57 protein-coding genes and 1 pseudogene (2 of these 58 cut by a window edge) are annotated in these 55,581 nt (G+C 72.0%); 7 read left to right on the top strand and 51 right to left on the bottom strand.

Features of this window, described 5'->3' with window-relative positions:
* The 19 genes and pseudogenes from ACSHWO_RS27855 to ACSHWO_RS27765 all read right to left on the bottom strand — a co-directional run.
* Positions 1–151, bottom strand: the start of a protein-coding gene (locus tag ACSHWO_RS27855; protein WP_361091389.1) for a (2Fe-2S)-binding protein. 404 nt of this gene lie to the left of the window's left edge; the window shows 151 of its 555 coding nt (coding positions 1–151); it begins with the start codon at positions 149–151; the stop codon falls past the left edge of the window.
* Positions 136–771: pseudogene (locus tag ACSHWO_RS27850) on the bottom strand (NADPH-dependent F420 reductase); the annotation flags it as partial. The gene ACSHWO_RS27855 and the pseudogene ACSHWO_RS27850, both read right to left, overlap by 16 nt.
* A 55-nt stretch (positions 772–826) precedes the next feature.
* The gene (locus ACSHWO_RS27845) at positions 827–2,311 is read right to left on the bottom strand and encodes an aldehyde dehydrogenase family protein (RefSeq protein ID WP_385805249.1); all 1,485 of its coding nucleotides are present in this window, start codon (positions 2,309–2,311) and stop codon (positions 827–829) included.
* 35 nt (positions 2,312–2,346) lie between these two features.
* Entirely contained in the window at positions 2,347–3,087 is a 741-nt protein-coding gene (locus ACSHWO_RS27840) for a type 1 glutamine amidotransferase domain-containing protein (protein WP_438315950.1), read from the bottom strand.
* A 72-nt stretch (positions 3,088–3,159) separates the two neighbouring features.
* A complete protein-coding gene (locus ACSHWO_RS27835) occupies positions 3,160–3,903 on the bottom strand; it encodes an AAA family ATPase (RefSeq protein ID WP_404238642.1) in 744 nt (247 codons plus the stop codon).
* Positions 3,903–5,189: a PP2C family protein-serine/threonine phosphatase gene (locus tag ACSHWO_RS27830; protein ID WP_361091404.1), complete on the bottom strand. Its 1,287-nt coding sequence runs from the start codon at positions 5,187–5,189 to the stop codon at positions 3,903–3,905. The genes ACSHWO_RS27835 and ACSHWO_RS27830 overlap by 1 nt, the downstream gene beginning before the upstream one ends.
* Entirely contained in the window at positions 5,171–5,644 is a 474-nt protein-coding gene (locus tag ACSHWO_RS27825) for an ATP-binding protein (RefSeq protein WP_404238638.1), read from the bottom strand. Before ACSHWO_RS27825 ends, ACSHWO_RS27830 begins: the two co-directional genes overlap by 19 nt.
* Positions 5,641–5,952, bottom strand: a complete 312-nt coding sequence (locus ACSHWO_RS27820; RefSeq protein WP_361091410.1) for an STAS domain-containing protein — start codon at positions 5,950–5,952, stop codon at positions 5,641–5,643. Before ACSHWO_RS27820 ends, ACSHWO_RS27825 begins: the two co-directional genes overlap by 4 nt.
* A gap of 81 nt (positions 5,953–6,033) precedes the next feature.
* Positions 6,034–8,175, bottom strand: a complete 2,142-nt coding sequence (gene glgX, locus ACSHWO_RS27815) for a glycogen debranching protein GlgX (protein ID WP_385805245.1) — start codon at positions 8,173–8,175, stop codon at positions 6,034–6,036.
* Positions 8,172–8,564, bottom strand: coding sequence for an STAS domain-containing protein (locus tag ACSHWO_RS27810; protein WP_385805244.1), 393 nt, complete (start codon positions 8,562–8,564; stop codon positions 8,172–8,174). Before ACSHWO_RS27810 ends, glgX begins: the two co-directional genes overlap by 4 nt.
* 41 nt (positions 8,565–8,605) lie before the next feature.
* Complete coding sequence (locus ACSHWO_RS27805) at positions 8,606–10,426, bottom strand: AGE family epimerase/isomerase (protein ID WP_438315943.1); 1,821 nt, start codon at positions 10,424–10,426, stop codon at positions 8,606–8,608.
* 1 nt (position 10,427) lies between these two features.
* Complete coding sequence (locus tag ACSHWO_RS27800) at positions 10,428–10,883, bottom strand: VOC family protein (RefSeq protein ID WP_438315940.1); 456 nt, start codon at positions 10,881–10,883, stop codon at positions 10,428–10,430.
* On the bottom strand, positions 10,883–11,494 hold the full coding sequence (locus ACSHWO_RS27795) for a DJ-1/PfpI family protein (RefSeq protein WP_361091425.1): 612 nt from the start codon (positions 11,492–11,494) through the stop codon (positions 10,883–10,885). The genes ACSHWO_RS27800 and ACSHWO_RS27795 overlap by 1 nt, the downstream gene beginning before the upstream one ends.
* Positions 11,487–13,103 carry a GMC family oxidoreductase gene (locus ACSHWO_RS27790; RefSeq protein ID WP_438315937.1) on the bottom strand — a complete coding sequence of 539 codons (1,617 nt, stop codon included), beginning with the start codon at positions 13,101–13,103 and terminating at the stop codon, positions 11,487–11,489. The genes ACSHWO_RS27795 and ACSHWO_RS27790 overlap by 8 nt, the downstream gene beginning before the upstream one ends.
* Positions 13,104–13,112: 9 nt before the next feature.
* On the bottom strand, positions 13,113–13,502 hold the full coding sequence (locus tag ACSHWO_RS27785) for a nuclear transport factor 2 family protein (protein ID WP_361091431.1): 390 nt from the start codon (positions 13,500–13,502) through the stop codon (positions 13,113–13,115).
* A gap of 14 nt (positions 13,503–13,516) precedes the next feature.
* Positions 13,517–13,972 (bottom strand): nuclear transport factor 2 family protein, encoded by a 456-nt coding sequence (locus tag ACSHWO_RS27780; protein ID WP_361091434.1) that lies wholly within the window; start codon positions 13,970–13,972, stop codon positions 13,517–13,519.
* A 26-nt stretch (positions 13,973–13,998) separates the two neighbouring features.
* Positions 13,999–14,436 carry a nuclear transport factor 2 family protein gene (locus tag ACSHWO_RS27775; protein ID WP_361091437.1) on the bottom strand — a complete coding sequence of 146 codons (438 nt, stop codon included), beginning with the start codon at positions 14,434–14,436 and terminating at the stop codon, positions 13,999–14,001.
* Between the two features lie 63 nt (positions 14,437–14,499).
* Positions 14,500–16,143 (bottom strand): thiamine pyrophosphate-binding protein, encoded by a 1,644-nt coding sequence (locus ACSHWO_RS27770; protein ID WP_438315933.1) that lies wholly within the window; start codon positions 16,141–16,143, stop codon positions 14,500–14,502.
* Between the two features lie 31 nt (positions 16,144–16,174).
* Positions 16,175–16,999 carry a type 1 glutamine amidotransferase domain-containing protein gene (locus ACSHWO_RS27765; RefSeq protein WP_438315930.1) on the bottom strand — a complete coding sequence of 275 codons (825 nt, stop codon included), beginning with the start codon at positions 16,997–16,999 and terminating at the stop codon, positions 16,175–16,177.
* 281 nt (positions 17,000–17,280) lie between these two features.
* On the opposite strand from ACSHWO_RS27765, the gene ACSHWO_RS27760 reads away from it, so the two are divergent.
* From ACSHWO_RS27760 to ACSHWO_RS27740, 5 genes are all read left to right on the top strand, one after another.
* The gene (locus ACSHWO_RS27760) at positions 17,281–17,553 is read left to right on the top strand and encodes a UBP-type zinc finger domain-containing protein (protein WP_361091446.1); all 273 of its coding nucleotides are present in this window, start codon (positions 17,281–17,283) and stop codon (positions 17,551–17,553) included.
* Entirely contained in the window at positions 17,550–19,325 is a 1,776-nt protein-coding gene (locus tag ACSHWO_RS27755) for an FAD-dependent oxidoreductase (RefSeq protein ID WP_438315927.1), read from the top strand. The genes ACSHWO_RS27760 and ACSHWO_RS27755 overlap by 4 nt, the downstream gene beginning before the upstream one ends.
* Positions 19,326–19,455: 130 nt before the next feature.
* The gene (locus ACSHWO_RS27750) at positions 19,456–19,977 is read left to right on the top strand and encodes a hypothetical protein (protein ID WP_404238622.1); all 522 of its coding nucleotides are present in this window, start codon (positions 19,456–19,458) and stop codon (positions 19,975–19,977) included.
* A gap of 93 nt (positions 19,978–20,070) precedes the next feature.
* Entirely contained in the window at positions 20,071–20,406 is a 336-nt protein-coding gene (locus ACSHWO_RS27745; RefSeq protein WP_361091455.1) for a putative quinol monooxygenase, read from the top strand.
* Positions 20,403–20,888: a group II truncated hemoglobin gene (locus tag ACSHWO_RS27740; protein WP_385805238.1), complete on the top strand. Its 486-nt coding sequence runs from the start codon at positions 20,403–20,405 to the stop codon at positions 20,886–20,888. The genes ACSHWO_RS27745 and ACSHWO_RS27740 overlap by 4 nt, the downstream gene beginning before the upstream one ends.
* A gap of 151 nt (positions 20,889–21,039) precedes the next feature.
* Here ACSHWO_RS27740 and ACSHWO_RS27735 read toward each other — a convergent pair whose 3' ends face one another.
* The 6 genes from ACSHWO_RS27735 to fmt form a co-directional block, all read right to left on the bottom strand.
* Entirely contained in the window at positions 21,040–21,435 is a 396-nt protein-coding gene (locus tag ACSHWO_RS27735; protein ID WP_438315922.1) for a barstar family protein, read from the bottom strand.
* Positions 21,432–21,908 (bottom strand): ribonuclease domain-containing protein, encoded by a 477-nt coding sequence (locus ACSHWO_RS27730; RefSeq protein ID WP_438315919.1) that lies wholly within the window; start codon positions 21,906–21,908, stop codon positions 21,432–21,434. Before ACSHWO_RS27730 ends, ACSHWO_RS27735 begins: the two co-directional genes overlap by 4 nt.
* A 68-nt stretch (positions 21,909–21,976) precedes the next feature.
* On the bottom strand, positions 21,977–23,023 hold the full coding sequence (locus ACSHWO_RS27725; protein WP_361091468.1) for a sugar-binding transcriptional regulator: 1,047 nt from the start codon (positions 23,021–23,023) through the stop codon (positions 21,977–21,979).
* Positions 23,024–23,141: 118 nt separating this feature from the next.
* Positions 23,142–23,828, bottom strand: a complete 687-nt coding sequence (rpe, locus tag ACSHWO_RS27720) for a ribulose-phosphate 3-epimerase (protein ID WP_438315916.1) — start codon at positions 23,826–23,828, stop codon at positions 23,142–23,144.
* A gap of 460 nt (positions 23,829–24,288) precedes the next feature.
* Positions 24,289–25,749, bottom strand: coding sequence for an RsmB/NOP family class I SAM-dependent RNA methyltransferase (locus ACSHWO_RS27715; RefSeq protein ID WP_438315913.1), 1,461 nt, complete (start codon positions 25,747–25,749; stop codon positions 24,289–24,291).
* Between the two features lie 56 nt (positions 25,750–25,805).
* Entirely contained in the window at positions 25,806–26,741 is a 936-nt protein-coding gene (fmt, locus tag ACSHWO_RS27710) for a methionyl-tRNA formyltransferase (RefSeq protein ID WP_361091476.1), read from the bottom strand.
* A gap of 277 nt (positions 26,742–27,018) precedes the next feature.
* Between fmt and ACSHWO_RS27705 the strand changes: the two genes are divergently transcribed.
* Positions 27,019–27,540 carry a hypothetical protein gene (locus ACSHWO_RS27705; protein WP_361091479.1) on the top strand — a complete coding sequence of 174 codons (522 nt, stop codon included), beginning with the start codon at positions 27,019–27,021 and terminating at the stop codon, positions 27,538–27,540.
* Between the two features lie 191 nt (positions 27,541–27,731).
* Here the strand turns inward: ACSHWO_RS27705 and ACSHWO_RS27700 are convergent, their stop codons facing one another.
* The 14 genes from ACSHWO_RS27700 to pyrR form a co-directional block, all read right to left on the bottom strand.
* A complete protein-coding gene (locus ACSHWO_RS27700; RefSeq protein WP_438315909.1) occupies positions 27,732–29,864 on the bottom strand; it encodes a primosomal protein N' in 2,133 nt (710 codons plus the stop codon).
* 320 nt (positions 29,865–30,184) lie between these two features.
* Entirely contained in the window at positions 30,185–31,393 is a 1,209-nt protein-coding gene (gene metK, locus ACSHWO_RS27695) for a methionine adenosyltransferase (protein ID WP_361091482.1), read from the bottom strand.
* 196 nt (positions 31,394–31,589) lie between these two features.
* A complete protein-coding gene (gene coaBC / locus ACSHWO_RS27690) occupies positions 31,590–32,792 on the bottom strand; it encodes a bifunctional phosphopantothenoylcysteine decarboxylase/phosphopantothenate--cysteine ligase CoaBC (RefSeq protein ID WP_438319288.1) in 1,203 nt (400 codons plus the stop codon).
* A gap of 100 nt (positions 32,793–32,892) precedes the next feature.
* Entirely contained in the window at positions 32,893–33,165 is a 273-nt protein-coding gene (gene rpoZ, locus ACSHWO_RS27685) for a DNA-directed RNA polymerase subunit omega (protein ID WP_114056739.1), read from the bottom strand.
* An 83-nt stretch (positions 33,166–33,248) separates the two neighbouring features.
* Positions 33,249–33,812 carry a guanylate kinase gene (gene gmk, locus ACSHWO_RS27680; protein WP_361091486.1) on the bottom strand — a complete coding sequence of 188 codons (564 nt, stop codon included), beginning with the start codon at positions 33,810–33,812 and terminating at the stop codon, positions 33,249–33,251.
* Positions 33,813–33,873: 61 nt separating this feature from the next.
* Positions 33,874–34,197 carry an integration host factor gene (locus tag ACSHWO_RS27675; RefSeq protein WP_008740406.1) on the bottom strand — a complete coding sequence of 108 codons (324 nt, stop codon included), beginning with the start codon at positions 34,195–34,197 and terminating at the stop codon, positions 33,874–33,876.
* Positions 34,198–34,478: 281 nt separating this feature from the next.
* Positions 34,479–35,315, bottom strand: a complete 837-nt coding sequence (gene pyrF, locus ACSHWO_RS27670; RefSeq protein ID WP_404238601.1) for an orotidine-5'-phosphate decarboxylase — start codon at positions 35,313–35,315, stop codon at positions 34,479–34,481.
* Entirely contained in the window at positions 35,312–36,421 is a 1,110-nt protein-coding gene (locus tag ACSHWO_RS27665; RefSeq protein WP_361091494.1) for a quinone-dependent dihydroorotate dehydrogenase, read from the bottom strand. Before ACSHWO_RS27665 ends, pyrF begins: the two co-directional genes overlap by 4 nt.
* An 88-nt stretch (positions 36,422–36,509) precedes the next feature.
* Complete coding sequence (carB, locus tag ACSHWO_RS27660; RefSeq protein ID WP_438315903.1) at positions 36,510–39,818, bottom strand: carbamoyl-phosphate synthase large subunit; 3,309 nt, start codon at positions 39,816–39,818, stop codon at positions 36,510–36,512.
* A complete protein-coding gene (gene carA, locus ACSHWO_RS27655) occupies positions 39,811–40,986 on the bottom strand; it encodes a glutamine-hydrolyzing carbamoyl-phosphate synthase small subunit (RefSeq protein ID WP_361091500.1) in 1,176 nt (391 codons plus the stop codon). The genes carB and carA overlap by 8 nt, the downstream gene beginning before the upstream one ends.
* Positions 40,983–41,564, bottom strand: coding sequence for a PH-like domain-containing protein (locus ACSHWO_RS27650; protein WP_385805230.1), 582 nt, complete (start codon positions 41,562–41,564; stop codon positions 40,983–40,985). The genes carA and ACSHWO_RS27650 overlap by 4 nt, the downstream gene beginning before the upstream one ends.
* The gene (locus tag ACSHWO_RS27645) at positions 41,561–42,847 is read right to left on the bottom strand and encodes a dihydroorotase (protein WP_361091506.1); all 1,287 of its coding nucleotides are present in this window, start codon (positions 42,845–42,847) and stop codon (positions 41,561–41,563) included. The genes ACSHWO_RS27650 and ACSHWO_RS27645 overlap by 4 nt, the downstream gene beginning before the upstream one ends.
* A gap of 2 nt (positions 42,848–42,849) precedes the next feature.
* Complete coding sequence (locus tag ACSHWO_RS27640; RefSeq protein ID WP_361091509.1) at positions 42,850–43,893, bottom strand: aspartate carbamoyltransferase catalytic subunit; 1,044 nt, start codon at positions 43,891–43,893, stop codon at positions 42,850–42,852.
* 141 nt (positions 43,894–44,034) lie between these two features.
* On the bottom strand, positions 44,035–44,631 hold the full coding sequence (gene pyrR / locus ACSHWO_RS27635; RefSeq protein WP_361091512.1) for a bifunctional pyr operon transcriptional regulator/uracil phosphoribosyltransferase PyrR: 597 nt from the start codon (positions 44,629–44,631) through the stop codon (positions 44,035–44,037).
* Between the two features lie 249 nt (positions 44,632–44,880).
* Here pyrR and bldD point away from each other — a divergent pair, with 249 nt between their 5' ends.
* Positions 44,881–45,381: a transcriptional regulator BldD gene (gene bldD / locus ACSHWO_RS27630; RefSeq protein ID WP_030841550.1), complete on the top strand. Its 501-nt coding sequence runs from the start codon at positions 44,881–44,883 to the stop codon at positions 45,379–45,381.
* A 189-nt stretch (positions 45,382–45,570) separates the two neighbouring features.
* On the opposite strand, the gene nusB is transcribed toward bldD, so the two are convergent.
* From nusB to alaS, 12 genes are all read right to left on the bottom strand, one after another.
* Positions 45,571–46,002: a transcription antitermination factor NusB gene (gene nusB / locus ACSHWO_RS27625; RefSeq protein ID WP_361091516.1), complete on the bottom strand. Its 432-nt coding sequence runs from the start codon at positions 46,000–46,002 to the stop codon at positions 45,571–45,573.
* Positions 46,003–46,004: 2 nt separating this feature from the next.
* Complete coding sequence (gene efp / locus ACSHWO_RS27620; RefSeq protein WP_179173288.1) at positions 46,005–46,571, bottom strand: elongation factor P; 567 nt, start codon at positions 46,569–46,571, stop codon at positions 46,005–46,007.
* A gap of 60 nt (positions 46,572–46,631) precedes the next feature.
* Positions 46,632–47,741 (bottom strand): aminopeptidase P family protein, encoded by a 1,110-nt coding sequence (locus ACSHWO_RS27615; RefSeq protein ID WP_438315896.1) that lies wholly within the window; start codon positions 47,739–47,741, stop codon positions 46,632–46,634.
* A 79-nt stretch (positions 47,742–47,820) separates the two neighbouring features.
* Entirely contained in the window at positions 47,821–48,615 is a 795-nt protein-coding gene (locus tag ACSHWO_RS27610) for an AAA family ATPase (RefSeq protein ID WP_438315893.1), read from the bottom strand.
* Positions 48,616–48,692: 77 nt separating this feature from the next.
* Positions 48,693–49,133, bottom strand: coding sequence for a type II 3-dehydroquinate dehydratase (gene aroQ / locus ACSHWO_RS27605; protein ID WP_361091526.1), 441 nt, complete (start codon positions 49,131–49,133; stop codon positions 48,693–48,695).
* The gene (aroB, locus tag ACSHWO_RS27600) at positions 49,130–50,221 is read right to left on the bottom strand and encodes a 3-dehydroquinate synthase (protein ID WP_438315890.1); all 1,092 of its coding nucleotides are present in this window, start codon (positions 50,219–50,221) and stop codon (positions 49,130–49,132) included. Before aroB ends, aroQ begins: the two co-directional genes overlap by 4 nt.
* Positions 50,218–50,736, bottom strand: a complete 519-nt coding sequence (locus ACSHWO_RS27595; RefSeq protein ID WP_361091532.1) for a shikimate kinase — start codon at positions 50,734–50,736, stop codon at positions 50,218–50,220. Before ACSHWO_RS27595 ends, aroB begins: the two co-directional genes overlap by 4 nt.
* Positions 50,733–51,917 carry a chorismate synthase gene (gene aroC, locus ACSHWO_RS27590; protein ID WP_361091535.1) on the bottom strand — a complete coding sequence of 395 codons (1,185 nt, stop codon included), beginning with the start codon at positions 51,915–51,917 and terminating at the stop codon, positions 50,733–50,735. The genes ACSHWO_RS27595 and aroC overlap by 4 nt, the downstream gene beginning before the upstream one ends.
* A gap of 314 nt (positions 51,918–52,231) precedes the next feature.
* Positions 52,232–53,062: a shikimate dehydrogenase gene (locus ACSHWO_RS27585; protein ID WP_438315886.1), complete on the bottom strand. Its 831-nt coding sequence runs from the start codon at positions 53,060–53,062 to the stop codon at positions 52,232–52,234.
* A gap of 10 nt (positions 53,063–53,072) precedes the next feature.
* Positions 53,073–54,743, bottom strand: a complete 1,671-nt coding sequence (gene mltG / locus ACSHWO_RS27580; protein WP_438315883.1) for an endolytic transglycosylase MltG — start codon at positions 54,741–54,743, stop codon at positions 53,073–53,075.
* Between the two features lie 231 nt (positions 54,744–54,974).
* Complete coding sequence (gene ruvX, locus ACSHWO_RS27575) at positions 54,975–55,445, bottom strand: Holliday junction resolvase RuvX (RefSeq protein WP_361091553.1); 471 nt, start codon at positions 55,443–55,445, stop codon at positions 54,975–54,977.
* Positions 55,446–55,447: 2 nt separating this feature from the next.
* Positions 55,448–55,581, bottom strand: the end of a protein-coding gene (gene alaS, locus ACSHWO_RS27570; protein WP_361091556.1) for an alanine--tRNA ligase. 2,536 nt of this gene lie beyond the right edge of the window; 134 of the gene's 2,670 nt are visible here — the last part of the coding sequence; the start codon falls outside the window, past its right edge; it ends in the stop codon at positions 55,448–55,450.

Genomic DNA, 55,581 nt, shown 5'->3' with positions numbered 1-55,581 from the left:
GGCGGACGACGCAGGAGCCGCACTGCCCGGTGTCGCAGCCGACCTTGGTGCCGGTGAGGCCGAGGCCGTCCCGGAGCCGTTCCACGAGCAGTTCGGTCGGTCGGGCCGAGAACCGCTCGGGTCTTCCGTTCACGTTCAGTGAGAGATCCATGCCAGCGCCTGCGCTTCCGTGAGCGGCCGGTTGAAAAGTGGCCCGCCGGGCTGCTGGAGAATTCCTCCGGAGTGCAGCGGGCCGGTGTCGACGGCGGCGAATCCGAGATCCGTGATGATTCCCGCGACGATTTCCTTCGCTTTTCCGTCGTCGCCCGCCGTGAAATGGGCCAGGCGCTCGCCCTGGGCGGTGCCGGCCACGGCGAGTGTTTCGTAATGCATGGTGTTCAGGGACTTCACGACCCGGGCGCCGGGGTACCACTCCGCGACGAGTTCGCTGGAGGTGCGTCCGCCGAGGTCGGCGGGGGTGCCCGGGCCGCTGAACGCGTTGGTGGCGTCCACCAGGAGCCGGTCGCGCAGGGAGTCCGGCGGGAGCAGCCCGCGGACGGCGGCGTGGGGCAGCATCAGCACCAGGAGGTCGGCCCGTTCGGCGGCCTCGGCGGGGTGCGCCGCCGAGGCCGCCGGGCCCAGTTCGGCCAGTAGGGGGCCGACGGACCGCGGGCCGCGGGCGTTCGCCAGCACGACCTCGTGGCCGGCGGCCACCAGGATGCGTGCCAGGACGGAGCCGATCCGCCCGGTGCCGATGATGCCTGTGCGCATGTGCCGCTCCTCGTCGTGGGCGGTGGTTGCCGGGTGGCGGCGGCCGGGCCGCCGTGGCCGTCGGACTGTCGGGCCGTCAGTCCATGCCGATCCAGACCGACTTGGTCTGGGTGTAGCTCTCGAGGGATTCGGGTCCGCATTCGCGCCCGTAGCCGGAGGCCTTGTAGCCGCCGTAGGGCACCGAGGGGTCGTACTGGTTGTAGCAGTTGACCCAGACCGTGCCGGCCTTGATCTGGGAGGCGACCCGGTGCGCCCGCCGCAGGTCCTTGGTGTGGACGCCGGCGGCGAGCCCGTAGGCGCTGTCGTTGGCGATGCGGATGGCGTCTTCCTCGGTGTCGAAGGGGATGATCGACAGCACGGGGCCGAAGATCTCCTCCTGGGCGATGCGCATGCCGTTGTCGACGCCGGTGAAGACGGTCGGCAGGAAGTACAGGCCCTGGCTGGAGGCGCCCTCGGGGGTCCAGCCGGTGCCGCCGGTGCGCAGGACGGCGCCTTCCTTCTCGCCGATCTCGATGTAGGAGCTGACCTTCTCGAACTGGCCGCGGTGGGCCAGCGGCCCGAAGAGGGTCTCCGGGTCGCGCGGGTCGCCGGGCTTGAGGGCGGCGGCCCGGCGGACCAGGCGCTCGACGAGTTCGTCGTGGATCGGGCGCTGGAGCAGCAGCCGGGAGCCGGCGGTGCAGATCTCGCCCTTGTTGTAGTAGATGCCGAAGAAGGCGAGTTCCTCGGCGGCGTCGAGGTCGGCGTCGGCGAAGACGATGTTGGCGGACTTGCCGCCGAGCTCCATCGTGACCTTCTTCAGGGTGCCGGCCGACTTGCGGATGATCGACTGGCCGACGGCGGTGGAGCCGGTGAAGGCGATCTTGTCGATGCCGGGGTGGTCGGTGAGGGTCTCGCCGAGTTCCACACCGGGACCGGTGATCACGTTGAGCACGCCGTCCGGGATCTCCGCCTCCTGGAAGAGCTCGGCGATCTTCAGGGCGGTGAGCGGGGTGGCCGGGGAGGGCTTGTGGACGACCGTGTTCCCCGCCGCGAGAGCCGGTGCGATCTTCGTCATCGACAGCAGCAGCGGGAAGTTGAAGGGGGTGATGGCGCAGACCACGCCGAGCGGCTCGCGCAGGGTGTAGGCCAGCTGGCCGCCGGCCGGGGCCCGGGAGGAGCCGTCGACGCGGGTGACGGCTCCGGCGTAGTAGTGCATCAGCTGGGCGGCCATGGGGGCGTCGACCGTGCTGGAGAAGGCGAACGGCTTGCCCATGTCCACCGTCTCCAGCAGGGCGATCTCCTCCAGGTCGCGTTCGATGAGTTCCCCGACCCGGTTCAGCCGCAGGGCGCGCTCCTGGGCGGACAGTCTGCTCCAGGGACCCTCCTCGTACGCCGTGCGGGCGGCGGTCACGGCCGCGTCCGCGTCGGCGGTGGTGGCCTGGGCCACCGGTACGATCTCCTGTCCGTCCACGGGGCTGATGTCCGGCTCGGTCCGGCCGTCCTGCGCCGGTACCCACTTGCCGCCGATGAACAGCTTCCCGGGGTTGGCCAAGGGCTGGTCGCTGAGCGCGCGCCTGGTCATGGCTGAAGCCTTCCGGTGTCGGGGGTGCGGGGGTGCTAGCCCTTCGCGAGCTGTTGCAGGAACGTCTCGGCGAGGGCCTTCGATGAGTACGGGTTCTGGCCGGTGGTGAGCTTGCGGTCGACGACGACGTGGGAGTCCCAGATCACGTCGGCCTTCTCGTAGCGGGCGCCGAGCCGGGTCAGCTCGGTCTCCAGGATCAGCGGGAGCCGGCCGGCCATGCTGGTGACCAGTTCCTCGCTGTGCGAGAAGGCGGTCATCCGGTAGCCCTCGAAGGGCCAGCGGCCCTCACCGTCGCGCAGGGCGAGCAGCGCGGTGTGGCCGTGGCAGACGGTGGCGATCGGCTTGTCCTGGGCGATGGCCCAGCGCAGGACCTGCGCGAGGGCGTCGGACTTGGGGAGGTCTCCGATGGCGCCGTGGCCGCCGCTGACGTACAGGCCGTCGTACCCGGCGACGTCCTGCTCGGTCAGGGACTCCACGGCGAGGGGGGACTTGAGCTGGGGGGTGTTCTCGATGACTCTGACGTACTCGGCGGCGTTGGCCGCGTCCTCGTCGGGCGAGCCCTGGGGGCGGACCCACTGGAGGAACTTGGGGTCGATGCTGGTCTCGTCCACGGTGGGGGTCCGGCCGCCGACCGTCGCGACGTCCACGGTGTGGCCCGCTGCGGTGAACTGGCTGTAGGGGACCACGAATTCCTCGGCCCAGAATCCGGAGGGGTGCTCTTCTCCGTCCAGCAGGTGGAGGGTTGCCTTGGCCGTCATGACGACAAGAATCTTCATGACTTCTTTCTCCTTGTTCAGGAATCGCTGCCGATTCAACACGCCGCTCGCGGAGGGCGTAAGGGGGGAGCGTCAGGCGCGGGATACTTCGTCACGTGCGTCCAACGCGGAGATGATGGTGCGGAATTCACCGACCAGGGGGTGGTCGGGATGGGCTTCGGCGAATATGCGTTCGCCGTACAGGGCCGCCATTTCCGGGACGTACGGGAGGATTCCGGCCAGGGGGGCTCCGTACACCTCCTCGGCCCGGCGGCGGGCCTCGTCCCGGTCGATCCCGACTGGGGCCATGCTCACGACAAGTGCGCGGCGGCAGGCGAGCCGCCCGGCGAGGGCGATCGTCTCCTCCACCCCCATCAGGTCGATGCGGTCCGCCCTTGCCATGATCATCAGTACGTCGGCACTCGCCATGGCGGCCACCGACTCGTTGTTCAGCCCTGCATGCGTGTCGAGCAGCAGGACGTCCAGACCGTAGTGGTCCGCGAGCCGGTCGAAGCCCTCCGGCAGCAGCCCGACGTCGTACCCGCTCGCCATGAGCTCGCGCAGCGCCGCCGTCCCGGTCCGGGCCGGCACGACGTACGGCCCGCGCGGGCCCGCCCGCCGCGCGGCCGCCTCGATCTCGCACCGCCCGAGCAGGTAGTCGGCCAGGGAGGGACCCGGGCCGAGCCGGAAGAGCAGGTCGAGGGTGGGCGACTGGATGTCGGTGTCGACCACCCCCACCCGGCGCCCCTCGCCCGCCAGCAGCAGGGCCAGGTTCGCCAGGACCGAGGACTTCCCGGTGCCGCCGCGGTGCGAGTGCACCACGATGGTCCGGGCCATCAGGCCACCGCCGTACGGGCCGGGGCGGGACGGTCCGCCACGGCCACGGCCGGGCCGCCGTGCGGCCCCCGCGCCGCACGTGGCCGGTGCAGGGCCAGCATGGTCACGTCGTCGTGCTGTTCGGCTGTGCCGGTGTGCTCGCGTACGGCCGCGTCCATCCGGTCCACCACCTCACTGCCGCTCCCCGGGGGGCCGGCGAGCAGCTCCAGCATCCGCGCGTCCCCGAGGAAGGTGCCGTCGGGGCAACGGGCCTCCGGCACTCCGTCGGTGAACACGAACAGCGTGTCCCCGTGGTTCACCTGGGCGTAGCCGAGCGTGAACACGCAGTCGGGGAGCACCCCGACGGCCGGCCCGGTGACCTCCAGCGCGAGCGGTTCCCCGCCGTCGGCACGCAGCAGCAGCGGCGGGTTGTGGCCGCCGTTGATGTAGACGAGGCTGCCGGTCAGCGGGTCGAGCACACCGAAGAACAGGGTGGCGAAGTAGCCCTGCCTGAGGTGGTTGCGCGTCAGGTACCCGTTGGTGGCGGTGACCGCGTTGAGCAGCGGCGTGGCGCCGACGACCGGGATGCGGCGGCTGCCGCCCGAGCGCCCCGCGGCCACCAGGTGCTGGAGTCCGCTGTTCTCCGCGGTGTGCCGCAGCAGGGAACGGATCAGGGCCATGAAGAGCGCCGCCCCGACCCCCTTGTCGCAGACGTCGGCGACGACGACGGCGAGCCGGCGGCCGCGGGATATCTCGAAGACGTCGTAGAAGTCCCCCGCGACCTGCCGGGCGGGCCGGAACCGGACGTCGATCTCCCAGCCCTCGGGAACCGGCAGGGCGTCCGGCAGGAAGCCGGCCTGGATCTCGCGGCCGATCTCCAGCTCCTTCTCGTAGCCCATCAGCTCGGCCCGGGCGTCGGCCTCGCGCAGGGTGCGGCCGAGTCCGGCGCGCTCCGAGCAGCTGTGCAGCCGGGCCCCCACCAGGGCGGGCAGGAACGGGGGGACGAGGTAGTCGTGGCCGAGCCGGACGTGCTGCTCCAGGGCGGCGAACCCGGTCATCGTCCAGACGACGACGATCGGCGCCCCGGCCCAGCCGCGCAGCCGGCGTACGGCCAGGCGTACGGCCTCCCCCTCGGTCTCCGCCGGGGCGAGCAGCACGTCGGCGACGGGCAGCGCGTCCGGCGGGCCGCCGAGCAGCTCGCGCAGGGTGAGTCCGACCAGCTCCGCGTCCATCAGGCGCAGCGCGTGGAGGAGGTCACCCGGCGGCGGCGGGTACTCGTCGAGGATGATCACGGTGGTGGAGGGCATCGGTCCGTCCCCTCGGCTGTGACGGTCAGCGTGCTGATGTTGCGGCCGTCCCTGCGTACGTAGCCGAACTCGTCCACGCTGGTCAGGGCCAGGTGGATGCCGAGTCCGCCGATCCGCCGGTGCTCGGGGGGAGTCCCGGGGGCGGGCGGCACCCGCCCTGCGACGGGGTCGAAGGCGGGCGCGCCGTCCACCAGGACGATCTGCACCCGGCCGGGGCCGGAGCGGCCGCGGACGGTGATCCGCCCGCCGCCGCCCCGGTACCCGTGCATGACGATGTTCGTGGCCAGCTCGTCCACGGCCAGCCGGATCCGGTACGTGGCCCGCTTGTCCAGGCCCGCCCGGGCGGCCAGCCCCAGGACGAACGCGGCGATGTCGCCCAGCGCCCCCAGCTCGGCGGGCACCTCCAGTTCGGCGGGCGTCCTCGCCACGTCGACCGTCTCTCCCGTGTGGCTCACTCGTCGGAGAGGACGATGCTGCGGTCCAGCCCGGCCGTCCGGATGGTCCGGGAGACGGGCTCGATCGCGCCGACCACCTTGATGGTCACGTGGTCCGCGACCTTCTGCTGGGCGAAGACCAGGGACCGCAGACCGGCGCTGGCCATGTAGCCGACCCCCGCCATCCTGATCTCGACCGTGGCCGTGCCGTGCCCGGCGGCCTTCTCGATGGTCTGGTGGAACTCCGGCGCGGTCTTGGCGTCCAGCTCGCCCGCCAGCTCGATCACGGTGGTGTCGCCCTCGATGCTCAGGGACACGGAAAGCGGCATGTCAGGTCTCCTTCGGCCGTACGGGTCGTGAGGGTGCGGTCGGATCCCGCCGCGGGGCGGCGCCCCGCGGCGGGGACGCGGCTAGAGCGCGCGGTCCGGGTCGGGCGTGCGGCCGACCAGGATCACCACCGAGCGCGGACCGATCAGGTACTTCCCGGCGTTCTCCAGCTCGGGCTCCGAGCCCGGGCTGCGGATGTCGTGCGGGGCCTCGGCCCCGGTGTCCGCGAACAGGTGCCAGCTGCGCCCGTGGGGCAGCGCCGGCAGCTCCAGGTCGTGCGCCTCCCAGTGGGAGTTCATGGCCACGTAGACCACGTCGTCGTCCCCGACGCCGCAGCGGGCCACCGCCAGCATCCGGCTCTCGCCCGACCAGTCGGGCTGCCAGGCCCGCGCGCCGTGCCAGCTGATGTCCGGCAGTCCCAGATCCTCGCGGATCTGCCCGGTGGGGTGGCAGGTGGAGCGCAGCTCCCGGTGACGTCCCCGGAAGGCGATCATCTCCCGGGTGAAGCGCAGCAGTTCGGCGCTCTCGTCGACCTGGTCCCAGTCGAACCAGGACAGTTCGTTGTCCTGGCAGTAGGTGTTGTTGTTGCCCTGCTGGGTGCGGCCCACCTCGTCGCCGGCCAGCAGCATCGGGATGCCCTGGCTGGTGAAGAGCATCGCCATGGCGTTCTTCATCTGGCGCAGCCGCAGCGCGTTCACCGCGGGGTCGTCGGTGGGTCCCTCCGCCCCGCAGTTCCAGCTGTTGTTGTCGTTCGCCCCGTCGTTGTTGCCCTCGCCGTTGGCCTCGTTGTGCTTGTCGTTGTACGAGACGAGGTCGGCCAGGGTGAAGCCGTCGTGGGCGGTGAGGAAGTTGACCGAGGCGGAGGTGCCGCGGCCGGAGTACAGGTCCGGCGAGCCGGCGAGCCGGGTGGCCAGCTCCCCGGCGACCCCGGGGTCGCCCTTGAGGAAGCGGCGTACCGTGTCGCGGTACTTGCCGTTCCACTCCGCCCAGCGGCCGTACGCCGGGAAGTTGCCGACCTCGTAGAGGCCGCCGGCGTCCCAGGCCTCGGCGATGAGCTTGGTGTGCCGCAGCACCGGGTCGTAGGCGAGCAGTTCCAGCAGCGGCGGGTTGGGCAGCGGCGTGCCGTCCGGGGACCGGCCGAGGATGGCCGCGAGGTCGAAGCGGAAGCCGTCGATGTGGTAGTCGGCCACCCAGTGGCGCAGGCAGTCGAGGACGAAGTTCCGCACGACCGGGTGGTTGCAGTTGACGGTGTTGCCCGTGCCGCTGAAGTTGAAGTAGTACCCCTCCGGCGTGAGCATGTAGTACGTGGCGTTGTCGAGGCCCTTGAAGGAGATCGTCGGGCCCTGCTCGTTGCCCTCGGCGGTGTGGTTGAAGACCACGTCGAGGATGACCTCGATGCCGGCCGCGTGCAGGTCCTTGATCAGGGTGCGGAACTCGTCGCCCTGCATCCCGTAGCGTCCGGTGGCCGCGTAGCCGGCCTTGGGCGCGAAGAACGAGACGGTGTTGTAGCCCCAGTAGTCGTAGAGCCGCTCGCCCGTCTCCGGGTTGGTCCGCGGGTTGTCGCTCTCGTCGAACTCGAACACCGGGAGCAGCTCGATGCAGTTGATCCCGAGCTCCTTCAGGTACGGGATCTTCTCCCGCAGCCCCGCGAACGTGCCGGGGGCGGTGACCTGCGAGGACGGGTGCCGGGTGAAGCCGCGCACATGGGCCTCGTAGACGACGAGGTCCTCGGCGGGCAGCCGCAGCGGGGTGTCGTCGCCCCAGTCGAAGTCCTGCAGGCAGACCCGGGAGCGGTACTGGTAGCCGCGGCTGCGGTCGGGCTCCACGCCCCACACGTCCCGGCCGGCGATCAGCCGGGCGTACGGGTCGGAGAGGACCTGGCGGGCGTCGAAGCGGTGGCCGGTGATCGGGTCGTAGGGGCCGTCGGCCCGGTACCCGTACTCGATGTTCTCGTGGTCGAGGCCGAAGACCGTCATGGCGAAGACGCTGCCGGTGCGGAATTCCTCGGGGAACTCCAGTTCGGCCATCGGCTCGGGCTCTCCGCGCTTGTAGATGACCAGGGTCATGGAGGTGGCCTGGTCGGAGTAGACGGAGAAACTGACCCCGCCGGGGACCACGTTGGCCCCGAAGGGGTACGGCTTGCCCGCGCGGACGCGGTACCCGCCCACTTCGTGGGTCGGGTACGCGTCGACGCGCAGGACCTGCTCGGACGTCACCTCGGTCATCGGGCGACCGTGCTCTCGACCGCGGGCCGGGTGCGACCCGTGGCCCGGGCGCCGGCCTTCGCCTTGGCCTCGGCCTCGGCCGCCTCGCCCGTCTCGAAGAAGTCGAGGAAGCCGGTGGCCGACATGACGAACCGGACTTCCTCGCTCACCCCGTACAGGGTGACGGCGACGCCGGCGTGCTGGGCCTCGCGGTACACGACCAGCAGCGTGCGCAGGCCCGCGCTGGAGACGTACGTGACGGCCGTGAGGTCGATGCGCAGCGGCCGGCCCTGGCGGACCAGCGGCAGGAGCGCCGCCAGCAGTTGTCCCGAGGTCTCGCTGTTGATCTCGCCGGTGGCGACGAGCACGGTGCCCGTCCTGTTGCGGCGTTCCTTCACGTTCAGAGTCATGGCTTGCTTTCCCCTTCTGTCGGGGCGCCCCCCGTTGAGCGCTATGACGTCACCGGCCGCAGCCGGACCTTCACCTTGACCCGCCCCTGGACGTCGGGCAGCCGGACCGTGAGCCCGTCCGCGTCGAAGTCCGTGTACGGCTTCTCGTCGATCTCGACGGACGCGATCCGCACCGAGCCCGCCGGCAGCAGGTCGGGCGAGACGCGCAGCACGCGGTCGGGCAGGTCGGTCGGGTCGGGCTTGAAGTGGAAGTCCATCTCCCGGCCGTTGATGAGCAGGTTGTTGTACACGGCGGCGAGGTAGCAGAGCTCCGCCGAGTGGTACATGGACATCGAGTGGCTGCCCTTGAGCCGCTCGGTTCCGAGCAGGTACGGCGTACCGCTCGCGAGGACGTTGAAGTAGACGGCTCCCTCGTCGTGGTCGAGGAAGAAGGTGTTGTAGAAGGACTCGGCCTGCCGGGCCTCGCGCAGGAACGCCTCGCCGCCGATCGTGCCGTGCAGGATGAGGTAGGCGAGGATCGCCTGCTCCTGCTGCCACCAGGCCTTGCGGTCGTGCCAGGCGAAACGGTACGCCTCCTGGTCGCCCTGCTTGATCCGCTCGACCACGTCGTACCAGCCGCCGCGCTGCCGGTCGCTGCCGACCTCCGGCATGATGTCGCCGATCTTCCGGGCGAGCTCGGCGTATGCGGGCTTGGCCTTCAGCGAGTTCATCCGCATCAGGTTCCAGGCGATCTTCAGGTTGTGGCCGACGACCGCGCGGTTCTGCTGCCAGCTGTGCTCGGTGTCGTGCGACCAGTCGCGGAAGAAGCGCTCCTGGACGAAGGGGCTGCGCCCGTAGTCCGGGAACCGCTCCGCGATGGTGTCGAAGGTGTACTCCAGGAAGTCGGCGTACTTCTGGTCGCCGGTCGCCAGGTACAGGTTGATCAGGTACGCGGGCGCGTGGTCGCCGACCGAGTTCCAGTTCTTGCGCTCGGCGTTCTCACCGAGGGACTCGTGGTCCGGGCTGAACAGGATCGGGTCGATGTGCGAGTAGTAGCCGCCCTGCTCGCGGTCCAGGAAGAACTTGTCGAAGAGCCGGATGGTGGCGTCGGCGTCGCTCTTGATCCGCACGTCGCCGGTGACCCGGTAGGTCTGGATCGGGCCGGCCAGGGCGTAGATCTGCTCGTACATCGGGATCGCGTCGTAGTCGTCGGAGAACTCCGAGGTGAACAGCTTCTTCTCGGAGTCCCCGTCCACGCTGATGCCGTGGTACCAGTAGACGACGTCTTCCTCGCTGTCCACGACCCGCATGTGCTTGCGCAGGTACTCGGTACCGCGCTCGGCGACCTCCAGGTACTCGTCCTTGCCGGTCAGCAGGTAGGCCGAGGCCATGCCGTACACCAGCCGGGAGATCGTGTCGGTCTCCTGGACGTGGCTGGCGGTCTTGTCGCCGCCGAGCCGGATCTCGGTGCGGTACTCGTTGAAGTCGACGGGCCCGTCGCCGAACTGGGCCCGCTTGTAGAAGTCGGCCAGCGACTCGATCTGCTTGATCCACCAGCCCGACTCCTCGAACCGGTAGTCCTCGGCGCCGCGGCCCAGGAACACCAGGCGCTTGGCGTCGAACCGGCCGCCGTGCTCGGGGTAGTGGACCCCGTAGGCGAAGAGGAACCGGCCGGGCGAGAGCATCTCGTCGATGTGCCCGGAGGCGTCGATGTACGGCTCGTCGAGGTTGCGGACCAGCTCGGCGCTGGGGCCGGAGGCCACCGAGACGTCGAACTCGCGGCCGTCCGAGGTCTTCAGGCGCAGCAGGCGGGAGGCGCTGTCGAACCGGCTGACGTAGCCCGCGATGGTGTCGGAGAAGGAGAAGCTCACGGCGTCCGCCATGTCATGCACCGTCCTTGTCGTGAGAGCGGTCGTCCTCGAATCCCTGACTGACCTCGACGATCACCCCGTCGGGGTCGCGGACCCACACGGTCCGCCAGCCGCAGATGAAGTCGTCGAAGTCGAGCGGCCCCAGGGTCACTTCGGCCGCGTCGCCCAGCTCCGCCAGGAACGCGTCCACGCTGTCGGTCTGGAAGGCCAGGTGGCGCATCCGGCCCGGCTCCTGCGGCCCGTCTCCCCCAGCAGCGCTGGGGGGACCCCCCGGTGCCGTACGGGCCGGCCCGGTACCGGAGGCGAAGAGCTCCAGGTACGCGTCCCCCCGGCGCAGGAACACGATCTGCGACTCGCCGAGGTCCACGACCCGGGCCCGGCTGAAGCCGAAGTACCGGGTGTAGAACTCCTCGGTCGCCTTCTGGTCGACGCAGTTCAGGCCCACGTGCGACCAGTCCATCCGGCGCATCAGCCGGCCCTCCGCCCCCGGTCGGCCGCGAGCAGGTCGATGATGCGGCGGGCGAAGAGGTGGTGGTGGGCGCCCGTGCGCCCGGTGACGAGGTCCCCGTCGACCACCACGTCCTCGTCGACGTACTGGGCGCCCATGTTGCGGACGTCGCCGATCAGGTTGTTGTGGCACACCACCTTGCGGCCGCGGACCTTCCCCGGGATCGAGGAGGCCAGCCACATGCCGTGGCAGATGATCCCCTTGAGGACGGTCGGCTCGTCGAACGCCCGCCGCAGCAGGTCCGTCGCCGGCGCGAGGACGTCCACGTCCTCGGTGTAGCGGAGCCGGTCGGCGACCATGCCCGAGGGCACGATGACCGCCGCGTACCGGCGCAGCTCCTCGTCGTCGATCCCCTCCAGGGACCGGTCGGCGGTGAACGGGGCCCGGTACTCGTGCCCGGTGAAGGTGATCGAGTCGTTGCCCCACAGCCGGGTCAGGAAGTCGACCTCCGCCCCCTCCTCGGCGAACCGGCGCTGGTAGTAGAAGATCTCCGGCTCGTAGAAGTCGCTCTCCACCAGGACCGCGATCCGGGTCCCGCTCAGCGCGCCCTCGCGCAGCACGGCCTCAGCCACGGGACAGCCCCCCTCTGCCGCGGAGGAAGTCCGCCGCGCGCTCGGCGATCATCGCGATCGCGGTGTGGCAGTTGCCCGACGGGACCGCGGGCATCACGCTCGCGTCGACGACGCGCATGTTGCGCACGCCGTGCACGCGCAGCTCCGGGTCGACGACGGCGAGGTCGTCGACGCCCATGCGGCAGGAGCCGGACTGGTGGTGGTAGCTCTCCGACTTCTGCTTCACGAAGGTCCGCAGCTCGTCGTCGGTGGCCGGGCCCGGGCCGGGCTGCAGCTCCTGCTTGTACCAGGGCGAGAACGCGGAGGTCGCGAAGATCTCCCGGGCCACCTTGACGCCCTGCACCATCCGCTCCAGGTCCCAGCGGTCGCCCAGGTAGTTCGGGTTGACCAGCGGGTGGGCCAGCGGGTCGGCGCTGGCGAGCCGGATCCAGCCGCGCGAGACGGGCCGTACGACCCCGGGCAGGATGCTCACCGTGTTCGGGTGGTCCCTGCCGACGATCACGTCGAACGGGACGTGGACGAAGGCGATCTGCAGGTCCGGGGCGGGCAGCCCGGGGCGCGACGACAGGAACAGCGCGCTCTCGGACAGGTTCTGCGCCGGAGCCGGCAGCTCCTGCGTGACCTCGGCCATCAGCCCGGTCAGCACGTGGTTGTGGAAGTTCTCGCCGACGCCGGGCACCGCCGCGGTGACGGCGATGCCGTGCTCCCGCAGCTGCTCCGGGTGGCCGATGCCGGAGAGCAGCAGCAGCTTGGGGGACTCGATCGCCCCGGCCGCCACGATCACCTCCCGGCGGGCCCGTACGGTGTGCAGTCCGGGCGCGGAGGCGGTGCTGTGGCCGTCCCGGACGGTCCGGCCGGGGATCTCCGCGGTCGGGGCCAGCTGTACGTACTCGACCCCGGTGCAGGTGTCGCCGTCGAAGAGCAGCCGCGTGCTCTGGGCGCTGGTGCGCAGGGTCAGGTTGGGTCGGGCCAGCGCCGGCTCCAGCCAGGCGGCGAGCGCCCCCTGGCGGCGGCCGTCGGCGACGTCGATGTGGTGCCAGCCGGTGCCGAAGAGGCCGCGGCGGGGCCCGTCGGTGTTGAAGTCGGCGATCTCCTCGTGGCCGAGCTCGACGGCGGCGTCGATGAAGGCCCGCGAGACCGGGTTGGGCTGGTGGCGGCCGGCGTGGGTGACCCGCTGCGGGCCCGTGGTGCCGGTGGTGGCGGCGGTCGCGTCCTCCTGGGCCTCCAGGCGGGCGAAGTACGGCAGGACGTCCTCGTGGGCCCAGCCGGCCGCGCCCTGGTAGGCCCAGTTGTCGAAGTCCGAGGCGTGGCCCCGGATGTGCATCATGATGTACAGGTTGCTGCTGCCGCCGGGGCCCTTGCCGCGCGGTTCGTAGGTGCGGCGGCCGTCCAGCCCGGGCTGCGGGACGCTGGTGTAGCCCCAGTCGACGGGCCCGCCGAGCAGCTTGTACCAGGAGGACGGGTCGTCCACCTCGGGCGGGATGCGGTTGCCTCCCGCCTCCAGGACCAGGACGGAGACGTCGGGGTCCTCGCTCAGCCGGTTGGCGAGGACGCTGCCGGCGGTACCGGCTCCGACGACGACGTAGTCGTACTCAGCTGCGGCCGTCACGTCTCCCCCTCATCCCTGGCCCAGCACCTGGAACGGGACGGTGTCGTGGTAGTTCGCCATGTAGGCGATCTTCCCGTCCGCGATCCGGAAGAAGTTCATGACCTCGGCCTCGATCGCCTCGCCGGAGGCGCTGACGGCACTGAGGTGGGAGACGGCCGCGGCCTTCTCCCCGCCGGCGTCGACGATGAAGTGCACGGGCCGGTTCTGGAAGACGCGGTACATCGTCCCCATGCCCTTCATCATCGAGCGCAGCACCTCCAGCCCCTCGATGTGCCCGGCGAGCTGCTCGTCCATGACCTGCTCGTCGGCGAACAGGTCGCACCAGCGGTCCCAGTCCCCGGCGTTGGCGTATTCGTAGTACTTTCGAAGGATTTCCGTTGCGTCGTCCACAGTGGTCATCGCGCTCCCCTCCCCTATCGGTCCCTGCGGGTTCCGTCCGGCGTCATCGACGCCCAGAACTGGCTGAACGCGGTCGCCGAGTCCCCGAAGAGCCCGTCGCGGCCCTCCACGATCCGGCCGTCCCGCCACCGCATGAAGTGGAAGACCGGGTAGTCCATCCGCTCGTACGGCGATGCGGCCGCCGGGTCGGCGCCGTCCCGCAGGGCGGTGTTGCGGCAGACGTCGGCACTGCAGTCCTCGCCGGTGAGGACGGCCTCGATCTCCATCCGGAAGGTGCCGCCCGTGAGCTTGTGGGTCCGGCCCATCAGCTCCAGGAAGTCGTCGAGGCTCTCGTACCAGCCCGCCAGCGGGTGGTTGCCCGGCACGAGCCAGCGCAGGTCCTCGGCGTAGAACTCCAGGATGCGCGCCCGGTCACCGGAGCCGAGGGCCCGGTAGGCCGCCTCGACCCGCTCCCGTGTCACTTCGGTCATCGTCGTCGCTCCTCGCTCGCCGGCGCTCAGAGGGAGGCCGAACCGGGCATCGCGGCCAGCTCGTTGACGGTGTACTGCTTGATCAGCGGCCCCTGCGGGCCCGCCACCACCGTCCACGTCTGGTCGGCGTCGAACCCGAGCCAGGTGCTGCGGGCGGCCGGCGCGTCCCAGATCCTGGCCTGCCAGTTCACGAGGACCCGGACGACGGCCCGGTCGCCCTCGATGACCGGCTCCACCTTCGTGACCGTGTGCACCTCGTCGAAGAACCGGTGGGTGACGGCCTCGTACCAGCGGCCGAACCCCTCGTGCCCGAGGAAGGTGTCCTCGGGGACCTTGAACTCCAGGTCCTCGGTGATCAGGGCGAGCACCTGGTCGGCCGGCACGTGCCGGTCCAGTGCCACGTACCAGTTCTCGGCGAACGTGCGGATCGCGTCCTCGGTCAGCTGCTGCCGCTCGGCGGGCATGCGGTCTCCTCCTGTCCGTACGGGGTGGTGCCGTGACTGCTCTGCTCGGATGCGGGTGCCGGCTCAGACCTGGACGTCCACGAGGAACGGACCGGGGTGCTCCAGCATCCGGACCGCGGCCGCCGCGGCCTCGTCCGGCTTCTCCACCCGCGTCCCCCCGGCACCGAGCGACCGGGCCAGCCCGGCGAAGTCGATCTCCGGGTGGGACAGGTCGAAGGAGCCCGGGAAGCCGTGCTGCGGGATGTCCCGCTCCCGCCAGTACTGGGCGATGTTGTCGTCCAGCAGCCGGTACTTGCGGTTGTTGCAGACCACGAACTTGGCGTCGACGCCGTGCCGCACCGCGGTCCACAGCGCCTGGTAGGTGTACATCGCCCCGCCGTCCCCGGCGAAGCCGACCACCACCCGGTCCGGCCGGGCCAGCTTGACCCCGACCGCGCCCGGGAAGCCCACCCCGAGCGAGCCGCCGCGGGTCAGGTGGTAGTCGCCGGGCCGCTCCGCCGGCAGGTACCGCGTGACCAGCGGCGAGGTGGTCAGCGCCTCGTCGAAGACGATCAGGTCCCCGCCGGTCCGCTCGGCCAGGGTGCGCAGGAAGACCGCCATCGGCGTGCCGTCCTCCCCGTCCCCGGCGGAACGGGCCGCGAGCGCCCGCTCCCGGGTGCGGGCGTCCACCCGGGCGGCCGCCGCGGCCCGCTGCCGCGGGCTCAGCCGCTCCTCCAGTACGCCGGCCAGCGCGCGCAGCGCCTGCCGCGGGTCGGCGGCCAGTCCGAGGTCCACCGGGTGGTTCTTGGCGATCTCGTAGGCGTTCAGGTCGATGTGGACGACCCGGGCGCCGGCCCGGAAGGGGCTGTCCAGCTCGGGGAAAACCTCCGGGAAGACGTAGGTGCCCACGATCAGCACCCCGTCCGCGTCCCCGACCAGCTCCTTGCTGTGCGGGCCGAACATGTGCCCCGTCTGCCCGCGGCGCAGCGGGTGCGAGGCCGCGATGTTCACCTCGGAGGAGTCCACCTCGTACACGTCGGCGCCGAGCAGCTCGGCGACGGCGACCAGCTCGCGCTGCGCCCCGGAGAGCGCGACCCCGTCGCCGACCAGGACCACGGGCCGCTCGGCGGAGGCCAGCAGCTCGGCCGCGCGCCCCACGGAGGCCGGGGACGGCGACACGTCCGTGAGCGGCACCGCGGCCGGCAGGACCGGCTCGGAGTTGAGCTCGTCCAGCACGTCCATCGGCAGCGCCACGAACACCGGGCCGCGCGGCGGGGTCAGGGCGATCTTCACCGCCCGGCGCAGGGTGCGCAGCACGGACCGCGGATCGGTGACCCGGGTCGCGTACTTGGTCACCGGCTTGGCCAGGGCCACCAGGTCGCAGGCCATCTGCGCGTCCATGGCGTCGTAGCGGACCCCCGCGTCGCCGGCGACCACGACCAGCGGGGTGTGGCCGCGCAGCGACTGGTAGAGCATCCCGATGCCGTTGCCGAGGCCCACGCCGGAGTGCAGCTGGAGCAGGGCCGCACCCCCGGTGGCCCGGGCGTAGCCGTCGGCGATGCCGGCGGCCACCGTCTCCTGGAGGGCGAGGACGTACCGGAAGTCCTCCGCGGCGTCCGCCGCGTCGAGGAATCCCTGCTCCACCGTCCCCGGATTTCCGAACATCACCGTCAGGCCGTCGGCCTTGAACTGGTCGATCAGCCTTTCCCGTCCGGGAGTGGCTCCCATGAATTCCCCTTCTTTCCCCAGGGTTTCCGGATTACCAGCCGTAGCGGGTGAGGCCGTCCTCCAGGACTTCCACGATCTTCTGCCCCGTCAGGTACGAGTCGGGGGTGGAGCGGCCCGTCACGAACGGGTAGTCGACGATCACCGACAGCGGGTGGCCGAAATTCCCGTGATAGGCCCCGTCGGGTCCGGTCGCGTCGCGCAGGATGTACTCCAGCGGGTACGGCGGCGGGCCCATGTTGAAATCGGTACCGAGGAATCCGGTGCCGTCCTTGTAGTCGTACTCCTTGCAGTGGCCCGTCACGTGCTTGCCGCGGATGATGCTCTCGCGGTCGCCCCAGTCGCGGGCGAAGGCGAGGCAGGCGACGCCGTAGCACTCGGCCGCCACGACCTTGTCGGCGTTCTTGAAGGCCAGGATCAGCGCGTGCACGCGCTCGTTGTTGGCCAGGTCGGCGATGGGCCCGCTGCCGCCGACGATGAGGATCGCGTCGTAGTCGGAGACGTCCTCGGCGAGCCGGTCCAGGTCGCGGTGGTACTGCTCGAGCTTGCGCAGGTAGCCCTCGTCGCTCGTGTACGGGCGCTCGGGCACCCACGCCTCGATGTCGAGCGGCGAGTCCAGCCGGCTCGACTGCTCGAATTCCCGCCCCAGCCGGGCGTTCTCCTCGGTGGTCACCGAGCGGCCCAGCGGGGGGTCGACGTAGTTCGCGTCGAGGCTCGGCGGAAGTGCGTGTGCGCGCTTTCCGGTCGGCGTGGCGAACACGACCTCGTAGCCCCGCTCGTCGAACTTCGAGACCGGGCCTATCAGTTCCTCCGCCCAGTAACCGTGTTCGGAGACAATGACCAGAATCTTTCTGCTCACGGATTCCTCCAGGCGCCGCCTGTTGTGTTGGCGTCCCCCACACTGCTTGTGCCCGGGAGGCTGCGTCAAAGCGCCGGTGTGCGACTTCGTGAGGTAGCGGCGCACCTGTTGGGGGCACCTCAGGAAGTCGTCCGCGGAGGTCATGAAGTAGCCCCGGGACTTCCTGACCTCGGCCGAATCACTGAACCGTTCACGGACCCGGCGCCTATCGTCTGGACGCGCCGTGAATCACGGGCGCGCGGAGGACGAGCACTGCGCGGACGAGGAGAGGGACGGGGACGATGACCACGGGCCTGTTGTGCACACACACCGATCAGATACGCCCGGTGGAGCCGGGCAGCGAGGGCTGCGAGGAGTGCCTGGCCCTCGGCGACAGCTGGGTGCACCTGCGGATGTGCCTGAGCTGCGGGCACGTCGGATGCTGTGACTCCTCCAAGAACCGCCACGCCACCCGGCACTTCCGCACCACCGACCACCCGATCGCGGCCTCGCACGAGCCGGGCGAGGCCTGGGCCTGGTGCTACGCCGACAAGCTGATGCTGGACCCGGCATGAGCGCGGCCCCCGAGCGCACCAAGGGCGCGACCGCTGCCACTGCCTCTGCCACCACCACGCCCGCGACGACCGCCGCAGCCCCCCAGGGCGCCGCGGCCGCCGAGCGGGCGGAGAACCGCAAGCCGGTCATCCTGGCCGTGGACGACGACCCGCAGGTGCTGCGGGCCGTCCGCCGGGACCTGCGCAGCGCCTACGGCGACCGGTACCGGGTCCTCGGCGCCTCCTCGGCCGCCGACGCCCTCAAGATCCTCGACTCCCTCGACGAGCGCGGCCACGACCCCGCGCTGTTCCTCGTCGACCAGCGGATGCCCGACGTCACCGGGGTCGAGTTCCTCCTGGAGGCCGTCAGCCGCTTCCCCGACGCCCGCCGGGTGCTGCTCACCGCCTACGCGGAGACCGACGCGGCCATCACCGCCATCAACCGGGTCCGCCTGGACTACTACCTGCTCAAGCCCTGGGACCCGCCGCACGAGCGGCTCTTCCCGGTCCTGGACGACCTGCTCTCGGACTGGCTCGCCACCTACCGCCCCGCGTACGACGGCATCATCGTCGCCGGCCACCTCGTCGCCCCCGGCACGCACGCCGTCCGCGACTTCTTCACCCGCAACGGCCAGCCGTTCCGCTTCCTCAACGTCGAGCGGGACCCGGAGGCGCTGACCCTGATCGCGGCCCAGCCCGACGCGACCCTGCCCCTCGTCCGCTTCCCGGACGGCTCGGTGCTCTCCGCCCCGAGCGACACCGAGCTCGCCCGCCGCCTGGGCCTGGCGACCACCGCCTCCCGCCCGCACTACGAGTGCGTCATCGTCGGAGCGGGCCCGGCGGGCCTCGCGGCGGGGGTGTACGCGGCCTCCGAGGGCCTGTCCACTCTGATGCTGGACTCCCGCGCCCCGGGCGGCCAGGCCGGCACCTCCAGCCTGATCGAGAACTACCTCGGCTTCCCCTCGGGCCTGTCCGGCGGCGACCTGACGCGCCGGGCCACCATCCAGGCCTCCCGGTTCGGCGCCGAGATCCTGCACCCGGTGGAGGTGGTCTCGCTGACCCGGGACGACCCCGCGAAGATCCTCACCCTGTCCGACGGCACCGAGATCAGCGCCGAGACGGTGCTGCTGGCGACCGGGGTCTCGTACAACCGCCTCCAGGCTCCGGGCGCGGAGCGCTTCGAGGGCGCCGGCCTGTACTACGGCGCGGCCACCACCGAGAGCTCGGCCTGCATCTCGCAGCACGTGTACATCGTGGGCGGGGCGAACTCGGCCGGCCAGGCGGCGGTCCACTTCGCGAAGTACGCGGCCCGGGTCACGGTGCTGGTGCGGGCGGACTCGCTGGACGCGAGCATGTCCCGCTACCTGATCGACGAGATCGAGCGCACCCCGAACATCGAGGTGAAGGTCCGCACGACGGTGGTCCGCCTGGACGGCGGCGAACACCTGGAGAGGCTGACCCTGCACGACGCGGCGACCGGCGGGGACACCGAGGTCCCGGCCCGCTTCATGTTCACCTTCATCGGTGCGCGCCCGCACACGGACTGGCTGTCGGGCGTGGTCGAGCGCGACGAGTACGGCTTCGTCCTCACCGGCTCCGACCTGGTCGCCAACGGGGGCGAGCTGCCGGCCGAGTGGAGCGTGGAACGGGCCCCGTACCCCTTGGAGACCAGCGTCCCGGGGGTCTTCGCGGCCGGCGACGTCCGGGCCCACTCGGTCAAGCGGGTGGCGTCGGGCGTGGGCGAGGGCGCGATGGCGGTCTCCCTGATCCACCGGTACCGCTCGATGGGCTGACGGCGGAGAAGCGGCCGGGGAGACGGACGAGGAAGCGGACGAGGATCCCGGTGGGCTGAGAGCGAACAGGAGGCGGGAGCGGCCGCGAACCCCTTGCGATCAAGCACGCTTCGGATGCAACGTCGATTACATGATTACATCCGAGCAGAGCGAGCAGCTGCGCACCTGGTTCGCGGACCGCCTTCCGGTGGACGTCTACGAGTCCCTGGTCGAGGTGGCGGTCGACCGCGAGGAGATCACGGTCGTCGGCACCCTCCCGGCCAACGAGTCGGTCAAGGCGTTCCGCGAGCGCACGCGCCACCAGCGCATGGAGGTGGCCGGCGAGGCGGAGGAGCTCTACCGCCGCAAGGTCGCCTGGGCCGTCCAGTCCGGAGACGACCGCATCCTGTTCACCCACCTGGCGGTCCCGGTGATGACGCGCCTGCGCCAGCCGGAACGCCAGGTCCTCGACACCCTGGTCGAGGGCGGAGTGGCCCGCAGCCGGGCCGACGCGCTCGCCTGGTGCGTCCGCCTGGTCGGGCGCAACACGGACGCGTGGTTGACCGAGCTCCGCGACTCCCTGGCCAAGGTCCGCGAGGTCCGCGAGGCGGGTCCGGACCGGACGCCCGACGCCGAAGCCGAAGCCGACTCCCAGAAGTCTGGGTCGGAATGACGAAAGGGCCCCGCGTCGCGGCATGATCGCGCAAGGCTTGGCCGCGACCGACGCCCGACGCCCGACGTCCCGACCCAGGGAGAGGCAGGCAGCATGACCACCACCGTCGAATACATCCGCTACCGGATCGCATTGGACGACCAGCAGGCCTTCGAGGACTCGTACCGGCAGGCCGCCGAGTCCCTGGCCGCCTCACCCGAGTGCATCGACTACGAGCTCACCCGCTGCGAGGAGGAGAACGACCGCGAGCGCTACATCCTCCGCATCCGCTGGACCTCGGTCGACGCCCACCTGAACGGATTCCGCAAGGGCGAGCACTTCCCGGCGTTCTTCAACGCGATCCGCCCGTACGTGAAGGCCATCGAGGAGATGCAGCACTACCGCGTCACCGACGTGGCCGGCCCGGGAAAGGCCTCGTCCCCGTCATGAGCACCACCCCCACACCCGGCACCACCCCCACCATCTACGAGTGGATGGGCGGGGAGGAGGCGATGAACCGCCTCACGGAGGCCTTCTACGGCCACGCCCTGCAGGACGAGATCCTCGCCCCCGTCTTCGCCGGCATGGACGCGGAGCACCCCCGGCACGTCGCGGTCTGGCTGTCGGAGGTCTTCGGCGGCCCGGCCGACTACACGGCCCACCACGGCGGCCACCAGCACATGGCCACCAAGCACCTGGGCCGCGGCATCACCGAGCGACAGCGCCGCCGCTGGGTGGACCTGCTGATGGACACCGCCGACGAGGTCGGCCTCCCGACGGACCCGGAGTTCCGCGCCGTGTTCGCGTACTACATCGAGTGGGGCACCCGCATGGCCCTGATCTACTCGGGGCCCAATCCGCCCCCGGTGGACGCGGCCGAGATCCCGGTCTGGTCGTGGGGCCAGACCCCGCCGTGGATCCCGAAGTCCTGAACCCGACGCAGACACCCCCGAGCCCCTGGCGGGTCCGGCCCGAGCCGCTCCCGCCGGGGGTTCGCCGACTCCCGGCCCCGGCGGCGTTCGAGGCGCAGGGGCTCCGGGTCCGGGGCGGAGCCCCGGTTCCGGGAAGGGGCGGGGAGGGGGACTACGCCCGCGCAGCGGCCACCACCACCTCCAATGCCGGCCCGCCCTCCACGGCCCCCCAGTAGGCACTGGCCTCCGCCAGCACCTCCCGCAGCACATCCCAGTCCCCCGGCCGCGCCTCCTCCAGCTCACGCCAGCCCGTCACCACCACCAGCCGCCCCGCGCCGGCTCCCCCCGGCTGCGGCAGCCAGGACAGGTCCCTCAGGCAGTCCGCCAGCGCGTCCCAGTTCCGCCCGAACCACTCGGGCAGCCGGAACGCCTCCGCGCACGCGTCCATCAGCCGCGCCTTCGTCCGTACGCCGTCGAGGTCGAGCCGTACGACCGCCCACCCCGCCGCCTCGGCGGCAGCCAAGGCCGGGTCGAGCGGATGCGGGTGCGAGCCCGGGTCCGTCGTCATCGAAGAACCGCCTTGAACGAGTCGTAGTGGTCGTCGGAGTAGTAGAACTCCCCGCCCCGCCCGGTCACGATCCGCCGCGACCCGCGATCGCGCTCCCCCGGCGTCTTCACCGTGTACTCGCGGTAGTAGCCGCGCTCCTGCCGCGGCAGCACCTTCTCGAAGTTCCCGAACACGGTCCCGTCCTGCCGGTACGGGTACGGCCCGCCCTCGTCGATCAGCGCGAGCACGTCACGCGCCTGCCGCGGCAGTTCCTCGGCCCGTACGGTCGCCATGCCCGCGGCCCAGGCGGGCGCGCTGACCCGCGTAGCGCCGTCGGCGGACGGCCCACCGCCGACCCCGCCGCACGCGGCGAGCACCAGGCAGGACAACAGGGCCCCCAGCAACCGGCCGAGGCCGAGGCGGAGCCGCGGGCGCGGAAGTGGCGGCGGGAGCGAGGGCGGCAGCAGTGATCGGGGCACGGTCCGGAAGATCATGCCCCGATCGTGTCAAAAGGGACCGTTCACCCGCGCGCGCACCGCTGACACCGCCCCCGCACCGCGGCTCACTCGTCCGGGTCGGCCCGGTCCAGCGCCGGCCGCAGGCCCGGCGCCGACTCGGTCAGCAGGTAGTCCGCGACGGCCGTGTCGGTGACCAGGCTGGTCACCAGGCCGGAGCGCAGCACCGCACCGATCGCGGCGGCCTTGCGCAGCCCGCCCGCGATGGCCACGACCTCGGGGATCCGGCGCAGCCGGTCCGCCTCGACGGTGATGCACCGCTCGCCGAGGTCGCGGCCGACCCGCCGGCCGTCCTTGTCGAAGAGGTGCGCGGACATCTCGGCGGCGACACCGAGCGAGGCGTAGTGCGCCCGCTCCTCGTCCGTGAGCATGTCGTGGACGGTGGAGATGCCCGGCTCCCAGGAGCCGATGGACACCGCCGCGACCGTCACCTTGTCGAAGTACTCGAAGGCCCGCGCGATGCCCGTCTGGTTGCGGAGCGCGGCCGCGGTCGCCGGGTCGGGCAGCAGCATCGGGGCGTAGATGGGGTGCGCGTCGCCGCCCGAGACCTGGGCGGCGCGGCGTACGGCCTCCACGGAGCCGCGCTCGGCCGTGCCGGCGTCGTACACGCCGGTGAGCTGGACCACCGTGCACTGCGGGAGACGACGCAGGGAGGCGGCCATGTGGATGGTCGAACGGCCCCAGGCGAGCCCCAGGACATCGCCCTCGCTGACGAGCTCGCCGAGCAGGTCGGCCGCGACGGCACCGAGGTTCTCCGGGTCGGGGGCGTCGTCGGCCGTGTCGGCCGGGGACTCCACGACGACCGCGTGGCGCAGCCCGTAGCGGGCGCGGAGCGCGTCGGAGCGCTCCGCGTCCAGCTCGGCCGGCACGCGGATCTCGATGCGGACGAGGTCGCGTTCAAGGGCGGTCTCCAGGACCCTGGCCACCTTGAAGCGGCTCACGCCGAACTCCTCGGCGATCTGGATCTTGGACTTGCCCTCCAGGTAGAAGCGGCGGGCCATGGCCGCCGCCTGCACCAGCTCCGCGGGTCCCATCCGCAGGGCTGAGCGTCCCGCCGACACACCAGACACCGCGATCTCCTCACTGCTGTTCACACTCTCGACTCGTCGTTCATCCTGTCAGATCCGACGGCCGTTGATCAGCCTGGACAGCTCCCGTTCACCGAGCCGTCCACCAACCCTTGATTTTGTTGTTTCCGCAGCCCCGATGAGCTCAGTGGTCGCACACCCAGGGGGCCGCGGCGATCGCCACGTCCGCCTGCTCGCGCAGGGTACGGACGGCAGCCGCCGGGGCGACCGCTCCGTAGACCGCGCTGCCCGCCACGAACACGTCGGCGCCCGCCTCCGCGCACCGCTCGATGGTCGTGGCCGAAACCCCGCCGTCGACCTGGAGCCACATGTCCAGGCCGTGCTTGGTGATCAGCTCCCGGGTGCGACGGATCTTGGGGAGCATGATGTCCAGGAACGCCTGGCCGCCGAAGCCCGGCTCGACCGTCATGATCAGGACCATGTCGAGCTCGGGGAGGATGTCCTCGTACTGCTCGATCGGCGTGGCCGGCTTGAGCGCCATGGCCGCCCGGGCGCCCTTGGCCCGGATCTCGCGCGCGAGACGGACGGGCGCGGCGGCGGCCTCGGCGTGGAAGGTGACGGAGCCAGCGCCGGCCTCGATGTACTGCGGCGCCCAGCGGTCCGGGTCCTCGATCATCAGGTGCAGGTCGAGCGGCGTGTCGGTGGCCCGGCTCAGGGACTCCACGACGGGCACGCCGAGGGTGAGGTTCGGGACGAAATGGTTGTCCATGACGTCGACGTGCAGCCAGTCGGCGCCCTCGACGGCCTTGGCCTCCTCGGCAAGGCGGGCGAAGTCGGCGGACAGGATGCTGGGGGAAATCTGAGCGGCCATGACCCAAGCCTGCCATGCCTCCGCGCACTTCTGGCCACGACCCCGCATCTCGACGTCGCCGTAGCACCGCTTAACGGCGTGCGGAGATCGATTAACTGGTGCTTCGAGATGGGCATCCACCACGGTTCCGTACATGACACCCCCACTCCCGACGGACCCTTCCACCGCCGCCCACCCGAGGGAAACGAACCACCCCTTGGGCCGGACCACGCCACTCTCCGCTCGCCGGCCACGGAGCCGCACCCCGCGGCGGGCAGGGAATCGCCGGCGGATGCGGATTCGGCCGTGGCCGGGGCGCGGGCGGGGACGGGGGCCGTACGCGGGTGGCGGCGGAAACACGACCCGGCGGTCGCCTCCGACCCCGGGGCCGGGCCTTGGCGTGACCACGCCCGCGCCCAGCTGCTCGGCTCCGGTCCCGCGTAGCGGCAGCCCCCGCCGCGCCCTGCCCGCGGCGCCGCGTCTACGCCGTGCGGCGCAGCAGGGCCAGGTACATCGCGTCCGTGCCGTGGAGGTGGGGCCAGAGCTGGACGTCGGGACCCTCGCCGAGGCCCGGGACGCCCTGCATGTAGGGGCGGGCGTCGATGAGTTCGGCCGAGATCGGGCGGGCGGCTGCGCCGCGGCCCTTCAGGACGTCGTCGACGACGACCCGCGTCTCCGCCAGGTGCGGCGAGCACGTCGCGTAGCCCACGACGCCCCCGACCCGCACCGCGGCCAGCGCCTCCCGCAGGAGGGCGCGCTGCAGCGGCGCGAAGCCCTCCAGGTCCTGCGGCCGGCGCCGCCAGCGCGCCTCGGGGCGGCGGCGCAGCGCGCCCAGCCCCGAGCACGGCACGTCCATCAGGACCCGGTCGAACGAGCCCGGCAGCCAGGCGGGGCGGGTGCCGTCGGCGGCGATGACCTGGTAGGGGCCCGGGTTGCCGGACAGGGCCCGCTCGACGAGGCCGGCCCGGTGCGGCTGCTTCTCGGAGGCGAGCAGGAAGGCGCCGCGCTGCGCCGCGAGCGCGCCGAGCAGGGCGGCCTTGCCGCCCGGGCCGGCGCAGCCGTCGAGCCAGCGCTCGTCGCGGCCCTCGACGGGGACGGCCGCCAGGGCCATCGCCACGAGCTGGCTGCCCTCGTCCTGGACGCCGGCGCGGCCCTCGCGCACCGCCTCCAGGGCGCCGGGCTCGCCGCCCTCGGCCATCCGGACGGCGTACGGGGACCAGCGGCCGGGCAGGGCCGCGCCCTCGCCGACCGCGGCCGTCAGTTCCTCGGGGGTGGAGCGGCCCGGCCGGGCGACGAGCGTGACCTCGGGGCGCTCGTTGTCGGCTTCCAGCAGGTCCTCGATCCCGGCCCGCCCGCCGCCGAGGGCGTCCCACAGGGCGCTGACCACCCAGCGCGGGTGGGAGTGGTACACGGCGAGGTGTTCCTCGGCGTCGTCCTCGTACGGCGGGGCCACCCGCTCCAGCCAGGCGTCGAGGTCGTGCGCGGCGATCTTGCGCAGGACGGCGTTGACGAACTTGGCTCGGCCGTCGCCCAGCACCACGCGGGCCAGTTCGACGCTCGCCGAGACCGCCGCGTGGGTCGGGATGCGGGTGCCGAGGAGCTGGTGGGCCCCGAGCGAGAGGACGTCGAGGACCGGCGGGTCGACCTCGCGCAGCGGGCGGTCGATGCAGGCGCTGATGATCGCGTCGTACGTCCCCTGCCGCCGCAGCGTCCCGTACACGAGCTCGGTGGCCAGTGCGGCGTCCCGGGCCTCGAAGTCCTCGTTCTGGCGGGCCTTGCGCAGCAGGGGCGGCAGGACGAGGTTGGCGTACGCGTCGCGTTCGTCCACCGCCCGCAGCGCCTCGAAGGCCAGGATCCGGACCGGGTCCTTCTTGGGCCGGCGGTACGGCTTGGGCTGCTTGCCGCCGGGGGCGGCGGGACGACGGCGGGGCTGTTCGCTCACGTGAAAGGTGCTCCGGAAATGGATATACGGGGTGAAATGGGCGTCCGGGGTTCAGGTTACGCCGTCGCGAGCTGCTCGCCCGCGGCGATGCGGACGCCGCGCGCCCAGTCGGCGCCGCGCATCGGCTTCTTGCCCTGGGGCTGCACCCAGAGCAGCTCCACGGCGTGCGAGCCGGTGCCGACGTAGACGTTGTTCTTGGCCGGGGCCAGTGCGCCGGGCGCCAGGTCCGTGCGGTCCGGCACCATGCCCACCGAAATGATCTTCAGTCGCTCGCCGCGGAACACGGTCCACGCCCCGGGCGCGGGGGTGCAGCCGCGGACCACGCGGTCGGCGCGCATCGCCGGCGCCGTCCAGTCGACGCGCGCGTCCTCGACGGTGATCTTGGGCGCGATGGAGACCCCGTCCGCCGGCTGCTCGACGGCCCGCAGGGTGCCGTCCTCGATCCCGTCCATGGTGGCGGCGAGCAGCCCGGCGCCGGCGAAGGCCAGGCGGGTCAGCAGGTCCCCGCTGGTGTCGGTGGGCCGGATCTCCTCGGTCAGGACCCCGTAGACCGGTCCGGTGTCGAGGCCCTCCTCGATGCGGAACGTGGAGGCGCCGGTGACCTGGTCCCCCGCCATGATGGAGTGCTGGACGGGCGCGGCCCCGCGCCAGGCCGGGAGCAGCGAGAAGTGCAGGTTGACCCACCCGTGGCGGGGGATCTCGAGGGCGCTCTTGGGGATGATCGCGCCGTAGGCGACGACCGGGCAGCAGTCCGGGGCGATCTCGCGCAGCCGGGCCTGGAACGCCGGGTCGCGCGGCCGCTCCGGCTTGAGGACCTCGATGCCGGCCTCCTCGGCGCGCTCGGCGACCGGGCTGGCGACGAGCCGGCGGCCGCGGCCGGCCGGGGCGTCGGGCCGGGTGACGACGGCCGCGACCTCGTGCCGCCCGGAGGCGATCAGGGCGTCCAGGGCGGGCACGGCGACCTCGGGGGTGCCTGCGAAGACGAGCTTCACTGGGGGTCTACCTCGCTATTCTCGCTCGCGATCTCGGCTAGTCAACAGCGCACCAGTCTATGGGGCCGACCCGGAGGGAACCCGCTCGGGCCGCGATCCGGCCGCTCAGGGGGCGTACGTACACACGCGCGCCTCTCGCATATGCCGACACGCCCCCGAAGCGTGACTTCCTCCACGGGTGGCGCGTTGGTCAAGAGAGATTGACCGAAACCGGGCCGCGCAAGATCGGTGTCTGCGGCCCTGTCCGCTCTTCAGCACCGGTTCGAGAGGCTTCTTCATGGCCGACCACGCCACCCACGACGCCCAAGCGCGGGCCAGTCTTCACCTGTTGGTGCGGGACATCGAGCGGGTCCGCCGGCAGGTGGATGCGCTGCGCACGCTCACCGCTCAGCTGGGCAATGTCTACCGCCCCCGCCGCTCCGGACCCTCCACGGGTTTCGTCGTCTACGGGCGCGCGCCCGCCCCCACCGTCCGGCTCGCGCAGGAACTGCGGGACAGCGTCGAGACGCTGGTCACCGCGGCGGTGGACTTCGACCGCTCGCTCGGCTTCTCGTGGGACGCGGTCGGCTCGGCGCTCGGCGTCACCAAGCAGGCCGTGCACCGGCGGTACGGCGCACGGCGGGCGCAGGCCGCCGAGGCGGCCGAGCCGCTGGCCGAGGGCACCGCGACGCGGACCCTCGGACCGCTGCCCACGGTTCCGGCGGCCCGCTCGGTGCCGCCCCAGCCGGTGCGCGAGGAGACCCAGGCTGCCGGGGCCGGATCCCGCCCGGCGGCCCTGCCCGGCCCCCGGAACGGCTGACCCCCGCGACGCCCGCCGCGGGACGCCGACCCCCGCCGGCCGGCGCGCTGACACCATGACCGCAACGCCCCCGCCGGCCCCGCCGACGGGGGCGTTCGGTCGCACAGCGGCGCTCGGCAGTCGGACCACGGCGGACGCACCGCACCGGCCGAACCGCAGCCGCACCCCCCAGCCCCCGCCGCCTCGGCCCGTCAGCCGATGTCCAGCGGGTCGATCCGGACCCGGACCGCCTCCGCAGCCGACACCCCCCGCGCCATCCGCGCCGCCTGGGCGGCCTTGAGCGCGGCGGCCAGCGCGGCCCCGCTGCCCGGCGGCACCCGGACCAGGGCCCGCTCCCCGGGGGACGGTTCCCCGCGGCGCCCCGGCAGCGGTACGGGGCCCAGCACCTCGGCGTCCGCCGGCAGGGCGGCATCCGCCAGGAAGGACTCCACCGCCTCGCCCCGCCCGACGACGGCGGCCATCCGGGACACCGGCGGGAAGCCGAGTTCGGCCCGCTCCGCGAGCTCCCGCACCGCGTGACCCACCGGGTCCCAGCGCACCAGGGCCTGGACCGGCCGCAGCGTCGGTTCGGCGACCACCACGACCTGCCCCTCGCCGCGCACCAGCGAGGCGGCCGCGATCCACCGCCGCAACGCCTCCTCGCCGGCCCGCAGGTCGGGCCGGGTCAGCATGGCCCAGCCGTCCAGGAGCAGCGCGGCCGCGTACCCGTCGCCGGCCGCGACGGGTTCGGCGCCGGGGGTGGACACCACCAGCGCGGGCCGGTCGGGCACCTCGTCCAGGACGTGGTCGCGCCCGGAGGTCCGTACGGGCACGGCCGGGAAGGCCCGCCCCAGTTCCTCGGCGGTCCGTCGGGCACCCACGACCTGGGCGCGCAGCCGGAACGAGCCGCACTCCTCGCAGTGCCACGACGGCTCGGGCCGCCCGCACCACCCGCAGGTGAGGTCCCGCGCGTCGGGGGCCTCCAGCGGGCCCGCGCAGGCCCGGCAGCGTGCGGGGGTGCGGCAGCGCTCGCAGGCCAGCCGGGGGACGTAGCCGCGCCGCGGGACCTGGACGAGGACGGGGCCGGTCTTCAGCCCGTCCCGGACGGTCTCCCAGGCCAGGGAGGGCAGGCGCGCGGCACGGGCCGCCTCGTCCCGGGCGAGGAGTTCGTCGCCGACGGTGCGGATGCGGGGGGCGCAGGCGCGGACCGTGTCGCGGTCCGCGGTCAGGGGTCGGGCCCAGCCCGATGCGACGAGCTGGGCGGCCTCGACGGTGCAGCCGGTGCTGCCGGCGAGGAATCCGCAGCCCTCGCTGACGGCGCGCAGCTCCAGCACCTCGCGGACGTGCGGGAAGGGGGCGCGGTCTTCGCTGTGGCTGGAGTCCCCGTCGTCCCAGACGGCGACGAGTCCGAGGTCCCGTACGGGGGCGAACATCGCGGCCCGCGTCCCGACGACGGCGCGTACGGAGCCGCGGTGGACGGCGAGCCATTCCCGGTAGCGCTTCTCGGGGCCGGACTCGGCGGTCAGCAGGGCGTGCCGCCCCTCGCCGAGCAGGACGGTGAGCGCGGTGTCGACGCGGGCGGCGGTGCGGCCGTCGGGCAGTACGGCGAGGGCGCCGCGGCCGGAGGCGAGGGTGGCCGCCATGGCCAGGGCGAGCTCGTCGGCCCAGCCGGGGCCGGGCAGGGCCGTCCAGACGGCGCGCGGGATGCCGCCCCCGGCGAGGGACCGCAGGAAGGCGGGTCCGGCGCCGTAGCGGGTCCAGCCGCCGGGGTCGGGGGCGGCGGGCGGGGGCAGCGGCTCCGGGGAGGGCTTGGCTTCGGCGCGGGCGTTGCGCGGGGGCAGGGCGAGCTGGAGGACGTCGGCGAGGCTGCCGGCGTACCGGTCGGCGACGGCCCGGGCGAGGGCGAGCATGCCGGGGGTGAGGACGACCTCGGGCGAGACGACGTGGGCCAGGGCGGCCAGCGCCCCGCTGTAGTCGGACTCGGCGCGCCGCTCGACGATGAACCCGTCGATCAGCCGGCCGCCCTCGCGGCGCCCGCCGTGGACGTGGTGGGAGCCGGCGCCGAAGCGGACGCGGACGCGGACGCCGGGCTGCGCGGCCTCGGAGAGTTCTTCGGGGACGGCGTAGTCCCAGAGCTGGTCGAGGTGGAGGACGCCCTTGTTGACGAGGACCCGGGCGATCGGCAGGTCGTGGGCGAGGGCGGCGCCCCGCCAGGTGCGCGGCTTGGCCTTGGGTGCCTTGGCCTTCGCTTCGGCGACCATCTCCCGGATGAGCGCGAGCTGCTCCGGCGGGCCGCCGGGACCCTGGTCCCCGCCCCGCCTGCCGGCCTCGTTCTCGCTGCTCACACCGCATTCTTACCAAAGCCCACCGACAACGTCGGCGCCCGAGGCCCGCTCCCGGGGCCTGCTCCGGCGACGGGGGTCCGCCCCGGTGGACAGCACGGCTGGTCCCCAGCGCAGCTCCTCGGCTGCCTGCGCCGCTTCCTCGCGCACCGTGGCCAGGACGTGGTCCAGGAGCAGGGGTTCGATGCCGTCCGCCCCGTCGGCTTCCCGGCCGGTTCGATCAGCGCTGTCGTCCGCGGGTGGGCGTCCACGGCCGGGGAGTACGCCGAAGGGCCCCGGACCTGGCGGTCCGGGGCCCTTCAGGCAGGCGGGTGCAGGCGGGCCTACAGGCCGGCGGCGGCGCGCAGGGCGTCGACGCGGTCGGTGCGCTCCCAGGTGAAGTCCGGCAGCTCGCGGCCGAAGTGGCCGTAGGCGGCGGTCTGGGCGTAGATCGGGCGCAGCAGGTCGAGGTCGCGGATGATGGCGGCCGGGCGGAGGTCGAAGACCTCGCCGATGGCGTCCTCGATCCTGGCGACGTCGACCTTGGCGGTGCCGAAGGTCTCGACGAAGAGGCCGACGGGCTCGGCCTTGCCGATGGCGTACGCGACCTGGACCTCGCAGCGCGAGGCGAGGCCGGCGGCGACCACGTTCTTCGCGACCCAGCGCATCGCGTAGGCGGCCGAGCGGTCGACCTTCGACGGGTCCTTGCCGGAGAAGGCGCCGCCGCCGTGGCGGGCCATGCCGCCGTACGTGTCGATGATGATCTTGCGGCCGGTGAGGCCGGCGTCGCCCATCGGGCCGCCGATCTCGAAGCGGCCGGTCGGGTTCACCAGCAGGCGGTAGCCGTCCGTGTCGAGCTTGATGCCGTCCTCGACGAGCTCCTTGAGCACGTGCTCGACGACGAACTCGCGGATGTCGGGGGCGAGCAGCGAGTCGAGGTCGATGTCCGAGGCGTGCTGCGAGGACACGACCACCGTGTCGAGGCGGACGGCCTTGTCGCCGTCGTACTCGATGGTGACCTGGGTCTTGCCGTCGGGGCGCAGGTAGGGGATGGTCCCGTTCTTGCGGACCTCGGACAGGCGGCGGGAGAGCCGGTGCGCGAGGTGGATCGGGAGGGGCATCAGCTCGGGCGTCTCGTCGCACGCGTAGCCGAACATCAGGCCCTGGTCGCCGGCGCCCTGCTGGTCCAGCTCGTCCTCGTCGCCCTCGACACGCTGCTCGTAGGCGGTGTCGACACCCTGCGCGATGTCCGCGGACTGCGCGCCGATGGACACCGACACGCCGCAGGAGGCGCCGTCGAAGCCCTTCTTCGAGGAGTCGTAGCCGATCTCGAGGATCTTGTCGCGGACGAGCTGCGCGATCGGCGCGTACGCCTTCGTCGTCACCTCGCCGGCGATGTGCACGAGACCGGTCGTGATGAGCGTCTCCACGGCCACGCGCGAGGTCGGGTCCTCGGTGAGGAGCGCGTCGAGGATCGTGTCGCTGATCTGGTCAGCGATCTTGTCGGGGTGGCCCTCGGTGACGGACTCCGAGGTGAACAGGCGGCGGGACACATCGCTCCCTGGGGTTGCAGCGGCTGCTGGCTGATCATTTGGCGAAACCTTACCGGGGGCTGCGCCCGGTCACGTTCCGAATGCAGTTTATCGGTCGCCACCGTTTGCCGGACCACCCGTCTCGCCTTCTGGGAGGCGTGTGACCTGCGGCACTCCATTCTGGCTCATGGAATCGGCTGGGAGAAGGGCCCCTTCGTCAGGCGAGTCGCCGGGCCACCTGGTCCCAAATCGCGTCCGCCAGGGCTTCCTTGGGACCGTAGGGGACGGCGCTCTCCTGGCCATCGGAGGAAAGGATCACCGCTTCGTTCTCCTCCGAACCAAAGGTCTTCGTCTCACCGACCTCGTTCACGACGAGAAGATCACACTTCTTGCGGAGGAGTTTGGCGCGCCCGTTGGCCAGGACTTCGTCAGTTTCGGCGGCGAAGCCGACGACGACCTGCCCCTCCCGGGCCCGGTCGGCCGAGACCTCGGCGAGGACGTCGGGGTTGCGGACGAGGGCGACGGGGGCGGGCTCCTGGCCCTCCTGCTTCTTGATCTTGCCGGAGGCGTACGCGGCCGGCCGGAAGTCGGCCACGGCCGCGGCCATGACGACCACGTCGGCGTCGGCGGCCGCCTTGAGCACCGCCTCCCTCAGCTGCACGGCCGTGCCGACGCGCACGACGTCGGCTCCGGCCGGGTCGGCGAGCGCGGTGTTGGCGGCGACGAGGGTCACCCGGGCGCCGCGGGCCACGGCGGTGCGGGCCAGCGCGTAGCCCTGCTTGCCGGAGGAGCGGTTGCCGAGGAAGCGGACCGGGTCGAGGGGCTCGCGGGTGCCGCCCGCGCTGATCACGACGTGGCGTCCGGCCAGGTCGGGCTCGGCCACCCCGCGGGCCAGGACCCGGACGCAGACCTCGTAGATCTCCTCCGGGTCGGGCAGCCGGCCCTTGCCGGTGTCCTTGCCGGTGAGCCGGCCGACCGCCGGCTCGATCACGACGGCGCCGCGGCGGCGCAGCGTGGCCACGTTCTCCTGGGTGGCGGGGTGCTCCCACATCTCGGTGTGCATGGCGGGGGCGAAGACCACCGGGCAGCGGGCCGTGAGCAGGGTGTTGGTGAGCAGGTCGTCGGCCAGCCCGTGGGCGGCCTTGGCCAGCATGTCGGCGGTGGCGGGGGCGACGACGACGAGGTCGGCGGACTGGCCGATGCGCACGTGCGGCACCTCGTGGACGGTCTCCCAGACCTCCGTGCCGGCCGGGTTCCCGGAGAGGGCGGCCCAGGTGGCCTCGCCGACGAAGTTCAGGGCGGACGCGGTGGGCACCACCCGTACGTCATGGCCCGATTCGGTCAGCCGGCGCAGCAGCTCGCACGCCTTGTAGGCGGCGATGCCGCCGCTCACCCCGAGCACGACCTTCGGCTTGACCACCACACACGCCCCTTCGGCTGACCGTTGCTACGTACCAATGACACACCACAGGCCCGGCAGGTGTGCTGCCGGGCCTGTGGTGCAAGGAATTCTCGGTGCCTTACTGGACCGGGGCCTCGATGGCCTCGGAGGTCAGCAGACCCGCGTTGATCTCGCGCAGCGCGATCGAAAGCGGCTTCTCGTGGACGTGGGTGTCCACCAGGGGGCCGACGTACTCGAGCAGGCCCTCACCGAGCTGCGAGTAGTACGCGTTGATCTGACGCGCGCGCTTGGCCGCGTAGATCACGAGGCTGTACTTCGAGTCCGTGGCCTCGAGCAGCTCGTCGATCGGCGGGTTGATGATGCCCTCGGGCGCAGTGATGGAAGAGGACACGCTCTACCTTCCGAAGATTACGGGTGAAAGATCAGTCGCCGGCCGATCGGGTCATCCGGAGCGGATGGGTCATCGGCAGGTGGTCACACAACGTCCATCAAGGCTAGCAGCTCGCGCGCCACGTCCTCGACGGAGGTGTTGACCAGGGTGGTGTCGAACTCGGACTCGGCCGCCAGCTCGACCTTGGCGGACTCCAGGCGGCGCTCGATGACCTCGGCGGACTCGGTGCCCCGGCCGGTGAGCCGGCGGACCAGCTCCTCCCAGCTCGGCGGTGCCAGGAAGACCAGCTGGGCCTCGGGCATCGACTCGCGGACCAGGCGGGCGCCCTGGAGATCGATCTCCAGGAGGACGGGCTCGCCGTTCTCCAGGCGCTCGGTCACCGCGCCGCGCGGTGTGCCGTAGCGGTTGCCCGCGAATTCGGCCCACTCCAGCAGCTCGCCGTTGGCGATCAGCTTGTCGAACTCGTCGTCGTTGACGAAGAAGTAGTGGACTCCGTGTCGCTCACCGGGCCGCGGCTTGCGGGTGGTGGCCGACACCGAGAGCCACACCTCGGGGTGGACCTTGCGCATATGCGCGACGACCGTGCTCTTGCCGACCCCCGAGGGGCCGGAGAGCACGGTCAGCCGCGGACGAACCTCTGCTGCCATAGAGCGATTATCCAGGTTCTCGGGACTGCCTGAGAACGCCGGACGAACTCCGGGCGGCACGTCAGCCGGCAGGGGTGCCGAACTCACGCTCCAGGGAGGCGATCTGGTTGGAGCCGAGACCTCGGACACGCCGGGACTCGGAGATGCCGAGGCGCTCCATGATCTGCTTGGCGCGGACCTTGCCCACACCAGGCAGGGACTCCAGCAGGGCGGAGACCTTCATCTTGCCGATGACGTCGTTCTCCTGGCCCGTCTTGATGACCTCTTGGAGCGAGGCGCCGGAGTGCTTGAGTCGATTCTTCACCTCGGCCCGCTCCCGGCGAGCCGCGGCGGCCTTTTCGAGCGCGGCTGCGCGCTGTTCAGGGGTAAGGGGCGGAAGAGCCACGCCTACGTCACCTCGGATGTCGAACTGTCGGATATACGGACCGGCGCGGAACCCGAGGGCGCCACACCAGGCGAGGTCCCGAACAGCGGTGGAACTCGTTCGCTGCTCGTTCACTCTGGTCGGAGACTAGCGGCCGCGGCCGCTCCAGTCAGCGAGAACAGACGAAAAGTCCTGGTCAGCCTCCACTGAACCGTACATCACGGACAAACCACCCCGGTTTTGTCCGGTGAAAGACGTTCGATTTTCGTCAGACCGTACGACGAGCACCCCGGTCGGCGCCGTCAGCCGGCGACGGCCTTCCGGATCTCGTCCGCGAAACGGAATGCCGATTCGCGCAGCGCGCCGGCGTCCGGACCGTGTCGCAGCACCCCGCGCGACACGTTCGGGACGACGTTGCGCACGGCCGTCCCGAAGACCCGCGGCAGATCGGCCGCCTCCGCACCCTGCGCGCCGATGCCGGGGGCGAGCAGCGGACCGTTGATGTCCAGGTCGAAGGAGGACAGGTCGCCCAGGGTCGCGCCGACGACCGCGCCGAAGGACCCCATGGGAGCGGCGCCCGCGTTCTCCTCGGCGAGGTGGGCCAGCATGGTCGCGCCGATGGTCCGGCCGTCCTCGCGGACCGCCCGCTGGACCTCGGCGCCCTCCGGGTTCGAGGTCAGGGCGAGGACGAACAGGCCGGCGCCGGAGGCACGGGCCAGCTCCACGGCGGGGGCCAGCGAGCCGTAGCCCAGGTACGGGGAGACCGTCAGGGCGTCGGAGAACAGCGGCGAGTCCTGGTGCAGGAAGGTCTCGGCGTACGCGGCCATGGTGGAGCCGATGTCGCCGCGCTTGGCGTCCATGACGACGAGGGTGCCGGCGGCGCGGGCGTCGGCGACGGTCTGCTCCAGCACCGCGATGCCGCGCGAGCCGAAGCGCTCGAAGAAGGCCGCCTGCGGCTTGAACACGGCCACCGAGTCGGCGAGCGCCTCGACGACGGTGCGGGAGAACCGCTCCAGGCCGGCGACGTCGTCGTTCAGCCCCCAGGAGGACAGCAGGGAGGCGTGCGGGTCGATGCCGACGCAGAGCGGGCCCCGCTCGTCCATGGCGGAGCGCAGGCGGGTGCCGAAGGAGGGGTTCACTGGGCGGCCTTTCGGGTCTCGGCGCCGACGGCCTCGGCGAGGGTGGCGTACGGGCTGGCGGCGAGGCGTGCGGCCAGGCCCTTGTGGATGGCGCGGGCGTAGAACGGGCCCTCGTAGATGAACGCGCTGTAGCCCTGGATGAGCGTGGCGCCCGCCAGGATCCGCTGCCAGGCGTCCTCGGCGTTCTCGATGCCCCCGACACCGACGAGCACCAGCCGGTCGCCCACGCGGGCGTACAGGCGGCGCAGGACCTCCAGGGAGCGCTGCTTGACGGGGGCGCCCGACAGGCCGCCGGTCTCCTTGACCAGGGCGGGGTCGGACTTCAGGCCGAGGCCCTCGCGGGCGATGGTGGTGTTGGTGGCGATGATGCCGTCCAGGCCGAGCTCCAGGGCGAGGTCGGCGACCGCGTCCACGTCCTCGTCGGCGAGGTCGGGCGCGATCTTCACCAGGAGCGGGACGCGCCGGTCGGTGACGGTGCGGTCGGCGGCCTCGCGGACGGCCGTCAGCAGCGGGCGCAGGGACTCGGTGGCCTGGAGGTTGCGCAGGCCCGGGGTGTTCGGCGAGGAGACGTTGACGACGAGGTAGTCGGCGTGGCGGGCCAGACGCTCGGTGGAGGTGACGTAGTCCGCCACGGCCTCCTCCTCCGGCACGACCTTGGTCTTGCCGATGTTGACCCCGACGACGGTCCGGAAGACCGCCTTGCGGGCCGCCAGGCGGGCCGCCACGGCCGCGGAGCCCTCGTTGTTGAAGCCCATCCGGTTGATCAGCGCGCGGTCCGGCACGAGGCGGAACAGCCGCTTCTTGGGGTTGCCGGGCTGGGCCTGGGCGGTGACGGTGCCGATCTCGACGTGGTCGAAGCCGAGCATGGACATGCCGTCGATGGCCACCGCGTTCTTGTCGAAGCCCGCGGCGAGGCCGAAGGGGCCGTGCATGCGCAGGCCGAGGGCCTCGGTGCGCAGCTCCTGGTGCCGCGGGGCGAGGGCGGCGGCGGCGAAGGTGCGCAGGACGGGGGTGCGGGCGGCCAGGCGGATCCAGCGGAAGGCCAGGTAGTGGGCCTCCTCGGGGTCCATCCGCTTGAAGACCAGGTTGAAGAACAGCTTGTACATGGTTCGGAAGATCCCTCGTGCGCTCATGGGGAGGGGGACACCACCGCGCGTCGCGCTCGTGGTGTCCCCCTGTTGTCCGTACGGGCCGTCAGTCGCGTGCGGCGGTCAGGTGTTCGGCGTGCTCCTGGAGGGAGCGGACGCCGACCTCGCCGTGGCCGAGGGCCTCGATGCCCTGGACGGCCGCGGCGAGTGCCTGGACCGTGGTCAGGCACGGGACGCCGCGGGCCACGGCCGCGGTGCGGATCTCGTAGCCGTCGAGGCGGCCGCCGGTGCCGTACGGGGTGTTGACGATCAGGTCGACCTGGCCGTCGTGGATGAGCTGGACGACGGTCTTCTCGCCGCCGGGGCCCTCGCCCTCGCTGAGCTTGCGCACCACGGTGGCGTTGATGCCGTTGCGGCGCAGCACCTCGGCGGTGCCGGAGGTGGCGAGCAGCTCGAAGCCGTGGGCGACGAGCTCGCGGGCCGGGAAGACCATCGAGCGCTTGTCGCGGTTGGCGACGGAGATGAACGCGCGGCCCTTGGTGGGCAGCGGGCCGTAGGCGCCGGCCTGCGACTTGGCGTAGGCGGTGCCGAAGACCGAGTCGATGCCCATGACCTCGCCGGTGGAGCGCATCTCCGGGCCGAGGACGGTGTCCACGCCGCGGCCGTGGATGTCGCGGAAGCGCGACCACGGCATCACGGCCTCCTTGACGGAGATCGGCGCGTCGAGCGGCAGGGTGCCGCCGTCGCCGGTCTTCGGCAGCATGCCCTCGGCGCGCAGCTCGGCGATGGTGGCGCCGAGCGAGATGCGGGCGGCGGCCTTCGCGAGCGGGACCGCGGTGGCCTTCGAGGTGAAGGGGACGGTGCGGGAGGCGCGCGGGTTGGCTTCGAGGACGTAGAGGATGTCGCCGGCCATCGCGAACTGGATGTTGATCAGGCCGCGGACGCCGACGCCCTTGGCGATGGCCTCGGTGGAGGCGCGCAGGCGCTTGATGTCGAAGCCGCCGAGGGTGATCGGGGGCAGGGCGCAGGCCGAGTCGCCGGAGTGGATGCCGGCCTCCTCGATGTGCTCCATGACGCCGCCGAGGTAGAGCTCGGTGCCGTCGTAGAGGGCGTCGACGTCGATCTCGATCGCGTCGTCGAGGAAGCGGTCGACCAGCACCGGGCGGGTCGGGGAGATCTCGGTGGACTCGGCGATGTACGACTCCAGGCGCGCCTCGTCGTAGACGATCTCCATGCCGCGGCCGCCGAGCACGTAGGACGGGCGGACGAGGACCGGGTAGCCGATCTCGTCGGCGATGGCCTTCGCACCCGCGAAGGTGGTGGCGGTGCCGTGCTTGGGGGCGGGCAGGCCGGCCTCGGCGAGGACCCGGCCGAACGCGCCGCGGTCCTCGGCGGCGTGGATGGCCTCGGGCGAGGTGCCGACGACGGGGACGCCGTTGTCCTTGAGGGCCTGGGCGAGGCCCAGCGGGGTCTGGCCGCCGAGCTGGACGACGACGCCCGCGATCGGGCCGGCGAGGGACTCGGCGTGGACGATCTCCAGCACGTCCTCGAGCGTGAGGGGCTCGAAGTACAGGCGGTCGGAGGTGTCGTAGTCGGTGGAGACGGTCTCCGGGTTGCAGTTGACCATCACGGTCTCGTAGCCGGCGTCGCTCAGGGCGAAGGAGGCGTGGACGCAGGAGTAGTCGAACTCGATGCCCTGGCCGATGCGGTTCGGGCCGGAGCCGAGGATGATCACCGCGGGCTTCTCGCGGGGCGCGACCTCGGACTCCTCGTCGTAGGACGAGTAGAAGTACGGGGTCTTCGCGGCGAACTCGGCGGCGCAGGTGTCGACCGTCTTGTAGACCGGGCGGACGCCGAGGGCGTGGCGCAGCTCGCGGACGACGTCCTCGCGCAGGCCGCGGATCTCGGCGATCTGGGTGTCGGAGAAGCCGTGCCGCTTGGCCTCGGCGAGCAGCTCGGGGTCGAGGCGCTCGGCGGAGGCGAGCTCGTCGGCGATCTCCTTGATCAGGAAGAGCTGGTCGACGAACCACGGGTCGATCTTCGTGGCCTCGAACACCTCCTCCTGGGTGGCGCCGGCGCGGATGGCCTGCATGACGGTGTTGATGCGGCCGTCGGTCGGGCGGACCGCGGCCAGGAGCAGTTCGGCCTTGTCGCCGGGCTCGCCGGTGAAGGCGAACTGCGAGCCCTTCTTCTCCAGGGAGCGCAGGGCCTTCTGGAGGGCCTCGGTGAAGTTGCGGCCGATGGCCATGGCCTCGCCGACCGACTTCATGGTGGTGGTGAGGGTGGCGTCGGCGGCCGGGAACTTCTCGAAGGCGAAGCGGGGGGCCTTGACGACGACGTAGTCGAGGGTCGGCTCGAAGGAGGCCGGCGTCTTCTCGGTGATGTCGTTGGGGATCTCGTCGAGCGTGTAGCCGACGGCCAGCTTGGCGGCGATCTTGGCGATCGGGAAGCCGGTCGCCTTGGAGGCGAGCGCCGAGGACCGGGAGACGCGCGGGTTCATCTCGATGACGATGATGCGGCCGTCGTCCGGGTTGACCGCGAACTGGATGTTGCAGCCGCCGGTGTCGACGCCGACCTCGCGGATGATCGCGATGCCGATGTCGCGCAGGCGCTGGTACTCCCGGTCGGTGAGGGTCATCGCGGGGGCGACGGTGATCGAGTCGCCGGTGTGGACGCCCATCGGGTCGAAGTTCTCGATGGAGCAGACGACCACGACGTTGTCGGCCTTGTCGCGCATCAGCTCCAGCTCGTACTCCTTCCAGCCGAGGATGGACTCCTCCAGGAGCACCTCGGTGGTCGGGGAGAGCGTGAGGCCCTGGCCGGCGATGCGGCGCAGCTCGTCCTCGTCGTGGGCGAAGCCGGAGCCGGCGCCGCCCATGGTGAAGGAGGGGCGGACGACGACGGGGTAGCCACCGAGGGTGTCCACGCCGGCGATGACCTCGTCCATGGTGTGGCAGATGACCGAGCGGGCGGACTCGCCGTGGCCGATCTTGCGGCGGACCTCCTCGACGACCTCCTTGAAGAGGTCGCGGTCCTCGCCCTTGTTGATGGCCTCGACGTTGGCGCCGATGAGCTCGACGTTGTACTTCTCCAGCACCCCCTGCTCGTGCATGGAGATGGCGGTGTTCAGGGCCGTCTGGCCGCCGAGGGTGGGCAGGAGGGCGTCGGGGCGCTCCTTGGCGATGATCTTCTCGACGAACTCGGGGGTGATCGGCTCGACGTAGGTGGCGTCGGCGATCTCCGGGTCGGTCATGATCGTCGCGGGGTTGGAGTTGACCAGGATGACCCGCAGGCCCTCGGCCTTGAGGATGCGGCAGGCCTGGGTTCCGGAGTAGTCGAACTCGGCGGCCTGGCCGATGACGATCGGGCCGGAGCCGATGACCAGGACGGACTGGATATCGGTGCGCTTAGGCACGCTCGGCCTCCATCAGGGATACGAAGCGGTCGAAGAGGTACGCGGCGTCGTGCGGGCCAGCGGCCGCCTCGGGGTGGTACTGGACGCTGAAGGCCGGCTGGTCGAGCAGCTGGAGGCCCTCCACCACGTTGTCGTTGAGGCAGACGTGGGAGACCTCGGCGCGGCCGTAGGGGGTCTCGGAGACCTTGTCGAGGGGCGCGTCGACGGCGAAGCCGTGGTTGTGCGCGGTGACCTCGACCTTGCCGGTGGTGCGGTCCTGGACCGGCTGGTTGATGCCGCGGTGGCCGTACTTCAGCTTGTAGGTGCCGAAGCCGAGGGAGCGGCCGAGGATCTGGTTGCCGAAGCAGATGCCGAAGAGCGGCGTCCTGCGCTCCAGGACGCCCTGCATGACGGAGACGGCGTGGTCGGCGGTGGCCGGGTCGCCGGGGCCGTTGGAGAAGAACACGCCGTCCGGGGAGACCGCGTAGACGTCCTCGACGGTGGCGGTGGCGGGCAGCACGTGGACCTCGATGCCGCGCTCGGCCATCCGGTGCGGGGTCATGCCCTTGATGCCGAGGTCAATGGCGGCGACGGTGAACTTCGCTGCACCGATCGGGACGGCTCCGCCGTCGGGGCCGATCGCGGGGACGACGTACGGCTCCTTGGTGGCGACCTCGGCGGAGAGGTCGGCGCCCTTCATCTGGGGGGACTCCTGGACGCGGGCCAGCAGGACCTCGTCGCGGACGCCCTCGAAGGCCTCGCCGGAGAAGATGCCGACGCGCATGGCGCCGCGCTCGCGCAGGTGGCGGGTGAGGGCGCGGGTGTCGATGCCGCTGATGCCGACGACGCCCTGGGCGGCGAGCTCCTCGTCCAGGGAGCGCTGGGCGCGCCAGTTGGAGGGGATGCGGGCGGGGTCGCGGACGACGTAGCCGGAGACCCAGATGCGCGCGGACTCGGGGTCCTCGTCGTTGACGCCGGTGTTGCCGACGTGCGGGGCGGTCATCACGACGACCTGCCGGTGGTACGACGGGTCGGTGAGGGTCTCCTGGTAGCCGGTCATCCCGGTGGAGAACACGGCCTCGCCGAAGGTCTCCCCCACTGCGCCGTAGGCGCGGCCGCGGAAGGTGCGGCCGTCCTCAAGGACGAGTACGGCGGGAGCTTTGGCTGCTCCCCTGGTGGAGGTCGTCATCGTTCGGCGCCTTCCGTCGTGGTGGATGTGTTCATGGAATTGATGGCTTCGACCCAGGCGGCGTGTTCGGCCGCCCGGTCGGAGCGGAAGCCGGAGTCGATCAGCGTGTCGCCGTGCGCCCAGGTGACGACGAGCAGACCGCCCTCGGTGAGTACCTTGCCCGCGATCCCCTTGTCGAGGCGGGCGCCGCGCAGCTGCGCGGCCGGTACGAAGAAGTCGGTGGCACCCGGACGGACCACTTCGAGGCCCTCGTCCGTGAGCGTGAGTTCGACGCGGCTGCGCACGCCCAGACCGTGGGCGACGATCCGGTCGAGCCACTGCCCGGCGGTGGTGGACCCGTGGTACCGGCCGGTGAGGGCCAGCCGGTGCTCGGGGAGTCCGCCGGGGGCGGCGGGCAGGTCCGGCAGGCCGTTCTGCAGGGCGCCGCGCCATTTCCAGCCCTGCCGCATCAGCCAGTACACGAAGGCGATGAAGACGAGCAGACCGATCACCCACGCGATGCGGGCGCCCCAGTCCGTCACCTCCGCCGACTTCCGTTCGGCGGCCTCTGCGGCCAGTCGGATTGCTCCAGGTGTCACGCCAGTTTCCCGTCCACGACCGTTGTACGGCCCCGCAGGAAGGTGTGAGTCACGCGCCCCGGAAGCTCGCGGCCCTCGTAGGGCGTGTTGCGGCTGCGGGAGGCGAAGTGTGCGGGGTCCACGACACCACGGTACGAGGTGTCGACGAGCACCAGGTTCGCGGGTTCACCTGCCGAGACGGGGCGTCCGTGGTGCGGGAGGCCGCCGATGCGGGCGGGGGCGAAGGACATGCGCTCGGCGACGCCGGCCCAGTCGAGGAGGCCGGTCTCGACCATCGTCTGCTGGACGACGGAGAGGGCGGTCTCCAGGCCGACCATGCCCATGGCGGCCGCGGCCCACTCGCAGTCCTTGTCCTCGTGCGGGTGCGGGGCGTGGTCGGTGGCGACGATGTCGATCGTGCCGTCGGCGAGGGCCTCGCGCAGGGCCAGCACGTCGCGCTCGGTGCGCAGCGGCGGGTTGACCTTGTAGACGGGGTTGTAGGAGCGGACCAGCTCGTCGGTGAGGAGGAGGTGGTGCGGGGTGACCTCGGCGGTGACGTCGATGCCGCGGGACTTGGCCCAGCGGACGATCTCGACGCTGCCGGCGGTGGAGAGGTGGCAGATGTGGACGCGGGAGCCGACGTGCTCGGCGAGGAGGACGTCGCGGGCGATGATCGACTCCTCGGCGACGGCCGGCCAGCCGCCGAGACCCAGCTCGGCGGAGACGACGCCCTCGTTCATCTGGGCGCCCTCGGTGAGGCGGGGCTCCTGGGCGTGCTGGGCGATGACGCCGCCGAAGGCCTTCACGTACTCCAGGGCGCGGCGCATGATCACGGCGTCGTCGACGCACTTGCCGTCGTCGGAGAAGACGGTGACGCGGGCGGCGGACTCGTGCATGGCGCCGAGCTCGGAGAGCTTCTTGCCCTCCAGGCCGACGGTGACGGCGCCGATGGGCTGCACGTCGCAGTAGCCGGCCTCCTGGCCGAGGCGGTAGACCTGCTCGACGACGCCGGCGGTGTCGGCGACGGGGAAGGTGTTCGCCATGGCGAAGACGGCCGTGTAGCCGCCGGACGCCGCGGCGCGGGTGCCGGTCAGGACGGTCTCGGAGTCCTCGCGGCCGGGCTCGCGCAGGTGGGTGTGGAGGTCGACGAGGCCCGGGAGGAGGACCTGGCCGGCGGCCTCGATGACGGTGGCGCCGTCGGCGGGGAGGTCCTGGCCGACCTCGGCGATGGTCTCGCCGTCGATCAGGACGTCCTGCGCCTCGCCGCCGAGGATCTTCGCACCGCGGATAAGGATCTTGGTCATGGTTACTTGGTCTCCTCGGCGTGAGAGGGGCGGCGTGCAGCGCCTCCGTCAAGGGCGGCGGTGGGCGACGGGCGGGAGGGGGCGGTGCTGGTGGTGACGGCGGGCTCGGAGCCGCCGAGCAGCAGGTACAGGACGGCCATGCGGATGGACACGCCGTTGGCGACCTGCTCGACGACCGTGCAGCGGTCGGAGTCGGCGACCTCGGCGGTGATCTCCATGCCGCGGACCATCGGCCCGGGGTGCATGACGACGGCGTGCTCGGGCATCTTCGCCATCCGGGCGCCGTCCAGCCCGTAGCGGCGGGAGTACTCGCGCTCGGTGGGGAAGAACGCGGCGTTCATCCGTTCGCGCTGCACGCGCAGCATCATGACGGCGTCGGACTTGGGCAGCACCTCGTCGAGGCTGTAGGAGACCTCGCAGGGCCAGGTGCCGACGCCGACGGGCAGCAGGGTGGGCGGGGCCACGAGGGTGACCTCGGCGCCGAGGGTGTGCAGCAGGTCGACGTTGGAGCGGGCGACGCGGCTGTGCAGGACGTCGCCGACGATGGTGATCCGGCGGCCGTCGAGGCCCTTGCCGAGGCCGGCGTCGCGGCCGACGAGACGGCGGCGCATGGTGAAGGCGTCCAGCAGGGCCTGGGTGGGGTGCTGGTGGGTTCCGTCGCCGGCGTTGATGACGGGCGCGTCGATCCAGCCGGAGGTCGCGAGCCGGTAGGGGGCGCCGGAGGCGTGGTGGCGGATGACGACGGCGTCGACGCCCATCGCCTCCAGGGTCTGGGCGGTGTCCTTGAGGGATTCGCCCTTGGACACCGAGGAGCCCTTGGCCGCGAAGTTGATCACGTCGGCGGAGAGCCGCTTCTCGGCGGCCTCGAAGGAGATCCGGGTGCGGGTGGAGTCCTCGAAGAACAGGTTGCAGATCGTGCGGCCGCGGAGGGTCGGCAGCTTCTTTATCGGCCGGTCGGCGACCCGGGCCATTTCCTCGGCGGTGTCGAGGATCAGGACGGCGTCGTCGCGCGTCAGGTCGGCGGCCGAGATGAGGTGGCGCTTCATCTGGGTGCTCCGTAAGTCGGGAGAGGGCAGAGCGGCGGGGCTGGCTCGCCGGCGTGCGGGCAGGGCAGGCCGGCGCGCGGGCCCCGGGAACGGGGCCCATCACTCGTACGGGCGTACGGGGGTCCGTGGGTACGGCTACGGCTACTGAGCGGCCGCGGGGGCGGTCTGCTGGCCGAGCAGTACGGCGTCACGGCCGTCCTCCTCATCGAGCTGGACCTTGACGGTCTCCCGCAGCGACGTGGGGAGGTTCTTGCCGACGTAGTCCGCGCGGATCGGCAGCTCGCGGTGGCCGCGGTCGACGAGGACCGCGAGCTGCACGGCGCGGGGACGGCCGAGGTCGCCGAGGGCGTCGAGGGCGGCCCGGATGGTGCGGCCGGAGAAGAGGACGTCGTCGACGAGGACGACGAGGCGGCCGTCGATGTCGTCACCGGGGATCTCGGTGCGGCCGATGGCTCGGGCCGGCTTCATCCGCAGGTCGTCGCGGTACATGGTGATGTCGAGGGACCCGACCGGGATCTTCGATCCCGTGATCTCTTCGAGCTTGGCGGCCAGCCGGCGGGCGAGGAACACGCCGCGGGTGGGAATGCCGAGGAGCACCACGTCGTCGGCGCCCTTGGCGCGTTCGACGATCTCGTGGGCGATGCGGGTCAAGACCCGCGCGATGTCCTGTGCCTCGAGCACGGGGCGCATCGCGTCGGTGCCGACGGCACCGTCGTTCTGGGCAGCCTGAGCGTCCATGGAAAGGACCTCCTTCTCCGCCTCACGGGACGGACCTTAAAGGACGTCTGTACAACGCCGTCCACGTTACCAGGGGGATCGGTGTGCAACCGAACCGGGGCGGTGCGCGGCCGCTCGTACGTGGGCGGGCGACGCCATTCGGCTTGACGCATCCAAGTCACGCTGCGTAACCTCACAGTGAGTTACCAGCCGCGCGGCGGAGCCGCATGGTCTCCATGTAGTCACAGCGTCACAGCGTCCGGGAGCGTTATGTCCAGCGAATACGCCAAACAGCTCGGGGCCAAGCTCCGCGCCATCCGCACCCAGCAGGGCCTCTCCCTCCACGGTGTCGAGGAGAAGTCGCAGGGCCGTTGGAAGGCCGTGGTGGTCGGTTCGTACGAGCGCGGGGACCGCGCCGTGACCGTCCAGCGTCTTGCCGAGCTGGCGGACTTCTACGGGGTGCCGGTGCAGGAGCTGCTGCCGGGCACCACCCCCGGCGGTGCGGCCGAGCCGCCGCCGAAGCTGCGTCTCGACCTGGAGCGCCTGGCGGGCGTCCCCGCCGAGAAGGCCGGCCCGCTCCAGCGTTACGCGGCGACCATCCAGAGCCAGCGCGGCGACTACAACGGCAAGGTGCTGTCGATCCGCCAGGACGACCTGCGCACCCTTGCGGTCATCTACGACCAGTCGCCCTCGGTCCTGACGGAGCAGCTGATCAGCTGGGGCGTCCTGGATGCGGACGCGCGTCGCGCCGTGGCGCACGAGGACGCCTGATCCCGGTCCCCGGGACCAGCAGAAACGTTACCGGTGTGGGCCGGGAGCCTGAAGGGGCTCCCGGCCCACACCGGTTTCCGCCTCCGTGGCACCGTACGCCTCCGACGGGCGCGGGAGCGGACAGACGAAAGGACCCGCTGCGCTGCTGCGCTGCGGGCCCCTGCGTCGTGCCGGCGGCCGCCGAGGGCGCTACTCGCCCCGGCGCAGGCTCGGCTTCAGGTCCTTGAAGCGGGCCAGGAGGCCGTTGACGAACGCGGGCGACTCGTCCGTGGAGAACTCCTTGGCCAGCTGCACGGCCTCGTCGATGGCCACGGCGTCCGGGGTGTCGTCCACCCAGATCAGCTCGTACGCACCGAGCCGCAGGATGTTCCGGTCGGCGACCGGCATGCGGTCGAGCTCCCAGTCCACGGCGTAGGTGACGATCAGGTCGTCGATGCGGTTCACCTTGTCGGCGTAGCCCTCGACGAGATCCATCGTGAAGGCGTTGACCGGCGGCTGCCGGTCGTCCGACCGCGCGTGGCGGACCCAGTCCGCGAGGACCTCGCGCACGGGCACCCCGCGCTGGTCGGCCTCGAAGAGGATCTGGAAGGCGCGCTTGCGCGCGTTGCTGCGGGCAGCCACGGTTAGCTGCTCACCCGGCCGAGGTAGTCGCTGGTGCGGGTGTCGACCTTGACCTTCTCGCCGGTGGTGACGAAGAGGGGGACCTGGATCTCGTGGCCGGTCTCCAGGGTCGCCGGCTTGGTGCCGCCGGTGGAGCGGTCGCCCTGGACGCCCGGGTCGGTGTGCTGGATGGTCAGCTCGACCGCGGCCGGGAGCTCGACGTAGAGCACCGATCCCTCGTGCTGCGCCACGGAGGCGGTGAAGCCCTCGATGAGGAAGTTGGCGGCGTCGCCGACGGCCTTGCGGTCGACGTGCAGCTGGTCGTAGGTCTGCATGTCCATGAAGACGAAGTAGTCGCCGTCCATGTACGAGAACTGCATGTCGCGGCGGTCGATGGTGGCCGTCTCGACCTTCACGCCCGCGTTGAAGGTCTTGTCGACGACCTTGCCGGAGAGCACGTTCTTGAGCTTGGTGCGCACGAAGGCCGGGCCCTTGCCGGGCTTGACGTGCTGGAACTCGACGACGGACCAGAGCTGGTCACCGTCGAGCTTGAGCACCATGCCGTTCTTGAGGTCGTTCGTGGAAGCCACGGTTGCGGAATCTCCTGCACTGGAAGGCCAGGGGTGCGCGCCTCAGTCCGGCACGCCGGACTACAGTGCGAGCAGCTCCTTGGTCGTAATGGTGAGTAGCTCGGGACCGCCGTCCGCCTCGGGGCGTACGACGAGCGTGTCATCGATCCGGACTCCGCCCCGGCCCGGGAGGTGGACCCCCGGTTCGACGGTGACCGGCACGCAAGCGTCCAGTTTACCCATTGCCGTAGGTGCAAGCTGCGGGTCCTCGTCGATTTCCAGGCCGACTCCGTGCCCGGTCGAGGGCGCGAGGGCCTCGGCGTGGCCTGCGGAGTCGAGGACGGAGCGGGCCGCACGGTCCACGTCCCGGTAGGCGGCTCCGGGCAGCAGTGCCTCCCGTCCGGCCCGCTGGGCGGCGAAGACGACGTCGTACAGCTCGATCTGCCAGTCGGCCGGGCTGGTTCCGATCACGAAGGTCCGGCCGATCTCGCAGCGGTAGCCGCGGTAGTTCGCCCCGAGGCACACGGAGAGGAAGTCGCCCTCCTCGACGCGCCGGTCGGAGGGCCGGTGCCTGGAACGCCCGGAGTGGGGCCCGGTGCCGACGGAGGTCGGGAAGGCCGGGCCGTCGGCCCCGTGGTCGACGAGCCGGCGCTCCAGTTCCAGGGCGAGGTGGCGTTCGGTGCGGCCGACGAGGATCGACTCCAGCAGTTCGCCCAGGGCCTGGTCGGCGATCTCGGCGGCGATCCGCAGGCAGGCGATCTCCTCCTCGTCCTTGACCAGGCGCTGCTGTTCCACGGCGGTGCCGAGGTCGGTGAGCCGCAGCTTGGGCGCGACGGATCCCAGGGCGCGGTGCCGGGCGACGGTGAGGTGGTGCTCCTCGACCGCGAGGGACTCGGCGTCAGCCGATCCGGCCAGGTCGGCGGCGGCGACCGCGGCGTCGGCGCCCGGGGTGGGCAGGGCGCTGACCGCGAGCCGTTCGTCGAGGCGTCCCTCGTCGAGCTCCCCGGTGGGCGGCCCGACGGTGAACAGGGTGTCCTCGGCTCCCGGTCCGACGAGCAGGACGGCGCCGCGCGGGGATCCCCCGGCGAGGTAGCGGACGTTCGCCGGACGCGTGATCAGTGCGGCGGCGTTCCCGGCGGCGGCACAGCGGTCGCGAAGCAGGCCACGGCGGGCCGCGTACACGTCTGACATGTCTTCGAGACTACGAGCGACCGGCGCATCCGGCCCGGTGGGCACCTCCGTCCGGGGCCGGCCCCGGAGGGGCGGCGGGTCAGAAGGCCGAGGCGGTGATCGCGCGGGCCAGGGCCTCGTCCAGGGCCCGGGCGGTGCCCTCCACGTCCAGGTCGGAGTTGTCGATGATCGGCAGGCCGGAGCCGTACCAGCCGGCCATCCGGCCGTGGATCCGGGCGACCTCCTCGTCGGAGAGGCGGCGGTTGCCGGAGCGCTGGGCGTTGCGCTCCAGGACGATCTCCAGGCCGGGCAGCAGCACCACCGGCAGCAGGGTCGGGCCGACGTGGCGCTTCCAGCCGCCGAGGCCCACGACGGGGCGGTCGGGGAAGACGGCGTCGTCGAGGATGCAGGAGATCCCGTTGGCCAGGAAGTTGCGGGCGGCGAAGCCGCAGGTGCGGCGGGCCAGCCGGTACTGGGCCTCGGACTGGTCGTTCCAGCCGGCCTGGGGGTCGGCGAAGCCCGAGCAGACCCACTCGCGGACGTCGTCGAGGCTGATGTGCGCGGTGGGTACGGGCCGCGAGCCCGCCCAGTGCCGGGCGACCGTGGTCTTGCCGGCGCCGGCCGGCCCGATGAGCAGGACGGCCAGCACGGCCGTGCCCGTGCCGCCGCCCGCCCCCGGCCCGGCGGCAGCGGGGCCGGGAACGGCCGCGACGGGCGGCAGCGGGATGTGGCCGGTGGCGTCCTGCCCGGGCGGCGGCAGGTGCGGCGGCACCTGCGGGTGCGGGGCCGGGGGCCAGCCCTGCGCGGGCGGTATCGGCGGCTGCGGGGGCACCGCCGGCTGGTGTCCCGGCGGCCCCCAGCCACCGCTGCCGGCCGCCCCCACTCCCTGGTGCATCCGCTGCCACTCCGTCTCGTTCCACCGACTGATGCGAGAACGTTATATGACTGCGGCGGTGCCGCCCACCAGCACCGTCAGCGGTCGACCTCGTCCGCGAGGGCCCGCAGCGCCAGCCGGTACGAGCCGATCCCGAAGCCCGCCACCGTGCCCGTCGCCACCGAGGCGATGACGGACGTGTGCCGGAACTCCTCCCGGGCGTACGGGTTCGAGATGTGCACCTCGATCAGCGGGGCGGTGCGCTGGGCGGCCGCGTCCCGCATGCCGTACGAGTAGTGCGTGAACGCACCGGGGTTGATGACCACCGGGACCTTCCCGTCGGCCGCCTCGTGGAGCCAACGGATCATCTCGCCCTCGTCGTTGGTCTCGCGGACCTCGACGTCGAAGCCGAGCTCCGCGCCCAGCTCCCGGCAGGTCTCGACGAGCCCGGCGTACGAGGTGGCCCCGTACACGTCGGGCTCGCGGGAGCCGAGCCGGCCGAGGTTGGGGCCGTTCAGCACCAGGACCCGGCGGCTCATGCCGAGACCTCGCCGTAGGCGGCGATCAGGTGCGCCGGGTCGGGGCCCTCCAGCACGGTCGGCTTGGCCAGGCCGTCGAGGACGATGAAGCGCAGCAGGTTGCCGCGGGACTTCTTGTCGACCTGCATGGTCTGGAGCAGCTTGGGCCACTGGTCGCCGCGGTAGGTGAGCGGCAGGCCGACGGAGGCCAGGATCTGCTTGTGCCGTTCGGCGGTGGCGTCGTCCAGGCGGCCCGCGAGTCGGCCCAGTTCGGCGGCGAAGACCATGCCGACCGAGACGGCCGCGCCGTGCCGCCACTTGTAGCGCTCGTTCTTCTCGATGGCGTGCGCGAGGGTGTGGCCGTAGTTGAGGATCTCCCGCAGGCCCGACTCCTTCAGATCGCTGGAGACGACGTCCGCCTTGACCTGGATCGAGCGGACGACGAGCTCCGCGGTGTGCGGACCGTCCGGGGTGCGGGCGGCGGCCGGGTCCTCCTCGATCAGGTCGAGGATGGCGGGGTCGGCGATGAAGCCGGCCTTGATGATCTCGGCGAGGCCGCTGACGTAGTCGTTGACCGGCAGCGATTCGAGCGCCGCGAGGTCGCACAGCACGCCGGCGGGCGGGTGGAAGGAGCCCACCAGGTTCTTGCCCTCGGCCGTGTTGATGCCGGTCTTGCCGCCGACGGCCGCGTCGACCATCGCGAGGACGGTGGTCGGTACGGCGATCCAGCGCACGCCGCGCAGCCAGGTGGCCGCGACGAAGCCGGCCAGGTCGGTGGTGGCCCCGCCGCCGACGCCGACGATCACGTCGGTGCGGGTGAAGCCGGACTGGCCGAGCGCCTTCCAGCAGTACGCGGCCACCTCGGCCGTCTTGGCCTCCTCGGCGTTCGGCACCTGGATGGCGATCGCCTCGTAGCCCTGGTCGGCGAGGTCGTCGCGCAGGGCCTCGCCGGTCGAGGCCAGCGCCTCGGGGTGGATCACGGCGACCCGCTGGGCCTTGGTGCCGATCAGCGCGCCGAGCTCGCCGAGCAGCTGCCGGCCGACCAGCACGTCGTACGGGTCGTGGCCGGCGCTTCCGCCGACGTGGATCCGCGTCACCTGGTCTGTCATACGTCCTTCAACTCCAGAGCGTCGAGGACCGCCTGGGCGACCTCTTCGGGGGTGCGGTCGTCGGTGGGCACCTCGACGCGCGCGACTTCGGTGTACAGGGGGCGGCGGGCCTCCATCAGCTCGCGCCACTGGCGGCGCGGGTTGACGGCGAGCAGCGGGCGGGCGGCGCCCAGGCCCACGCGCCGGACGGCCTCCTCGACGTCCATCGAGAGGTAGGCGACCGGCAGGTCGGACAGCAGCCGGCGGGTGTCCTCGTCGAGGACGGCTCCACCGCCGAGGGCGAGGACTCCGGTGTGCTCGGCGACGGCCGCGGCGACCGCCTGCCGTTCCAGCTCACGGAAGTACGGCTCGCCCTCGTCGACGAAGATGTCCGAGACGGGACGGCCCTGGGCCGCCACGATGTCGGCGTCCGTGTCCCGGTAGGGGACGCCGAGCCGGCGGGCCAGCAACTGCCCCACCGTGGACTTGCCGGATCCCATGGGGCCGACGAGGACGACCAGGGGTCCGCCGGTCACCGGATCTGGAGGTTGTCGAGGTACGACTGCACGTTGCGGCGGGTCTCGGCCACCGAGTCGCCGCCGAACTTCTCCACCACGGCGTCCGCGAGGACCAGCGCGACCATGGCCTCGGCGACGATGCCGGCCGCGGGGACGGCGCAGACGTCGGAGCGCTGGTGGTGCGCGGCCGCCGCCTCGCCGGTGGCGACGTCGATCGTGGCCAGGGCGCGCGGGACGGTCGCGATGGGCTTCATCGCGGCGCGGACGCGCAGCAGCTCGCCGGTGGTCAGGCCGCCCTCGGTGCCACCGGAGCGGCCGGAGGTGCGCTTGATGCCGTCAGGGGTGGCGACGATCTCGTCGTGGGCCTGGGAGCCGGGGACGCGGGCGAGTTCGAAGCCGTCGCCGACCTCGACGCCCTTGATCGCCTGGATGCCCATCAGCGCCGCCGCGAGGCGGGCGTCGAGGCGGCGGTCCCAGTGGACGTGCGAGCCGAGGCCGACCGGGACGCCGTAGGCGAGGACCTCGACGACGCCGCCGAGGGTGTCGCCGTCCTTGTGGGCCTGGTCGATCTCCGCGACCATCGCCTTCGACGCGTCCGCGTCCAGGCACCGCACCGGGTCGGCGTCCAGCTTCTCGACGTCCGCCGGGGTCGGGTAGACGCCGTACGGGGCCTTCGCCGCGGCCAGTTCGACGACGTGCGAGACGATCTCGATGCCGGCGGCCTCCTTCAGGAAGGAGCGCGCCACCGCGCCGAGGGCGACGCGGGCGGCGGTCTCACGGGCGCTGGCGCGCTCCAGGATCGGCCGTGCCTCGTCGAAGCCGTACTTCTGCATGCCGGCCAGGTCGGCGTGGCCCGGGCGCGGCCGGGTCAGCGGCGCGTTGCGGCCGGTCTCCTTCAGCTCCGAGGGGTCGACGGGGTCGGCCGACATGACCTTCTCCCACTTCGGCCACTCGGTGTTCCCGACCATCACGGCGACGGGCGAGCCCAGGGACAGCCCGTGCCGGACACCGCCCAGGAACGTCACCTCGTCCTGCTCGAACTTCATCCGCGCACCACGCCCGTACCCGAGCCGGCGCCGCGCGAGGTGGTCGGCAACCAGCTCCGTGGTCACCGGAACGCCGGCGGGAAGCCCCTCCAGCGTCGCCACCAGCGCCGGACCGTGCGACTCCCCAGCGGTCAGCCAACGCAACCTGCTCAACGATGCTCCTCATGCTCGCGCCTGGTACAGCGGCGGCGCGGTCCTGGGGGCACCTCCCAGCGGTAGCTGGGGGCGCGCGGCCCGGACCCGCCATACCCGATCCTCCCACGTCCGGGCCGGTGCGCCGGTCCCGGTCCAGCTGGCGGGACGGTGGTGCACCCGTCCCACCCTGGCCGGTGCCGCCGCGCCCGGACAAGATCGGCCGCCGCAGTGCATCAGGTGTGCCCGCGGCGTCGGATCACGGAGGCCGGCCCGGCGGGGTGCCGGACCGGTGTGGTGCGGGTCAGGGGGGCGGGATCAATGGCGTGCGGGATTCAGTGGTGCCGGTCGCGCAGGGCGGCCTCGCCCGCGGCGCGCATCGCGGCCAGCGGCCCGGCGGGGCAGCCGGTCATCTGCTCGACCTGCAGGACCGCCTGGTGGACCAGGAGGTCCAGGCCGCCGAGGAGTCGCCCACCACGCTCGGACCAGGCGGCCGCGAGGGCGGTCGGCCAGGGCTCGTAGAGCACGTCGAAGAGGGTGCCGGGGGCGTCCGGGACAGCGCTGACCAGCTTGTCCGTGGCGCCGGCCGGGGTGGTGGCGATCACCAGGGGGGCGGCGAGGGCCTCGGCGGCGTGCGACCACTCCTCGGTGCGGACGGGGACGCCGAGCCGCTCGCCCCACTGGAGCATCTCGTCGGCGCGCAGCCGGGAGCGGACGTAGGCGGTGACCTCGCCGGTGCAGATCCGGGCGAGGGCGGCCAGGGCGGAGGAGGCGGTGGCGCCGGCGCCGAGGATGGCGGCGCTCTCCACCTTGTCGACGCCGCGCTCGTGGAGGGCGGCGACGATCCCGGGGATGTCGGTGTTGTCGCCGAGGCGGCGGCCGTCCTCGGTGAGGACGACCGTGTTGACCGCCTCGACGGCGGCGGCGGTGTCGCTGATGCCGTCGAGGAGCGGGATGATCGCCCGCTTGAGCGGCATGGTCAGGGACAGCCCGGCCCATTCGGGGCCGAGGCCGGAGACGAACTCGGGGAGCGCGGCCTCGTCGACCTCGAAGCGGTCGTAGGACCAGTCGGCGAGGCCGAGCTCCTGGTACGCGGCGCGGTGCAACACCGGTGAGAGTGAGTGCTCGATCGGTGAACCCAGCACCGCGGCCCGTATGCGTGACATCTGTTCCTACCTACCCGCCGGTCTTCTGCTGCTTCTGACGCGCGTTGAACTCCGCGACCAGTTTCTCGTGTTCGGCGAAGGTCTTGGTGAAGGTCGTCGTGTTTCCGTCGACCGACACGAAGAACATCCAGCCGCCCTTGTCCGGGTCGAGTGCGGCGTTGAGGGCTTCGCTGCCCGGGTTGCTGATCGGTCCCGGGGTGAGGCCCTTGTAGAGGTAGGTGTTGTAGGGGTTGTCGAGCTTGCGCGTCTCCTCGCGGGAGACGTTGATGTTGTTCGTGCCCTTGAGGTAGTTGATCGTCGAGTCGAACTCGAGCTTCTGGTTCGTGACGTCGTTGGTCTTCTTCAGGCGGTTGTAGATGACCTCGGACATCTTGCGGAAGTCGTCGTGCTTGTTGCCCTCGACCTGCACCAGGCTCGCGACCGTGACCAGCTGGAGCGGGGTGTCCAGGCCCAGGGACTTCGCCTTGGCCTCGAAGCCGAGGTTGGCGTACTGGTCGCTGGCGTTGCGGACCATCTGCTTGAGCAGCGTTTCGGGAGTCGTTTCCTTGGTGACGTCGTAGCGCGCCGGGAACAGGAACCCTTCCAGCGGGTCCTTGATCTTCTGGTTGTCGGCGGCCCAGGCGGGCAGGCCCAGGCCCTTGGGGTCGCGCTTGGCGATCTCCGCCGTGGTGCCCGCGGGCTTCTGGAGCTTCTTGTCGATCATCTCGTACACCTCGACGGCCCGCTTGCCCTCGGGGAGGACGAGGACGTTGAGCTTCGAGGGGTCGATCATCACCTTGACGGCAGCCGCGGCCGACATCTTCTTCTTGAGCGTGTAGACGCCGGGCTGGATGGAGGTGCCCTTCGTGTTCGCCGTGGCGGCGGCGACGAACGCCTCCGTGCTGGCGACCACGCCGTGCTCCTTGAGGATGCGGCCCATCGCCATGAGCCCGGCACCGTTGGGGATCTGCACCTCGACGGACTCGGAGGTGCCCTCGCCCGTGTAGTCCTCGGCCGCGCCGAACCGCGCCTTGAGGTAGTTGTAGCCGTAGTAGCCGCCACCGCCGATCAGACCGACGATCACGAGGGACGCGACCAGGCAGGCTGCGCCGCTCCGCTTCGGCTTGTCCTTGCCCTTCCCCTTGCCCTTCGAACGGCCGCCGCGGCGCCCGCCGCGGCCTGCGTCGGCCCCCGAGGCGGTGTCCTCGTCCTCGTCGTCCTCGTCGCCTTCAGGTTCCGCTTCCGGATCGCGAGCCGGGCGGCGGCGGCCCGGGGGCTCCGGCGGCGGGTAGGACTCCTCGGTGCCGTAGGTGTCGGGGGCCTCGCCCGGATAGCCGCCCGCGGGCTGCTGGGCGTAGGGCTCCGCGCCTGCGTACGGGTCGGCGGCCGGGTACGCGTCGTGCGCCTGCGGTTCCGGCTCCGGGTACGCCTGCGTGGCCTGCTGGGCCTGCGGGTCGGCCATGGCGTACTGGCCCTGGCCGGTGTCCCAGGGCTGGCCGCCGTAGGTCTGCTGCTGTTGCTGCTGCGGGTGGCCGTGCGCGTGCGCGTGCTGCGGACCGTGCGGGTGCATCTGCTGCTGGTCCTGCTGCGGGGCGGGGTAGCCCTGCATCTGGTCCGGGTACGGGCCCTGCTGGTGCTGGGCGTACTGCTGCTGGTACTGCGGCTCCTGCGGATACTGCTGCTGCGGGCCGCCGTAAGGCATCTGGCCCTGCTGGGCCTCGTGCCCGTTCCACCCGGGGTCGCCGTACAGCGGATCCCCCGGGTGCCACGGTTCGGAGCCAGGGCCCCGGCCATATTCAGTCATCGATCCCCTAGAGCCGCGAGACGGAGTGCTCATGGCTCGCGCCGCCAGGGCACCCGGTTCCGCCTCTGAAGTGGTGGGCGACGACTGTTCGAATGTCGCCGCGTCTCGCGGAACGTTACCGTACCGCGATCAGACAACCACTTCGACGCACTCGCCAGGCGGATTACCCGATACCCGTTCGGTCTCAAGAGCGTTCTGGAGGATCACCACAGCGGCGGCCTGGTCGATGACCGAGCGGCCCTTCTTGGCGTTGCGGCCGGAGGCACGCAGGCCCTGGGCCGCGGTGACCGTGGTCATCCGCTCGTCCACCAGGCGGACCACCACCGGCTTGATGCCCTTGGCGAGTTCGGCGGCGAAGGACCGCACCTTGGCCGCGGCCGGCCCTTCCCGCCCGCTGAGCGAGCGGGGCAGACCGACCACGACCTCCAGGGGTTCGTACTCCTCGACGAGCTGCCGCAGCCGCCGGTGGGCGAAGGGGATGTCCCGGCCCGGAACGGTTTCCACCGGTGTGGCGAGCACCCCGTCGGGGTCGCAGGTGGCGACCCCGATCCGGGCGTCCCCGACGTCGATGGCGATACGGCGACCGCGGCGCAGTGTCATGGTCAGACCGTCTCCACGACCAGGCGCTCGACCGCGGCGATGGCGTCCGGGACGGCGGCCGGGTTCTGACCGCCGCCCTGGGCCACGTCCGGCTTGCCGCCTCCGCCGCCGCCGAGGGTCTTGGCGGCGGTACGGA

The organism is Streptomyces pallidus (ex Mingjun et al. 2026) (assembly GCF_051550185.1).
Classification (GTDB): Bacteria; Actinomycetota; Actinomycetes; order Streptomycetales; family Streptomycetaceae; genus Streptomyces.
Note: the sequence above shows the minus strand (reverse complement) of the source record. Positions and strands in the feature narration are given on the sequence as shown.

Excerpts from the sequence above, each read along its gene's own strand:
- ACSHWO_RS27750 (WP_404238622.1), top strand. The coding sequence starts at position 19,456 with ATGATTACATCCGAGCAGAGCGAGCAGCTGCGCACCTGGTTCGCGGAC.
- gmk (WP_361091486.1), bottom strand. The coding sequence starts at position 33,812 with ATGGCAGCAGAGGTTCGTCCGCGGCTGACCGTGCTCTCCGGCCCCTCG.
- pyrR (WP_361091512.1), bottom strand. The coding sequence starts at position 44,631 with ATGGACGCTCAGGCTGCCCAGAACGACGGTGCCGTCGGCACCGACGCG.
- ACSHWO_RS27615 (WP_438315896.1), bottom strand. The coding sequence starts at position 47,741 with ATGTCAGACGTGTACGCGGCCCGCCGTGGCCTGCTTCGCGACCGCTGT.
- ACSHWO_RS27840 (WP_438315950.1), bottom strand. The coding sequence starts at position 3,087 with ATGAAGATTCTTGTCGTCATGACGGCCAAGGCAACCCTCCACCTGCTG.
- ACSHWO_RS27810 (WP_385805244.1), bottom strand. The coding sequence starts at position 8,564 with ATGACTCTGAACGTGAAGGAACGCCGCAACAGGACGGGCACCGTGCTC.
- ruvX (WP_361091553.1), bottom strand. The coding sequence starts at position 55,445 with ATGACACTGCGCCGCGGTCGCCGTATCGCCATCGACGTCGGGGACGCC.
- ACSHWO_RS27760 (WP_361091446.1), top strand. The coding sequence starts at position 17,281 with ATGACCACGGGCCTGTTGTGCACACACACCGATCAGATACGCCCGGTG.
- ACSHWO_RS27770 (WP_438315933.1), bottom strand. The coding sequence starts at position 16,143 with ATGGGAGCCACTCCCGGACGGGAAAGGCTGATCGACCAGTTCAAGGCC.
- ACSHWO_RS27785 (WP_361091431.1), bottom strand. The coding sequence starts at position 13,502 with ATGACCACTGTGGACGACGCAACGGAAATCCTTCGAAAGTACTACGAA.
- rpe (WP_438315916.1), bottom strand. The coding sequence starts at position 23,828 with ATGGCCGCTCAGATTTCCCCCAGCATCCTGTCCGCCGACTTCGCCCGC.
- ACSHWO_RS27640 (WP_361091509.1), bottom strand. The coding sequence starts at position 43,893 with ATGAAGCGCCACCTCATCTCGGCCGCCGACCTGACGCGCGACGACGCC.
- ACSHWO_RS27610 (WP_438315893.1), bottom strand. The coding sequence starts at position 48,615 with ATGCACCAGGGAGTGGGGGCGGCCGGCAGCGGTGGCTGGGGGCCGCCG.
- carA (WP_361091500.1), bottom strand. The coding sequence starts at position 40,986 with ATGACGACCTCCACCAGGGGAGCAGCCAAAGCTCCCGCCGTACTCGTC.
- bldD (WP_030841550.1), top strand. The coding sequence starts at position 44,881 with ATGTCCAGCGAATACGCCAAACAGCTCGGGGCCAAGCTCCGCGCCATC.
- mltG (WP_438315883.1), bottom strand. The coding sequence starts at position 54,743 with ATGCCTTACGGCGGCCCGCAGCAGCAGTATCCGCAGGAGCCGCAGTAC.
- ACSHWO_RS27735 (WP_438315922.1), bottom strand. The coding sequence starts at position 21,435 with ATGACGACGGACCCGGGCTCGCACCCGCATCCGCTCGACCCGGCCTTG.
- ACSHWO_RS27835 (WP_404238642.1), bottom strand. The coding sequence starts at position 3,903 with ATGGCCCGGACCATCGTGGTGCACTCGCACCGCGGCGGCACCGGGAAG.
- ACSHWO_RS27805 (WP_438315943.1), bottom strand. The coding sequence starts at position 10,426 with ATGGCGGACGCCGTGAGCTTCTCCTTCTCCGACACCATCGCGGGCTAC.
- ACSHWO_RS27755 (WP_438315927.1), top strand. The coding sequence starts at position 17,550 with ATGAGCGCGGCCCCCGAGCGCACCAAGGGCGCGACCGCTGCCACTGCC.
- ACSHWO_RS27780 (WP_361091434.1), bottom strand. The coding sequence starts at position 13,972 with ATGACCGAAGTGACACGGGAGCGGGTCGAGGCGGCCTACCGGGCCCTC.
- ACSHWO_RS27665 (WP_361091494.1), bottom strand. The coding sequence starts at position 36,421 with ATGTACAAGCTGTTCTTCAACCTGGTCTTCAAGCGGATGGACCCCGAG.
- ACSHWO_RS27730 (WP_438315919.1), bottom strand. The coding sequence starts at position 21,908 with ATGATCTTCCGGACCGTGCCCCGATCACTGCTGCCGCCCTCGCTCCCG.
- ACSHWO_RS27705 (WP_361091479.1), top strand. The coding sequence starts at position 27,019 with ATGGCCGACCACGCCACCCACGACGCCCAAGCGCGGGCCAGTCTTCAC.
- aroB (WP_438315890.1), bottom strand. The coding sequence starts at position 50,221 with ATGACAGACCAGGTGACGCGGATCCACGTCGGCGGAAGCGCCGGCCAC.
- ACSHWO_RS27740 (WP_385805238.1), top strand. The coding sequence starts at position 20,403 with ATGAGCACCACCCCCACACCCGGCACCACCCCCACCATCTACGAGTGG.
- glgX (WP_385805245.1), bottom strand. The coding sequence starts at position 8,175 with ATGACCGAGGTGACGTCCGAGCAGGTCCTGCGCGTCGACGCGTACCCG.
- ACSHWO_RS27585 (WP_438315886.1), bottom strand. The coding sequence starts at position 53,062 with ATGTCACGCATACGGGCCGCGGTGCTGGGTTCACCGATCGAGCACTCA.
- ACSHWO_RS27775 (WP_361091437.1), bottom strand. The coding sequence starts at position 14,436 with ATGCCCGCCGAGCGGCAGCAGCTGACCGAGGACGCGATCCGCACGTTC.
- ACSHWO_RS27645 (WP_361091506.1), bottom strand. The coding sequence starts at position 42,847 with ATGACCAAGATCCTTATCCGCGGTGCGAAGATCCTCGGCGGCGAGGCG.
- ACSHWO_RS27830 (WP_361091404.1), bottom strand. The coding sequence starts at position 5,189 with ATGCCCTCCACCACCGTGATCATCCTCGACGAGTACCCGCCGCCGCCG.
- aroQ (WP_361091526.1), bottom strand. The coding sequence starts at position 49,133 with ATGAGCCGCCGGGTCCTGGTGCTGAACGGCCCCAACCTCGGCCGGCTC.
- ACSHWO_RS27800 (WP_438315940.1), bottom strand. The coding sequence starts at position 10,883 with ATGCGCCGGATGGACTGGTCGCACGTGGGCCTGAACTGCGTCGACCAG.
- ACSHWO_RS27820 (WP_361091410.1), bottom strand. The coding sequence starts at position 5,952 with ATGCCGCTTTCCGTGTCCCTGAGCATCGAGGGCGACACCACCGTGATC.
- ACSHWO_RS27845 (WP_385805249.1), bottom strand. The coding sequence starts at position 2,311 with ATGACCAGGCGCGCGCTCAGCGACCAGCCCTTGGCCAACCCCGGGAAG.
- ACSHWO_RS27745 (WP_361091455.1), top strand. The coding sequence starts at position 20,071 with ATGACCACCACCGTCGAATACATCCGCTACCGGATCGCATTGGACGAC.